Raw genomic sequence first — 57,310 nt, forward strand, 5'->3', positions numbered from 1 at the left:
AGCCATGGCCAGGCTGAAGGTGCGGTAACACGCACTGGAGGGCCGAACCCACGCCTGTTGAAAAAGTCGGGGATGAGCTGTGGCTAGGGGTGAAAGGCCAATCAAACTCGGAGATAGCTGGTTCTCCGCGAAATCTATTGAGGTAGATCGTCGGGTGTTTACCCTGGGGGGTAGAGCACTGGATGGGCTAGGGGGGCCCAAAGCCTTACCAAACCTAACCAAACTCCGAATACCCAGGAGTATAGCCCGGCAGACAGACAGTGGGTGCTAAGGTCCATTGTCGAGAGGGAAACAGCCCAGACCACCAGCTAAGGCCCCTAAATCGTGGCTAAGTGGGAAAGGATGTGGGGATTCCAAAACAACCAGGAGGTTGGCTTAGAAGCAGCCATCCTTTAAAGAAAGCGTAATAGCTCACTGGTCTATTAGAAACCCTGCGCCGAAAATGTAACGGGGCTCAAGCCACGTGCCGAAGCTGTGGGTGCATTCTTATGAATGCGCGGTAGCGGAGCGTTCCGTAAGTCTGCGAAGGAGGCGGGGTGACCCCCTCTGGAGATATCGGAAGTGCGAATGCTGACATGAGTAGCGACAAACAGTGCGAGAAACACTGTCGCCGAAAGTCCAAGGGTTCCTGCGCAAGGTTAATCCACGCAGGGTGAGCCGGCCCCTAAGGCGAGGGCGAGAGCCGTAGTCGATGGGAACTAGGTGAATATTCCTAGGCCTGCCAGAAGTGACGAATGAGAAATGTTGTCTGTCCTTATCGGATTGAACAGGCTTTTCGACCATTCCAGGAAATAGCTCTGGCGTATAGACCGTACCCGAAACCGACACAGGTGGACTGGTAGAGAATACCAAGGCGCTTGAGAGAACGATGCTGAAGGAACTAGGCAAATTGCTCGTGTAACTTCGGGATAAACGAGACCCAATCGTGGGCAACCATGGTTGGGTGGCACAGACCAGGGGGTAGCGACTGTTTAGTAAAAACACAGGGCTCTGCGAAATCGTGAGATGACGTATAGGGCCTGACGCCTGCCCGGTGCCGGAAGGTTAAGAGGAGATGTGCAAGCATTGAATTGAAGCCCCGGTAAACGGCGGCCGTAACTATAACGGTCCTAAGGTAGCGAAATTCCTTGTCGGGTAAGTTCCGACCTGCACGAATGGCGTAACGACTTCCCCACTGTCTCCAGCATCGACTCAGCGAAATTGAATTCCCCGTGAAGATGCGGGGTACCCGCGGTCAGACGGAAAGACCCTATGAACCTTTACTGCAGCTTTGCAGTGGCATCAGGAAAATCCTGTGTAGGATAGGTCGGAGGCTTTGAAGCCGGGGCGCCAGCACCGGTGGAGCCACCCTTGAAATACGACCCTGAATTTTTCTGATGTCTAACCGAGACCAGTAAGCCTGGTCCGGGACCCTGCATGGTGGGCAGTTTGACTGGGGCGGTCGCCTCCCAAAGTGTAACGGAGGCGCGCGATGGTGGGCTCAGGCCGGTCGGAAACCGGCTGTCGAGTGCAATGGCATAAGCCCGCCTGACTGCGAGAATGACAGTTCGAGCAGAGACGAAAGTCGGCCATAGTGATCCGGTGGTCCCACGTGGACGGGCCATCGCTCAACGGATAAAAGGTACTCTAGGGATAACAGGCTGATCTCCCCCAAGAGTCCACATCGACGGGGAGGTTTGGCACCTCGATGTCGGCTCATCACATCCTGGGGCTGGAGCAGGTCCCAAGGGTTCGGCTGTTCGCCGATTAAAGTGGTACGTGAGCTGGGTTTAGAACGTCGTGAGACAGTTCGGTCCCTATCTGCCGTGGGTGTAAGAGACTTGAGAGGATTTGTCCCTAGTACGAGAGGACCGGGATGAACATACCTCTGGTGCACCGGTTGTCACGCCAGTGGCACAGCCGGGTAGCTAAGTGTGGACGGGATAACCGCTGAAAGCATCTAAGCGGGAAACCCACCTCAAAACGAGGTCTCATAGAGCCGTGACAGACCATCACGTTGATAGGCCGGGTGTGAAAGTGCAGTAATGCATGCAGCTAACCGGTCCTAATCGCTCATACTTCTCACATCAAACACATGCACAGAAATCAGCCACACTCATAAAACACCAACCTCCACCCACTCTCAAAAAGACTGGGTGGGCTAGAAGACCTGGTGGCCATTGCGAGGGCCCTACACCCGATCCCTTCCCGAACTCGGCCGTGAAATCCCTCAGCGCCTATGATACTGCACCTCAAGGTGCGGAAAAGTCGGTCGCCGCCAGGTCCCCTAGCCCACTCATCACTCCCAAAACACCAACATCACCATTACCACCGCGGGGTGGAGCAGCCCGGTAGCTCGTCAGGCTCATAACCTGAAGGCCGTAGGTTCAAATCCTACCCCCGCAACCATATAATAAGTCCTGTCCAGGACCCACAAAAGCCACCCTCCAGGGTGGCCTTTTGCGTTCCAGACTACCCAATCACACCACACATCACTCGAAGACCAGAACCACCAATCGGTTGAGTCCGGTAGTCATCAGCAGAAGCATGAATGACAAGAGACGACCCGTCAGCATCCAACAGAGCCGGACGACCGTCTTTACCCTTCAAAGATACAAAAGTCGAATAAACTTCAGCTTTGGCCGTTCCGTCGCTGCCTGCAAAAATGTTGGGAAGGTCCCCAGAGTCATTTTCTCCGGCATTGAGCAGCCCGTGCGTGACTGGTTTTGTGGTGTGAACATGAGAGCCTGCGCTGGTAAACGCAGGTGCGCTGCAATTTCCTTTTTCATGAAAATGCATGCCATGCCAGCCAGGTGTCAGTCCACTGACTTCAATGTGGAGCACAACGCCCCTTGGAGCCTCAGTAATCTGTGCAGTGCCAACCGTTTTTCCGTCAGTTCCTGTGAGGGATGCGGTAGCTGTCTCTGCTGAGAATGCCAGGGAAGGCGTAAGAGCCATTGATCCCGCTACAAATGCGAGCCGCTTTAAGCGTGCGAAGGTCATTGAAGTCTTTCTCCGGTCTGTAGATCGTTAGAACCATCTTATGAAATGATTGGTTGGCAGTGGATTTTGTCGCAACTGCGACGCAATAGCAATAAGCGCATTTCATGCGCCCCGACATATCCGAGAGAACGCTAACCATTATCCCGCAATGCGACGTTCACATTGTCATGAGTTACAAAATTTCGGATGTGAGGCTGGTCGGCTACAGCCGATAAGTACTTTTGTTATGTAACATAATGTTGGTAACGAGAGAAAAAAGAACCTTAAGTGAACTTCATTTCTTTCGTTTTGTTTTGGAAGAAAGCATGGCAGAAGGCGCGCTTGCGCAACGCGATTAATGCTGCACTGTATTCAGGGAAATTATGCTTTTCAAAACTCTCCCCAAGCAGACCATTATTGGTTTGTGCGCACTATTCGCGTGCACGTTCACGGCACTGACAAGTGAAGTGGCACCTGTCGGTCTACTGATCGATATGGCGCAGGGTTTTAGCATTTCAGAAGGGCAGGCAGGACTGGCTGTAAGTGCTTTTGCTCTTATGGTTGCTTTGGGTGCATTGCCTCTGACCATCCTGACGGCAAAGGTTGACCGGAAGAAACTCATGCTCCTTTCATTGGGAGGATATGTTCTTTCCAATTTGATTGCAGCGGTTGCTCCGACATTCCTCGTTTTATGTGCTGGGCGCGCTATCGGTGGAATCGCGCACGCCCTGCTAATGTCAATTGTCTCTGCCTATGCTGCCCGGCTTGTCCCGCCCAAGATGACGGGAAGAGCTATTTCCTTTGTATACGGTGGGACGTCTCTCGGCTCCATTTTAGGTGTGCCTGGGGCAGCCGCCATTGGCCATTTTGCAAGCTGGCGTATTGCCATGCTTGTGATGACTGGTATTGCCGTCCTGCTGACGGTTTGCATTGCTGTTTTCCTGCCGCCAGTCGTAACGTCTGGAGATGCCAGCACGAACCTACCATCGGTGGGGTCACGCAAGGCTATGAAGATATTCCTCATAGTTGTGGCCATTGATGCGATCTTTTTCGTAGCTCACAACATGCTCTATACTTATGTTACGCCACTTCTTCTGGCGCATGGTCTTCCAAAAAGTGCTCTGAGTATTGCTCTTTTGTTGACAGGAGCCGTGAGTATTCTGGGGCTATGGGGCGCAGGTCAGATTGTTGATCGTTGGCCAGCTGCTGGCATGTTGGCAGGTGGAATGGCCATGCTTATCGGAATGGGCCTCATGTATGGTCACATTCTGTCTGGCTGGGGTTCTGTTGCATCTGTTGCGCTTTGGTGTACCGGCTATTCAGCGCTCATCCCATTTGTAATGTCTGGCGCAATTCGTGCGAGAGCGACACGCCCGGATGTGGCGGGAGCAGCGATCAACGGCGGGAGCAATCTCGGAATTTTGCTTGGATCGGCACTTGGTGGTCAGGTGCTAACCTGGACTGGGTTCGGCGTTCTAACGCCAATTGCCATTGCCATTACGCTAACCGCAATCCTTCTGGCGATTTTCAATCCAGAGGCGTTTCCAAGAATACTGAACTCTTCAGAAGAAGAAGCTGCTTCCTGACAATGAAAAAGGGCCCCCGGATAGACATCCGGGGGCCCTTTTTTTCCAGTCTCGGTAGTACTGAAGCTGATCAGAATGATGTGGACAGTGTGCCCATCATCGCGAATGGCGGCATGATGTAATAGGTGGGTGCCGTGTCCGCGCCGATCTTGTGGCCATAGACACCCGTTGTCGCCCGGGCATTATTCGAGAAGTAATAGACTCCGCCGAGTTTGTACTGGCTGGTCAGATTGGTGAAGTTCAGCTTGAAGGTTGGAGACTGTGCAATGAAGAATTTTGGCAGATGATAGCCAAGCGTCAGGGAGTCCGAGAAGTAGGACGGCATGTACTGATCGTTCATGAAGGACGATGCCTGCTTGGACGTGTAGTGCACGCTGGCATTCATGAAGAACGGGCCTTCATTATAAGTCAGGCCAACGCTGCCGGAAAACTTCGGAGACATGACGGCCGTCTTGCCCTTGGTCCGTAGATAGTCAACCGAGCCATCGTCTGCCGTGGTCTGCAGGTTGTTGTCCATCGTTGTGTGCAGGTATTCGAACGCGAAATACGGGCTGAAGCGATGGAACAGCGGGCGGGTGGACAGCATGACATCCACGCCGCGGATTGTTTCGCCACCTGCATTGATGGTCTGGCTGACCTGAACGTCATTGCTGAACATGTTAACGGACAGCAGACGGTTGGAGACGTTCATGTTGAAGAAGCTGATATCAGCCAGGAACAGATCGTCGCTGTAACGATAGCCGAGTTCTTCCTTGATCGAGTACTGCGGCTTTGCCCCTGCACCTGACGTTGTCATTTTGCCCGTACTGGTGCTGTAGCGCGAGATCATGTTGATCGGGGAGGGCGCACGGAAATCGCCTTCAGCATTGATGTAAAGCTGATGATGAGGGGCGAAATTGTACGACCAGGAAAAGCGCGGCGTCGGCGAGACATAGGTGTGATTGGTGTGGCTGGCCGTGCTGGGCAGGTAGTCCTGACCTTCAAGCGTCATGGACGTCACCTTGATGCCTGCTGTGATGTTCATCTTGCGGTTCAGCAGGTGGACCGTGTCTTCCAGGAAGCCCGAGTTCAGGCTGTAAGACCCTAGGTAGTCAACAGAATTGTAAATGCTGCCGCTGGTTGTGCGGTAGTAGGACGACTTGTCCGTGTCAGACGGCTGCGCACCTGTCGTCTGGTTCATCTTGGACATAGGCGTCTTCAGGGAATAACGATATTCCTCGTGCCAGTAGCCGATTTGACCGTCGTTATTCTCGGAGTGCCAACCCAGTGCAGCAACAACGCCGCCCTGCTGGGTCACGGACATGGAGTTTGTGGACACTGCGGCACGCGTCGCCGTGCTGATCTTGCCGTCGCCGTTCAGGTCAACCCGCTGAAGCGCTGATCCGGCATAAGTATAGCCTTCCTGCAAACGGGATGCGCTGTTTAACGTAATGTCGGAGCGCTCGTAGTAAGGCGAGATGTTCAGCGTGAAGGTGTTGTTCAGCGCGAACTTCATGGGCATGGAGATGTAGAACTGGTCCTTGTCCGTACCATGCACGCCATAATAGCTGCTCGGAGACGTGGCGCTGAACTGGGCATTGTAGCTCAGGGGCGTGGAGACCGGACGTCCATGCTTGTCGTTCTGGAAGTTGGCCAGCGTCGGATAGCGGTTCAGGTAGTAGTGTGAGTGGTTATATCCGGCGAACAGATCAATGGAGCTCCGGTTGCCAATCAGCTTCTGGGCGCGGAAATCCATATGCTTGCGATCGCTGTCGCCCGATCCGCGCCATGCATCGGAGTGGGTGTTGGAAAATGACGCATAGCTTGTGATTCCGGTATGCCCGATTTCACCGGAGTCCACACGGATGAAGCCTCGTGTGCGGTTAAAGGACCCGTAGCTGCCGGACACCAGGCCGCCAAATTTCTTGGAGGGTGCGCGCGTAGTGATGCTCAGGGCGCCTGCGCCCGCTGAAGTTACCGGATCTTCCACGGAGATGGAGCCTGGGCTCATGCTCTCGGCAGAGATGTTGTTGCTGTCGATGTAGTTCTGGACGAAGTTTGAGGCCGATGACGTGCCGCCGTTTGCAATCGGCATGCCATTCAGCATGATGCCGATATCGTTGTCATACAGGCCGCGGCTCTGCATGGAGCCGCCTTCATTGCCGCTCGGGTCCGGCGTCGTGATGTTCACGCTCGGCAGGTTGGCAATCAGGTCGAGCGGGCTGCTCGTCGGGCTCTGCATTTCGATATAGTTCTGCGTCACGGTCTGTACAGCGCGGGATGCTGTCTCGGCTCGCATCATGCCACCGCCAGGCTGATGATGTGTTCCTGTGACGCTGATGGACTCTTTGCCTGCTTCGACTTCTGTGCGTGCTGCGTGCGCACGGTGCTTCGTAGGCTCTGTTGTCGCAGATGTTGCGGCATAGGCCGTTGGAACAGTCACGGAAAGACCGCTCAGAAACGTAGCTGCCGCAAGAGCTTTCTTTCCCGGCCCGAAAAGAGCGTTAAGCGGAACAGACATTCCGGAACGGCTGGAGCGACTGGGAGAGAAAGTACAGGAAGACATTTCTGGAACTCATTCTGCAGGAGACTAACGCTTCGATAGCGTTATGAATTTGGTAAACGAAGATAAAGGAGAGAATTATAAGAACATTCCAAAGAAAAAATTGATAGTTTCAATTTTTGTCTGAAGGGATGCCTGTGTCAGGAGCGGCGTGTCAGCAAAGGCTTGGCCAAAAGCACGCTCATGAAAGAAATAATGGCCGTCAGGATCATATAAAGTGCCGGAGCATGGTTCATTCCGCTCCAGGCAATCAGCGCGGCGTTGGTCATGGGGGCAAGGCCTCCGAACAGCACCACGCCGAATGAATATCCCATCGTGAGGCCGCGTCCTCGCCGTTCGCTGGGGAAGATCTGTCCGATGAAGCCATCGAGGGCTGCAAAATAGAAAAGCCCGCTCAGATTGAAGATTAGTGGCATGAGCAGCACTGTAGCCGGAGCAATGCGGATCAACTGAAATGCAGGCAATGGCAGAAGGGTTAAAAAGGCACAGGACAGAAGCATGGGACGGATGCTGTGTGTTCTGTCAAAGCGGTCTGCCAGCTTCCAGCGCAGGGGTGTGAAAAGCAGTTGGCCGCCATAGGTCAGGAGTGGCGCAAGGGACGTGCTGATACTCGAGAGACTGTATTGGCTGCGCGCATAATGCGGCATGTAGAGTCCGAGATATGTGATACCGCTTCCAAGCGCGACAGACCCCATGATGAGGGCAGTCCGCAGGATCGTGTCAGACTGGAAAAAAGGTGCCACAACAGCAGGGGCGGGCTGACGTGTTGGCGGGTTCTGACGGTTCAGGATCAGGCGTAGAATCAACCCACCCGTGCCCACAGCCGCACCAAGTCCTGTGGCGATACGAAAGGCATAGTCGTTGAATGCTGCTGTCGGGAGGCACAGGTTCAGAGCAAGGACGACAGTGGCAGCGCAAAGAGAGGCCGTAATTTGCCCGATAGCCTGCCAGCTTGCAGCACGCGCTTCATGGTGGGGCGCATGCTCGATCAGAAAAGATGTTGCGCTGCCAAATTCGCCACCAAGCGAGAAGCCGTGAATAAGCCGAGCTACCACAATCAGCACAGGTGCCGCAATGCCGATACTGGCGTAAGATGGCGTTACGGTGAGGAGCAGACTGCCTGCCGCCATGAGAAGAATGCAGATCATCATGGTGGGGACGCGCCCCCGCCGATCTGCATAATTGCCCAGTACGATAGCTCCGAGCGGGCGGGCAAGAAGCGTCAGGCCGAACGTTGCAAGAGAAAGGCCGAGTTGCGACAGCGGAAGACCCGACGGAAAAAAGGTTCGGCCAATCGAGGCGGAAAAATACGCGTAAATGACGAAGTCGTAGTACTCGATGATATTGCCAATGATCGAAGCAATAACAGCCTGATCTGGTTTCTTTTGGAACAGGGTACCCGTCTTCGCCATCAACCCTGGATGCCCCCGAGTTTCTGAATCAGGAACTGAATGAACGAACGCAGTGTCGGCGCGGTGTAGCGCTCCTTGTGATACAGAAGATAAATAGGCCGAGACGGAAGCGTATAATCCGGAAGCAGGGCCTGGAGTTTTCCGTCCCGGATATCCTCGCGCACCAGATCTGAGGGCAGCATGGCAATTCCCATGCCCGATAGCGCGGCCCGGCGCATGGCCTGCGTGTTATTGAAAAGACCCTTGCGGTGCATTTCTACCGAGACATGACCTTGCGGCCCTTCAAAATGCCATTCCCGTCGAGCCCAGTGCCAAGGTGATGCGGGGGTATAGGAAAAGGCCAGAGCGTCATGTGTGGCCAGTTGCTGAGGCGTTAGAAGCTCTTCACGGCGCGAAAGATACGCTGGCGAGGCGCAAAGCGTCATGGTGTAGTTGGAGAGCCGACGACAGATCAGGGAGGAAGGCTCCGGCACGCCCAGTCTGATGGCGATATCGAACTTCTCATGCGTCAGATCAACGCTGCGTTCCGTCAGGACAAGGTCGATATCCACGGAGGGATGTTCGTTGAGGTAATCCGCAATGCAGGGCGTGATGCTTTGTGTGCCATACGTGACCGGAGCGGTAATCCTCAGGGTGCCAGACGGCAGACTCTGGGCGGCTTCCGCCATGCGCTCCGTTTCGTCCAGCATGCTGAGAATTTTCTGGCATTTGGCGAAATAGACGGCCCCAAACGCTGTCAGGCTCTGTCGACGCGTTGTACGTCTCAGCAGACTGGTGCCTAGTCGCTCCTCCAGCAGGCGCACGTAATTGCCCACCATTGTGGGTGAGATGCCGCATCGCTCTGCGGCAGACGTCATGCTTCCTGTTTCAACGACCGCGATAAAGGTCGTCATGGCCTGAAAAACGTTCATTGCAAACCGCAGATTAGTAATTATCGCACCATAACAGCATTTATCGAAGAGATCGAAGACCGTAACGGTTTGACGTAGATGCTCCCGATCAGGAACTGAAGGTTGATGTTTTCCATGCGTATCAGAAGTGCGGCTCTCTCCCAAAGAAAGCTTTCTGCCAGAACCCCGGTTCTTGTCGGCCTGCTTGGAGCAACGGCCCTCGGACTGAGCGCCTGTGCACAGCAGCTTCAACCTGCTCAGCCTGTCTCCCAGCCCACAGTGGCCCATGATTTTATGGCTGCCACAGCCAATCCCATGGCATCCCGTGCTGCTTCTGATGTTCTGCAGAAGGGTGGAAGTGCAGTCGATGCTGCCATTGCGGCTCAGATGGTTCTTGCCGTGGTAGAGCCCCAGGCTTCCGGTCTGGGTGGTGGTTCCACAATCTTGTACTGGGACAAGGCGGCTGATCATCTAAGCTTCTTTGACGGTCTGGCCAGTGCGCCAGCCGGGATGCATCGCGACTACATGCATGACCGCAATGGTGTTCGGATTCCGGAAGTAACATTGCAGCGGACGGGCCGTGTGGTTGGCGTTCCCGGAACCTTGCGAACGCTGGCACTTCTGCATGAGCGCTATGGCAAGCTGCCTTGGAGCGACCTTTTTCAGCCCGCAATTTCAGCTGCCAGAGACGGCTTTCCGCTTGCCGGATATCTGCATCTTGTCCTGACCGAACGTCCGGAGCTCGCGAAAGAACCGCAGTTTTCGGCATATTTTGATGCCAGTGGTCAGCCGCAGCCTAAAGGTACGATCCTGCACAATGTCGACCTGGCAGGCACGCTTGAACATGTAGCGCATGATGGAGCGGAGTATTTCTATACGGGCGCTTTTGCGAAAAAGCTGTCCGCTGCAGTTACGAGTGGCGCTTATCCGGGGGCGCTGTCTCCTGCGGATTTGAAGAACTACAAGGTGCGTGAGCGGGCCCCTCTGTGTGTTACGGCCTTTAACCGTCGCATTTGCTCCGCGGCTCCCCCGGTTGCGGGCGGACTGTCCGTTCTGCAACAGCTTGCCATTCTGGATCGTCTGAACATTGGTCAGTACAAGCCGGGCAGTGTGGAAGCTGCCCATCTGCTGCTTGAAGCCTCCCGTCTGGCCGAGGCCGATCGCCGGAAATATGCTGCGGATCCGGATTATACGCGTGTCGATGCGGCAGCCATGCTTGATCCAGCGTATCTCGATCGCCGGGCAAAGCTTGTGTCAACGGGTGAAGCGGCCAGCCGCGTGGTGGCAGGACAACTTGCCGGGAAGCTGGCGCTTTTGCCATCGTCCGACCCGATGACTGTGCCTGCAACAACGCATCTGTCCATCCGTGATGCATCTGGCAATGCACTGTCTTTCACAACCACGATCAATCTAAATTTCGGATCGGATATCATTGTGGATGGTGTCGTCCTGAATAATGCCATCACGAATTTTGCGTCGCATCCTTTCGTGAATGGCCAGCCTGCGGCCAATATTGCAGCACCGGGGAAGCGTCCTATCACCACCATGTCCCCAACCATCGTCTTTGGGCAGAACGGGCAGCCTGAAGTCATCGTTGGTGCGGGCGGTGGTGCCCGGATTATTGATTCCGTCGTGCAGACTCTGGTGGGCTATCTGGCGTGGGGACAAAATATCCGCACGGCTATTGAGCAGCCTCGGATTGGCGCCCAGAACCATGCCGAGGAACTGGAGCAGGGCACATCTGCCGCCGGGCTTGCGTCCGCTTTGAGTGCCATGGGGCATCACCCGAAAATTGACGTCATGAATGCCGCCGTGCAGGGCATCACCATTCATCCGGACGGCCTTACGGGCTGGGGTGACCCGCACCGTGACGGCGTGGCCGTTGGTCAGTAATATCTGCCTCGATCTGCTGGAGACCACAATGAAGCTTTCTTTCCGCGCTGCCCTCAGCGCTGCCACACTCCTGTCTCTCGCGGCCTGTGCCGAACCTGCCCAGACTGCAAAGCCTGCAGGTGTGGCAGAGGTGGATCGTGCTCTAGGTGACGGTGGGGTCAGCGATTTTTACACACCGCCCGCTCAGGTGCCGGCAACGGTGGGTCAGATGATCCGCACGCAGCCTATTACCGATCGTCCGCTGCCGGAGAATGCAGGCCAGGCCGTGCGGACGCTCTACACATCCATCAGTGGGGTGAATGCTCCTGATCCCGTCACGGTTTCCGGTCAGATCATCTTTCCCAAGGGCACGCCCCCTAAAGGTGGCTGGCCTGTTGTGGCATGGGAACACGGCACAACAGGGATTGCAGACATCTGCGCCCCATCCTGGCGGGGATATCTCTCCCGGGACCGTGCCTATCTGGATCATTGGCTGAAGGCGGGCTTTGCTGTTGTGGCCAGTGATTATCAAGGACTGGGAACACCGGGGCCGCATCCGTATCTGATGTACCGGCCGGAAGGTTACAGCGTTCTGAACGGGTTGCGCGCCGCTCTGGCTCAGTACAAGGGCACGCTTCAGAACCGTATCATTCTTGTTGGTCAGTCGCAGGGCGGTGGCGCTGCGTTGGGTACGGCTTGGCTTTCCTCCAAATATGCACCGGATCTGCATGTCCTTGGAACGGTTGCAACAGGCGTCGTAACGCAATTCAAGCTGCCGGATCATCCGAAGCATGAGCCGCTTCCACGGCTGAATGTCGAACCACCGCACATGGCTGCGGCTTTTGGTATCCTGACGATTGAGGGATCCCGGAAGAGCCTGCATCCTGAGGTGGATGTCCGTGCAAACATGACGGACAAGGGCAAGGACCTGTCTCATCAGGCTCGTCAGACCTGCCTTGGCGATCTGTTCCGATATACGGAGGCGCATGACATCACCGAAGACAATGCGTACGCAGGTGATACATCCAGGCTTGAAGCTGACTTTCAGGACGCATTCACCATCCCGGATGCGCACATGACGATGCCGGTTTTCGTGGGTACGGGTCTCGCTGATAATGAAGCGGGTGTGGCCCAGCAGTATAACGCTGTGGCGGCCATGTGTGACGCAGGTACGAACGTAACGTGGAAGACCTATTCCGGTCTGACTCACAACGGGGCAGTGAACGGCTCTGCGGCTGATTCTGTTCCGTTTGCGCTGGCGCTGCTGAAAGGCCATCATCCGAAAGGAAACTGTGCAACGATCAAGCCCGTTTCCGAAGTGGAGAAGGCATTGCCGGGAATTCGCTGGAACAACTGAGTTCTGTCGGCCTGTGCGTTCTCCCGTCTGGGAAAGGAACGTTTATGCCGACACTTGAAATCTGTGTTGAAGATGCCGTTGGGTTGCAAACAGCCCAGCGGCCTGGCGTCTCGCGGATTGAACTGTGTTCCGCTCTGGCGCTAGGGGGCCTTACCCCTTCGGCAGGGCTGATGCACCTTGCTGCAAAATCGACGGTCCCAGTTTACGCCATGATCCGCCCCCGAGAGGGCGGCTTTGTGTTTGCCGAAGCGGAAATTGATCAGATGCTGGCGGACATTGATGCCGCCCGTGCAGCAGGGCTGGCTGGTGTGGTTCTCGGCGCGTCTTTGGACGATCACACACTCGATATCGCGACCCTGAAGCGTCTGTCTGAGGCCGCCGGTTCAATGGGGCGCACGCTTCATCGCGTCTTTGACCTTACGCCTAACCCGCTCATGGCCGTGGATCAGGCGGTTGAGTTGGGTTTCGAGAGAATACTGACGTCCGGGCAGGCAATTAGTGCCCCCAAGGGACATTCTGTTCTGAAGAATATTGTGCATCATGCCGCCGGGCGTATCGAAATTATGGCGGGAAGTGGTGTGCGTGTCGGAAATGCGCGTGATCTTCTGCGCGACACGGGTGTCACCAGTCTTCATGCCTCATGCCGGGGGCCATCTGTCGGGCAGGCCTGTCGCGTCTGGGACCTGGGATTTGGGCGACTGGCATCTCGAACCAGTGGTCGGATTATCGACCAGATGCTGGCTATTTTGGCTGAAGAAACAGCATCGGCAGATGCTTGAAGAAGAGTGATCCTAGACGTCACTCAGCGGTTCTCATGAAAACCGCAATGACGCTAATGGATTATAGTAATCCGTTAGCGTCGAAGAAAACCGAAAGCCAAATTAGCTTCAGGCTCTCTTGGCGGCCTCACGTGCGGCAAGCTTTTCTTCTTCAGTCCAGACTTTTCGCTCTCGCTTGACTTGTGGTTTGACCTGCTTGACCGGGCCACCCCCTAAGACGGGAGCGCGCATGGTGGAGTGCCGTGCGGTTTCTGAGTGCCATGGATGGTCGGTGTGAACCGTCAATGTACGACCGATTTCTCGTTCCACATCGTGCAGCCACGCACGTTGTTCGGCATCGCACAAAGTGATGGCGAAACCACTGCGCCCGGCACGTCCGGTGCGGCCGATGCGATGGACATAGCTTTCAGGCAGGCTTGGAAGATCGTGGTTGAAAACATGTGTGACGGTGTCAACGTCGATGCCACGGGCGGCGATATCCGTGGCAACGAGGACTTGTACGGTTCCGTCACGGAATGCGCTGAGTGCGCGTTCCCGCTGGCCCTGGGACCTGTTGCCGTGCAAGGCTTCTGCGGTGATCCCGGCCTCGGTCAGGAAAGCACAGACCTCATTGGCAATATTCTTTTGAAGTGTGAAAACGACGGCCTGACCGACATCCTGTGTTTCAAGCTGGGCTAGGAGAGCCGTTTTTTTGTGAGCTGCATCCATAAACATCACGGATTGCTCAATGCGGTCCACGGTGGTTGATGGAGGAGCAATTTCGACTTTTACCGGATCATTGAGAAGGCTCTCAACCAATGCCGCGATAGATTTCGGCATCGTGGCCGAAAACAGAACGGTATGCCGATCTTTCGGTAGTGTTGCGACGATACGCTCAATCGGTTTTGCGAAGCCCATATCCAGCATCTGGTCGGCCTCATCAAGTACAAGCGCTTCAAGCTGCGATAGATCGCATAAGCCTTGCTCGATAAGATCCAGAAGCCGCCCTGGGGCGGCGACAATAATGTCCACGCCATTCTCAAGTGCATTCACCTGATGAAACTGGCTGACACCGCCGAAAATCGTCGTCACGCGAAGATTCAGATGACGACCAAAGCTCTCAAAGCCATCCGCAATCTGGGAGACAAGCTCGCGTGTCGGTGCGAGCACGAGGACGCGTGCGCCACTCTTTGGGGCTGTGCGAGGATTAGCCGCGAGGCGGTGCAACAGTGGAAGAGCGAAAGATGCCGTCTTTCCTGTACCTGTCTGGGCCATGCCCAATAGGTCACGGCCTTCCAGCAGCATGGGAATTGACTGTGCCTGGATAGGGGTAGGTGTGACATATCCTTCTTCATCCAGAGCGCTCAGAAGAGTGGGCGCCAAGCAAAGATCGGCGAAAGTCATGGACATGGACACGCGGCGCCTCCGGCGCTCAATAATGCTGCGCCTGGTTGGGCTTCGCTGTTTCAGAACGCGGAGTTCTACGGGTGATGCCGGCCTGGGTCAACGCGCTACAGCGGCTCTTTTATCTCCGTGGAAGCATCGAATTTCCAGTCATCCTCACGACTGCATTCATCCATCATCATAATTTATGATTTGGCGACATCACGCATCGCAACCACCAGATTCATATGAGAGGCCAGAAGTCGCTGGGGAAGCGTGGGGAGATAAATGCGGATGGCTTCCAGTCTTTTGGATTCTGGCAGAGTGGCAAAAGGCGGACGCGAGCCTTCGCCATCGCTGCCCGCATTGTAGCTCTTAGCGATTGCATTAATGAGAGAGGCAGGCACGGACGCCAATAGTGTCCTTTGGGTAGGACTTAAAACTTTGTCCCGAAGAGGGCCAGATAAGGTTCGAATTTCAGCAACTTTTGGAGGTTCGTAATGCTTCAGTTGAGACAGGGGGAATTCAACTTCCACACCATTGCTTTGCATCACGTAACCAGTGGAACCTTCAATATCCACAAGCTTGCCATCATGGGCGCCTTTGAGGTCTGAAACATGATCGCCGATTGATAACTGTGCCATGGCTAATTTCCCAGTAAGATGCGTCATAGGGGGCCATGAAGTGCCTGACCGTCAAGCAGGCAACGCCATCTGAGGCGCGTTTCTTCCTCTCGCATCGGGATCGTTTGTGGTTGCGTCCCTTCGGTGGATATTTCTGGCAGTCAGCAATGCCGGTATGACACGCTCATTTCCCAGGGGCCATGCACCAGTCATTTGGGCTCGCGTACTTGATATGTTTGTGATTCGTAATTTATAAAAATAATAATCGTTTGTTCTTTAGTAATCAAAAAATGAGATTTTAAACAAATCAATTACAAGCCGAACTGCTGGAAGATTTTATGGCGATAGAGAGCTTGTTTTTCAAGCCGCTCTTGCGAAAAAGGTAATCGCTTTGCAAAAAGCTCATGCATAAAATTTATTTCTTCGAGATGAGTAGCCTGATTTAATGTATGCGTCGAAGATGATTGATGTCGCCTATGGATGTTCATGGCATCGCTGACATAGACAACGCCAACGTCGGGACTATCGAGCAACTCAAGATAGACTCTCCAGTCACCAGCCACTTTCAAGGTTTTCAAATCTTTTTTGCACGTTCTGAGAGCCGCTTGCATGGCAGTTCGTTGGAAAATTGCACCACTGACATTGAGAACCAGATTACGCTCAGACAGGCATGTTTGAAGAAAATCCCGCCCGCTGAATTGGCCATCATGCTCAAGAAGATTTCCAGCCGCCTCTACACAGTATGGCTGATAGGAGGCGGAGAGAGGCGCGCCGCTCTCATCTATTGAGCGGCTATCGCAGAACGCCATAACCGCATTCGGACACTGGTGCACAGCGTGAACAAGCTTTTCCAGAAAATGAGGATCGCAAAGGTCATCTGCTTCCGCGATCCAGACCCATTCGCCCTGTGCCTGCTTGAGTGCTTTCTGCCACTGAGCAAAGACGGACCCGGAGGACAGTCTTCCTTTAATAATACGAACGTCACGCCCCCATTCAGCGGCAGCGCTCATGGCGACTTCGATACTGTTATCCTTGGATGCATCATCAAGGACGATAATTTCCAGGACTGGGAATGTCTGCGTGAAAATAGAGACGAGCCGGGCTTCTAAATAACGCGCATAATTGTACGACGGTACCACGACGGAAATTGACGGAATTTTTGGTGCGGCCAAGCGCAGGAGTTGCTGGGCATAGGGGCGGAAAAGAAACGATTTTCCAAGTTTGCGTGCGGCAGCCTGTCGGGTGTTTTGACCGCGAGCTTTTGACCACTCGGCAAGCTCCAGAGCCGCCAAACTCATCGCTCTCACATCTGCGAACGGAACGACCATATTGTAAGTCGTCGGATCGTTTTGAAGGCTTTTAAGTAACTCTGGAATGCCGCCATTATCGGCAAAAGATGTGCATGGCAGGCCTGATGCCAGAGCCTCAAGGACGACGGAAGGATAGGGGTCTTCGCGGGACGTCAAAGTAAAGACGTCCGATGCAGACAGCCAGTCCGCAACATTATGAATGCGACCCGGCATATGGAAGGTGCCGCTTGCCCGGGCATGATCGATTTCGGTTCTCAAACCATCCTGAAGAACCGGATCAATCGCCCCAACCCATACACAGTGTGCTTGCCCGGCGAGTTTCCGCCAGAGCTGGAGAAACAGGTCAAAGCCTTTCCGCATATCCGCGTAGCCAACGCCAATGACCAGCAGATTCTGAGCGTTAAGGCCCAACTGCGATCTGAGCGCTTGCCGGGAAGGCCCGTTGAAGGTTGTCTGATCATACAGACCCTGCGGCAGGATCGTTATGTGAGGGTGTTTCTCCAATCCCAGGCGCGCTGCACAGGAGTGTGCGGGGACGACAATTGATTGTGCCGTCTCGCATGCGTCTCGCATGGCTTTCCGTAGATCTCGGCTTTGCAGGAGATGGGGGAGCTCATGAATGAGGAATGTGTAGGTGATTGCATTGTTATGCAGTGCAGGAGCAATGGCTGATGATGCCGCGCTGTTCAATATCGCACATTCAAAACCTTCTGCCCGCAACGTATTGAGGCGCGCCATCACGTCACTGGAGGTGGGAGACAGGATTTCAACAGGAGCAACAGCCCTGTAGTCTTCCATCATTGCGCCGCCTTCGAGAAGCACGAAGCGGATATCAACACCGAAAGATCGCCGGAATGTACGGCCTGTCTCCAGAAGGAGTTTTTGGGCTCCAGCCGGGAAGGCATCGTGGCCAATCAACAGCAGGCGCACCTTATTTGAGGAGCTGTTAAAGCCGGTGCAGGCTCTGGCTGTTGCATTCAGATAGGCGCTGCCGAAGTGAACGTCAGGCTCCAGATAGGCACCTTCTGCCCATTCGTTCCATGCGTTAACGCAGACAATAGATTCCCCGAAAAAACGGTTTTTCTGCGCTGAATTGACGAGGCTATTGAGCCATTTCTCATAAAGCTCAGGAGTTGAGCCGTGCATGACGAGACCGTTGCCCTGACGTCGTGCGTCATTATCCCATGAAGGTGCCGCTGTGCGGATAAGGGGAAAAGACGGACTTGGCTGTCGGAGCGCATTTTCTACAATATCGGCGTAATCGTAGATCTGCCCTCTGAAGTCTTCGTCAAGAATTTGAACGTTTTCATTGATGAGGCGGCAGTCGGAAACAACTTTGTGGGGAGGAAATTCGATAGCTCCTTCAACACCAAAGGAATGAGGGTCTTCATCTCCAAAGGCCTGCCCCATAATAAAGATAGGGTTAATGCCGTGCCTCTCCCGAAAGAGTTCACGCCAGCGCGCAAAGGCTTGGCGTGCATTAGGAATGGTTCCAGGGCGATACACCATGAGGAGAGGGCGATCCCCAATCCTGATATATCGGGGATCGTGCATATGTCTGGAGAAGCAGTCTACGAGAGCGATGTTATCCGCATCTCTGTAATGCTGGGCAATCAGAATATCATCTTCTGACCCGTCCCAGCGGCGGCTCCAGTTCTCGTTGGCCCACATCAGGCAGAATGGAAGGTCAATCTGAGGGTTGGCCAGAAGCATTTCCAGCGGCCCATCAAGCAGACGCTTTTGATTGAACCAGTAAAAATAGAAGACAAAACCTTCAATTCCGGCGGCCTTGGCCATTCTGGCCTGACGGTCGAGAAGGTCTGGAGAATTCAGAGTGTAATGACCCAGGTCACGTGGAATGCGGGGTTGATAATGGTCTGCGAAGCGAGGGAGCGCGCGCGATGTGTTGGTCCACTCTGTAAAACCCTTTCCCCACCATTCATCGTTTTCTGCTGTGGCATGATATTGGGGCAAGTAATACGCAAGGACACGGGCGCGTCTGATTGCGCTCTGGGGAAGTGGGTTGAAATCCTCAAATGAAGGGCCTGGCGCGCTACGCCGCCGAACTTCCCGAAAGACGGTGACTTCATTCGCCGGGCATGAGGAATGAATTCCCGAACGGTTCTTGTTCTCAAGGTAGTGAAGAAGCGGATTACTTTCTGGGGCATGCCGTAGATAATTCTTCCGGTAGTAAACCGGATCAAAGCCTTCGAACGGCTGCCTGGCCTCACGAAAGCCCTGGATCATGTAATGTTCCAGCGGGTCGAGACCGGCGGCGGCTACATCGGGGTAGGTTTTCAAATAGAAGGCTGGATCAAACTCAGCAATAGGTTTCAGTTTCTGTGTATGGCGGTTGAGCAGATAATGAGCGAGCGCCAGCATCCCTTGCGGAATGGCGTAAGTCTGAGTGTACCAGCCAGGATCAAACCAACCGATTGGTCGGCGGCCTTCTTTCTCGCCTTTTGTGACGTAATGTAAAAGTGGGTCTCCCAGAACATCCCGATTTTGGGCGACATACCAGTGAGGATCAAAAAACGGATTGGGTTTACGACCCTCTCTCCAGCCATGCTGGTGATAATGCCGAAGGGCTGCTGTTCCGAGGTTGTGGAGGTCCGGATTGCTCTTCAGATAATATGTTGCGTCAAATACTCCCGAATACCCAAGAATTTGGAGCGCACTTGGTGCGAAGGCATCCGAGGCTGCAGAAACGGCTGGGCTGGATGAATCCGGGAGGGCGTGAAGCATGAAACGGTTTTTTACTGTTTCTTAATGAATTTCAAGTGCGTTAATTTATCGTCAATAAGAAGGGTGATTTGCCGTGGGGTGCGGAGAATGTCATACCGTCGGCCCCGAAGGGCATCGACGCCCTCCCGTCGGCATCGGAGGTGGAAGACTGATGGACCGCAGTGTGTCTTCCTTTGAGGAAGATAGTCCCGTTTACACGCATCAGACCATGTACCTGGAAGAGGGGATGGATCTGGAATGTGGCGTTCATCTTGCGCCGCTCGAAGTTGCTTACTGCACCTATGGCACCCTCGCGCCTGATCGCGGTAACGCCATACTGGTCTGTCACGCTCTGACCGGAGACCAGTATTTAGCCGAGCCTAATCCATTGACTGGCAAGCCAGGCTGGTGGAACCGCATGGTTGGGCCTGGCCTTCCAATCGATACGGACAGATTTTTTGTTATCTGCCCCAATGTATTGGGCGGGTGCATGGGGTCTACCGGTCCGAAGTCCATTCGGGCAGAGACCGGGCGGCCTTGGGATAGTGAATTTCCTCCCATCACCATGCACGACATCGTCGCCTCTCAGGCATGTCTGTTGGACCATCTGGGCATCCAGCGTCTTTTCGCTGTCGTGGGCGGCTCCATGGGAGGCATGCAGGCACTGACGTGGATTGCCGATTATCCCGAGCGCGTTTTTGCGGCTTTGCCGATTGCAACGTCGCCGTTCCACTCAGCCCAGAATATTGCATTCAACGAAGTCAGCCGTCAGGCGATCTTTGCGGATCCTGACTGGCATGATGGCCATTACAGAGACTTCGGCGCCATTCCGGCTCGTGGCCTGGGGGTTGCCCGGATGATGGCCCACATAACTTATCTGTCCGAAGAGGCTCTGAGCCGGAAGTTTGGACGTAAAGTTCGAAGTGAAGCTCCAACGGCTGTGCCAGCTGCCAGCAGTCCTTCTCTGTTTGGTGAGATGTTCGAAGTTGAGAGTTATCTGCGGCATCAGGGCTCAACATTTGTGCGCCGGTTTGATGCAAATTCGTATCTGACGGTAACGCGGGCGATGGATTATTTTGATCTGGCCGCCGAGCATGATGGAGATCTTTCGGCACCGTTTCGAAAGTGCGAGACGCGTTTCTGCGTCGTGTCCTTTAGTTCGGACTGGCTTTTCCCCACGTCTCAGTCCCGTCTTCTGGTGCGGGCTTTGAACAAAGCCGGCGCAAACGTCTCCTTTGTGGAAATCGAGAGCGATCGTGGGCATGACGCGTTCCTGCTGGACGAGCCTGATCTGGATCGAACGGTTCGGGGTTTCCTGAATGGTGCAGCTGAGCACGCAGGTCTGACGAAAGTGGAGGGGGTCTGATGCGGCTGGATCAGCGTCTTATTGCGGAGATGATTCCAACCCAGGCCCGCGTTCTGGATGTCGGTAGTGGTGACGGTACGCTCATCGATTATCTGTATCGGACGCGAAACTGCGACGCCCGTGGCATTGAAATCGACATGCAGAGCGTGACGCAATCCGTTGCCCATGGTCTGCCGGTTATGCACGGAGATGCAGATCACGATCTGTCCTATTATCCCGATGATTCGTTTGACTATGTTGTTCTGCAAAGAACACTGCAGGCGGTTGAGCGTCCCCGGGAAGTGTTACGGCAAATGTTGCGGATAGGGCGTCATGCGATCATCTCCTTCCCGAATTTTGGTCATTGGAGACTGCGTTTACAGCTCCTGACCACCGGCCGCATGCCGATGACTTCGGTATGGAGTACGCCTTGGTATTCCACGCCCAATATCCATCCATGCACCATTCGGGATTTTCTCGCGTTATGTGAGGAGGAGGGTTACATTGTGCAGCAATGGCTTGCCATCGACGAGGATGGATTGAAGGCTCCGTGGCGCCGCTCAATCCGCTTCGCAAACCTTTTCGGTGAACAGGCGCTTTTTCTGCTGCGACGCGGGTAGAGGGTCAGTTCTTTTCTCTCTGTGCATCATTGATGCGCAGGAAGTTCGCGATTTTGCAAAACGCGTTAAATAATAATGATTTTTTAGAAATCGGACCTCTCAACTCCCTTGCAGGGCAAGGGAAGCTGCCTTACATCCGTTTGCAGATATCCTTGTGTGAAAGCAGGGAGATGCTGACGGTCTCTTCGTCATGCTGGTCGATTGAGCACACGGTGCTTTGCTTCTCTGACTTTGGTGGGAAAAGTGAAGTGGGCAATGTGCAGGGCTTTTTTGGCTCTTGCACATGTCCATCTGTGTGTCTGCGTCTCAGTTTGAAGGTTCGTCTTTCATCAACTTTCTAGGCTCAAAGCAGGCATTTTATTCGTGCATTCAAAAGTGCGAACTAGCTGTGCGAGCCAGGCCTTGTTATCCCTCAGGAGGGGTCCATGACCAGTTTCGCAGAGCTCAAACTTGCCGAGCCACTTCAGAAAGCACTTGCTGAAGAAGGTTACACTACGCCAACGCCGATTCAGGCTGGCTCTATTCCTTACCTTCTGGAAGGCCGTGACCTTCTTGGTCTGGCTCAGACCGGCACAGGTAAGACAGCTGCCTTCGCGCTGCCAATTCTGGACTACCTGCTGCGGCATCGCCGCCCGGCAGCTCCCAAGAGTGTCCGGGTGCTGGTTCTGGCGCCGACGCGTGAGCTGGCTTCCCAGATCGACGAGAGCTTTGCTGCATACGCACGCCACATGAAGCTGACGCATGCAGTTGTGTTCGGTGGGGTCGGGCAAGGACGCCAGGTCGAGGCAACGCGCCGTGGCGTGGATGTTCTCGTGGCTGCGCCGGGCCGTTTGCTGGATCTGGTGGGGCAGGGTCACATCGACCTTTCTGCCCTGGAGGTTCTGGTGCTGGACGAAGCCGATCGTATGCTCGACATGGGCTTCGTTCGTGATATCCGCCGCATCATGGCTCTCTTGCCTGCGCGTCGTCAGACGGTTCTGTTCTCGGCAACGATGCCGCAGTCCATCAGCGATCTTGCGCATTCCCTGCTGAAGGACCCTGCTACTGTTCAGGTAACGCCTGAATCCAGCACGGTTGATCGCATCCGTCAGGCTGTGATGTTCGTGGAGACGGACAAGAAAAAGGATGCGACACTGATGCTCGTTGAGAGCTCAAATGTCGTACGTGCAGTCGTGTTCACGCTGATGAAGCATGAAGCGAACAAGGTTGCGGAATTCCTGAACAAGAACGGCATTACGTCTGAAGCACTGCACGGGAACAAGTCCCAGGGCGCGCGTGAACGCGCCATGGCTGGCTTCCGCAACGGGACGATCAAGGTTCTGGTCGCAACGGATATTGCCGCACGTGGCATCGACGTTGATGATGTTTCTCACGTCTTCAATTACGATCTGCCAAATGTCCCTGAATCTTATGTTCATCGTATCGGTCGTACCGCGCGTGCAGGCCGTGATGGCTGGGCAGTATCACTCTGTGATGCAGAACAGCGCGCATGGCTTCGGGATATTGAGAAAAAGATCGACAAGGCTATTCCTGTCGTAACTGATCATCCGTACCACTCTGATGCTGCACAGAATTCCACAATGCGTCCGCCAGTGCTTGGTGGTGGTCGTGGTGGTGGCGGTCAGCGAGGCGGTGGTGGAAATGGTGGTGGCCGCCGTCGTTCCGGCCCTCCTGCTGGTGGACGTAGTGGCGACGCCGCTCGCCGTAGCGGCGGTGGTGGCCGTCCGACGGGGCGTCGTTGATCTGTTAAATATGAAGTGATTGCGCGCAATCCTCAGAAAATTTTCTACGTCTCCGCCCGGTTGTTCGGGCGGAGATTTTTTATATATGGCGCATGAAATTCATGATTAATTTGAAATTAAGTAGTAATTTTATTTTCTAAGCTAGGTAATATTTCTTATTTTTAAATATCTCATCCCTTAACTTGGTTGCTTCATCAGCTCTCGTGCGTGATTAGCCAATGTATGCAGGCTACTCATGGAAGTGTCTGCCACCATACTAATTCCCAAGCCGTTTTGCGCCCAAAGATAGCCTGGCAGATGACGCATCGGACGCATCGGCGCTGTGACGTCCACGCCGTACATCGGCCTCACGAAGAGAGAAATTCTGGCGCCGCTGTCATCCTTGTAGAAAAAAACGCAAGCTGGCCCATGATCCGTTGTGACCAGTTGTCCTCCCGTCAGGCGATAACCCGCTGCAGACAGGTCCGGTGGTCGTACAGGACGACCTAGTGTTCTTCCTCCCCATGCTGCCAGTTGTGCAACATTACCTTCCGTAATTGTGCTCCCTTGGCTGGCCTTTCGCACGATCGCCGCTTCCTGTTCAACGGCTGCCAGCCCCACTGGTACGCGTTGATCCCGGAGAAACCACCCGCTGCCAAAACCTATGGATAAGGCAAGGACAATCGAAGCTGCCATGCGAGGCATGTTTGAGCGGGTGCTCTGTCGTTGCTGCAACTGTGGAACGTTGAAGCGCACTGGGAGGGGTTGTTCAAGCTCCGGATCAAGTCCTGCGCGGAGGGCATCTCGCTCGCGCTTCCATGCTGAAACACGGCGCAATGTATCGGGATGACTTTCAAGCCATGCCTCGACTGCCTGTAGTCGTTCAGGTGACAGAAACCCATCAACCCAACCCTGCAGATCATCTTCGGTCACGGGGCGATCAGGTTGTGTCATTTGACTCTCCGAAGAGTGGGGCGTTCCTCGTGTTCGACAAGATTATGCAGAGCGGTGCGTGCCCGGGAAAGGCGCGACATGACAGTCCCCAGAGGTAGGTCCAGAATTTCTGCAACCACGCCATATTGGAGCCCCTCAACGCCAACTAGCAGCATGATCTGGCGGTGATCATCGGATAAACGTTCAAACGCGTGCACCACATCCTGCCATTCGAGATGTGAGATCTGCGCTTCTTTTTGTGGTGTGTCAGGGACAGATGTGTCTGTCAGGGACACGAAGCGACGTAACCGTCGCCAATGATTTACGTTCAGACGATGTGCGATCGTGAACAGCCACGGGCGAAGATCAGGCAAATCACGGACCTGATGTAGTCGCGTGAGGGCACGTTCCAGACAGTCTTGGACAAGGTCATCTGCCTGAGATGGATCGCGGGTCAGGACGCGCGCGTATCGTCTCAATGCCGGGATAGCGGTTTGTAGCCTGATGTCCGCATCATCACTCAAGTCCGTCTTTGCCTTTCACACGATCATCTTTCACAGACAAAGACGTTCTGTGGGCCAGTTTATTCCCTCTAAAAAACAGAGATACTGAAATACTCTTTGGTAGCGTGTTTTCTGCGGAATAAATCCAGTGTGGCTGACGTCTTCATGGAAGATAGCTGCATTGGATAGAAACCCATGGATCAAAAATACGCAGGTTCCTTAACCACCGCTGCCCGCTGGTTCGGTGTTATTGCTGCGCCCGCGGCGCTTGCGTTGGCTTTTCTTTGGGCGGGAGGCTGTTTTTCTCCTGACCGTGTTACGCAGAACCGTTTGATGGGAGAATTGCATAACGCCGGGAGCTATGGACATGGCTTTCGAAGGGCCCACGCCAAAGGCGTCTGCGTCAGCGGATGGTTTGATGCGAGTGGTGACGCCGCAAATTTGTCACGAGCTGCGGTCTTTCGTGAACAGCATGTACCGGTCATTGGACGGTTCGCTCTCGGTGTCGGGCAGCCTTATGCTCAAGATAATGCCGCCACTGTGCGAAGCATGGCGTTGCGGTTTATGCCGCACGACGCTCCTGAATGGCGGACTGGCATGAACGATCCGCCAGTTCTTCCGCTGCGCGATGCGCACGACGTCGCAGATTTTTTTGCATCTCAACAAATCGATCCTGCAACTGGAAAGCCTAACCCTTCGCGCACGAATACGTTCGGTGCGACGCATCCCTGGCTCAAGTCTGCGGCTGAGGAAAATGCTCATCGCGTTATTTCATCAGGCTTCGCAGACGATACGTTTCACAGTCTTGATAGCTTTATACTGGTCGCTGCGGACGGTTCGAAAACGGCCGTGCGGTGGGCCATGGTGCCGATTCAACCCGCCGAGCCGGCCAACGGAGAGGCGAGGGACCATGACTATCTATTTCGTAAACTGATCGGTGATATTCACGAGCATCCTCTGCAATGGCGTCTGATGGTGACTGTAGCAGGAGCGCATGATGTCATTGACGATCCCAGTCAGATCTGGGCCCGCGACGACCGGATAGTCGATGCTGGAACTCTGACTCTGGCGTCCATTGAAAGCGAAGATGGCGCCCCTTGTACGGGTATTACCTTTGATCCTCTCATTTTGCCGCCGGGCATTGAGCCGTCGGGTGATCCGATCCTTCAGGTTCGGTCCGCCGCCTATATGAAGTCATTTTTACTGCGTTCTGGCGAAAGGCGTGGCCCGAGCGCGGTTACGCCCAGTCTGATACAGCCTTCCGAAGGCAAAAAATCATGAACCAAGAGGCATCATTTTCGCTTTTATCGCGTGCGCTGCATTGGCTTATGGCTGTAATGATTATGTGCATGCTGTTCAGCGGTCTGTTCATGGCGTCTTCAGTAGGGCCCAGTTATCATCGGCTAGTGACGTTGCATCGCCCTCTGGGGATTGCGATTCTCGTGCTGGCTATCCTGCGTTTGAGAAATCGTCTCGGATCATCCGCTCCAACGCTACCAAATGATCTACCCCGTTTTTTAAAGTATGCGGCTAAAGCCTCGCATGTTCTGCTTTACGGGTTGATGATTGCGCTGCCTCTTGTGGGCTGGGGAATGCTCTCCGCCGGTGGCTTTCCCATCCCTTTGTGGGGACAGTCAGTTATTCTCCCACCAATTTTGCCTCATGATCCTGCTCTTTGGGCGTGGCTCCATTTTATTCACTCGATCCTGGCTTTTGCACTTTTCGGGCTTGTTTTGGTCCATATCGGGGTCGCTCTGTTTCATGGCCTGATCCGCCGTGACGGAGTGTTTGGAAGTATGGCCTGGGCAAAACGCGCAAAGTAGACTGTGTTCAGTGAAGGTGAGGTTGTAGGGCTTAATGCCCTACAACCGTGTAATTTTCTCTGAGAATAATATGAGAAAAAATCTATTATTTCAAAATCGTAGTGTAGTTGATTAACCGGAAATCTATGGTCGATTGTGCCAGATTTTATTATCGGAAAGGCCCATGTTTTATTATAAGGAGAATGGGAATAGTTGAGGAAAACGTTTTTCTTAGTGAGCCCGTTTCATTCCATCGGCTCGAGCATCGCGGTGTCAGGCAAATTACTCTGACCTGTTGTGTAAGCCTCATGCCGTTGTGGGCACTGCACATCACAAGTGGCAGCAGTAACTGTAAAAACATGATTTGATAGAGAATTTTTGATTTATCTGGCGGAGAGGGTGGGATTCGAACCCACGGTACGCTTCCACGCACGGCGGTTTTCAAGACCGCTGCCTTAAACCACTCGGCCACCTCTCCAGACCCCAACCGTAAAATCGGGAGTCGTGTCCTGCGTGCAGGACGTGGGCGGCTACATGCGATGAGATGGCGCTCACGTCAAGCCTCCTTCTTTGTTACATACCTTGGAGGGGTTTACTCTTCGAAACAGGACATGGGGCGTTTTGTAACGAAAAAACTGCCATCTTGAAGGGAATGGGGCGGGAACGCTTTTTCGCCTCTCATCACCATCAAGGATATAGCATCCATGACGGCATTTCGTCTTTCTGTTCTCCTTCCGGCTCTAGCTTCCGTTGGGCTGTTGGCTGGTTCCGCTCTGGCACACGCCCATCCGGGTGCGCCTGGACCGCAGCCTGATGGCATGCATGGCAGGCCGGGCCCCGGGGGCATGCTTCCGCCGTTCCCGCCGGGAATAACTCTGACTGAGGCCCAGAAGGCTCAGGTCCATAAGATTTTCAGCCAAGGCCATGAGGAGATGAAGGCTCGGCATGAAAAGCTGAAGGCTCTTCGGGACAAGATCCGCACGGCTCTTTCTGTGGAGGGCGATCTGGATCGCACGCTCCTCGCTGATCTGACCAAGCAGGAATCCGACCTGCATGTGCAGGAAGCGCAGGCTCGACTGGAGACGCAGGAGAAGCTTCATGATATCCTGACTCCTGAGCAGCGCCGCCAAGCGAACGCGACCATGGAGAAAATTCGTTCGCTCCATGATCAGTTGGACGCCATTATGGGCCATCCGCCCGAAGACGGGCCGCCGCCTGCACCCTGATTTCTAAGGTTGAGGCGCTCTATTGCTTGACGTCCGCGTCGCGAAGCGATAGAGCGAACTTGTTTCCGGACACGCCACATCGCGAAGGCTCGCGCAGTGGCGTGTTTCTGCTTGCTATAAGGTGGCCCGTTGTTCGATCAACTCTCAGGTAAGATGTCCGGTGTCCTCGAAGGGCTTTCCAAAAATGGAAAGCTCTCGGAGGCTGATGTCACCGAGGCCATGCGTGAAGTTCGTCTCGCGATGCTGGAGGCGGACGTCGCGCTGCCTGTCGTGCGGGACTTCGTCAATAAGGTGCGTGAGCGTGCAGTTGGTCATGAAGTGCTGGAAAGCGTTTCTCCTGGCCAGGCTGTCGCCAAAATCGTTAACGATGCCCTGATTGACGCGCTCGGCGGCGCCGGTGTTGCTCCTCTGAATCTCTCAGCCGTGCCGCCAGTTCCATTACTGATGGTTGGTCTGCAGGGTTCGGGAAAGACCACGACGTCGGGTAAGATCGCCCTGCGTCTCTCTTCCCGTGAGCGCAAGAAGATTCTTCTGGCGAGCTTGGACGTGCAGCGTCCAGCAGCGCAGCTCCAGCTTCAGCAGCTTGCTGAGCGCGTCAACGCGATTACAGGGCTGGTAAAGTCTCTGCCAATCGTAGCGGGGCAGTCGCCGGTAGATATCGCGAAGCGTGCGCTGGAAACAGCCCGTCGCGAAGGCTACGATATCGTCATCCTCGATACCGCTGGCCGGCTGTCTATCGACGAAGCTCTGATGGGCGAGGTTCGCGAGATCCGTTCTGTCACGAACCCGGTAGAAACGCTGTTGGTCGTGGACGCGATGACGGGGCAGGACGCTGTCAATACAGCCAAGTCCTTTAATGAAGCCGTCGGTATTACCGGCGTTGTCATGAGCCGTATGGATGGTGACGCCCGTGGCGGTGCTGCACTGTCCATGAAGGCCATTACGGGCGCACCGATCAAGCTGACGGGTTCTGGCGAAAAGCTGGAAGCGCTCGAAGAATTCCATCCGGAACGTGTGGCTGGCCGTATTCTGGGGCTGGGTGACGTTGCTGGCCTTGTGGAACGCGCAGCGGAAACGCTCGACCACGAAGAAGGCGAGCGCGTAGCCAAAAAGATGCTCGCCGGTAAGTTTGATCTGGATGACTACGTGTCCCAGATCAACCAGATCAACCGTATGGGGTCGATCTCGGGCATTCTCGGCATGCTTCCTGGTATGGGTAAGATCAAGGATATGCTGGGTGACAAGGAGATCGACACGTCGATTTTCAAACGTCACAAGGCCATCATTTCTTCGATGACCAAGCAGGAGCGCAAAACGCCGGGAATCATCAAGGCATCCCGTAAAAAACGGATCGCCTCAGGTTCTGGAACGACGGTTCAGGAAGTGAACCGTCTGCTCAAGCAGTTTGACGACATGTCCACAATGATGAAGCGCATCAGCAAAATGGGCCTTGGTGGCCTGATGCGCGGAATGGGTGGGGCAGGTGGTCTGGCCGACATGATGAAGGGGATGGGCAAGCCCGGTGGGCGCCCGCCTTTCGTCTGATCAGCATCAAGTTTTCAAGTTTGTCTTTCAGGAGTTTTTCATGAGCCTCAAGATTCGTCTTTCACGCGCTGGTGCCAAGAAGCGTCCGTACTACCACATCGTCGTTGCAGACAGCCGCAGCCCGCGCGATGGCCGTTTCATCGAAAAGGTTGGCGCATACAACCCAATGCTGCCGTCCGACCATGCTGATCGTATCCGCCTTGATGGCGAGCGCATCCAGCATTGGCTGTCCAACGGTGCGCAGGCAACCGACCGTGTTGCACGTTTCCTTGGTAACGCTGGTCTGGCTCCGAAGCCTGCTTACAGCGAGCAGCCGAAGAAGTCCGCTCCGAAGGCCAAGGCTCAGGCTCGCGCTGCAGAAGCAGCCGCTGCTGCAGCTGCCGCAGCCTGATCTACTGCTGACGTTTCAGGACGCTTGATCCGTGCCACCCTTTAAACCTGACAGTGATGTCCTGATCGCGACCATCGGTCGTCCGCATGGCGTACGCGGTCTGGTTCATCTTCATGCAGCTACTGATGATCCGGCTTCTGTCGAGATGTTCGGTGCGCTGCATGATGAGCGTGGGGTTGTATGGACAGCAAGCTGGGTTTCTCCGGGAGTGGCTGCTCTGACAGACGCTCAGGGGAACACTCTGCCAGACCGCACAGCTGCCGAACGACTGGTTAACCGTCGTTTGTATGTTGCGCGTGAGCTTCTGCCGGCCGTCGAGGAAGACGAGTTCTATCATGCCGACCTGATCGGCATGACTGCAGTTTCCGAAGATGGCGAAGTGCTTGGAACCGTCTCCATAGTTCATGACTATGGTGCGGGTGTCAGCATCGAGATTGATCGAGGTCTGATCGTTCCATTCACGCTGGCCTGTGTGCCGCATGTCGATCTCGCGCACCGTCGCGTGACCGTCGTGCCGCCAGTTGAAGTCGAGGTCGCAGGTGATCTCGATGGAGAGGTACAGGTTCGGGTATGAGTTGGCGCGCTGACATCCTGACCCTGTTTCCGGACATGTTTCCGGGGCCGCTTGGATTTTCCCTAGCGGGCAGGGCGCTCGAACGTGGCATCTGGTCCTGTGAAGCGCATGACCTGCGTGCTCACGGACAGGGCCGCCATCGTGCGGTGGATGATACGCCATTTGGTGGTGGAGCTGGCATGGTGATGCGGGCGGATGTCTTGGATACGGCTCTCTCGGCGCTTCCCGCGCTGGATGGTCGACCCGTCATCTACCCAACACCCCGCGGACGTCGTCTCTCGCATGAAGATGCGGAGCGGTTTGTGGCTGGGCCCGGTGTTGTCGTCCTCTGCGGGCGTTTTGAAGGGGTAGACGAGCGCGTACTGGAAAAGCACGACATCGAACAGTTCAGTATGGGCGATGTCGTACTGTCAGGCGGAGAAATTCCTGCTCTGACTCTTCTGGATGCGTGTGTACGGCTGCTTCCCGGAGTTATGGGATCTGAGATCAGCGGACAGGACGAGAGTTTTGCCGAAGGTCTGCTAGAATACCCGCAATATACCAAGCCGGCAGTCTGGGATGGGCGCGAAGTGCCTGAAATCCTTCTGTCCGGTCATCACGGCGCCATTGCCCGCTGGCGTCATGAACAGTCAATCGCAGTCACGAAGGCGCGTCGCCCCGATCTCTGGGATGCGTACCTGGCGCGACAGCAGGTTCATTGAATTTTTGTTTCCAGGAGTTTGGTCATGAACATTATCCAGCAGTACGAGGCGCGCGAAATCGAACGTCTTTCCGCGGCTCGCGCCGTTCCGGAATTCATCGCAGGTGACACGGTTCGCGTTGGCGTCCGCGTTGTTGAAGGTACGCGTGAGCGCGTGCAGAACTTCGAAGGCGTTGTCATTGCCCGTTCCAACAAGGGCCTGAACAGCAACTTCACGGTTCGCAAGATTTCCAACGGTGAAGGCGTGGAGCGTGTATTCCCGCTGTACGCTCCGTCCCTCGCCAGCATCGAAGTGGTGCGTCGTGGTAAGGTGCGTCGCGCAAAGCTGTACTACCTGCGTGGCCGTTCGGGTAAGTCTGCACGTATTGCAGAGCGCCCGCGCGATCTGCCGAAGGCTGGCGAAAAAGCCGCTTCCTAAGTCAAGGTTGGAGTATAAGGATGCCCGTTTCTTCTTCGCCCAGAACACTGTTTGACAAGATCTGGGCCGATCACGTTGTTGACCGCCTTGAAGACGGGACGTGCATCCTATACATCGACCGTCACCTCGTTCACGAGGTGACAAGCCCGCAGGCTTTTGAAGGTCTGCGGATGGCCGGACGGCGATTGCGCCGTCCGGACGCAACAGTCGCCGTGGTGGACCACAACGTCCCCACGTCCGACCGTTCCCAGCCGATTGAAGAGCCGGAAAGCCGTCTCCAGATCGAAACGCTGGAGAAGAATGTCGCTGAGTTCGGCGTTCCCTATTTCCCGCTCCGTTCCGCGTCTCAGGGCATCGTTCACGTTGTCGGGCCAGAGCAGGGCATTTCCCTGCCAGGCATGACGATCGTTTGCGGTGACAGTCATACCTCGACGCACGGCGCACTCGGCGCCCTTGCATTTGGTATTGGCACCTCCGAAGTCGAACACGTCATGGCGACCCAGACGCTTCTCCAGAAACCCGCAAAGAACATGCGTGTTTCTGTCGAGGGCAAAGTGGGTCCGGGCGTGACAGCCAAGGACATCATGCTGGCCATTATCGGCAAGATCGGTACGGCAGGCGGCACCGGGCATGTGATTGAATTTGCCGGCTCTGCAATCCGCGATCTGGACATGGCAGGGCGCATGACACTCTGCAACATGTCCATTGAGGGCGGTGCAAAGGCTGGTCTGGTCGCACCCGACGAAACGACTTTTGCATATGTGAATGGCCGTCCGTTTGCGCCGAAGGGTGAAGCGTTTGAACAGGCCTGTGCTTACTGGCGCACGCTGGCATCGGATGAAGGCGCTCATTTTGATACGGAAGTGACGTTGAAGGCCGAAGACATTGTGCCTTCCGTCACATGGGGTAACAGCCCGCAGGACGTTCTGCCGATTGATGGCATCGTGCCGTCCCCGTCTGATTTCAAGGATCCGGCTCAGGCTGCGCAGGTTCAGCGCGCTCTGGATTACATGGGTTTGACGGCTGGCCAGAAGATTGCCGGAACGCCCGTCGATGTGGTCTTCATCGGCTCCTGCACCAACAGCCGTCTGGAAGATCTGCGCGCTGCTGCTGAAGTTGTGCGCGGTCGTCATGTTGCGAAGAACGTTCGCGCGATGATCGTGCCGGGATCGGGCCTCGTGAAGGAAGCCGCCGAAGCCGAAGGGCTGGACAAGATTTTCCTTGATGCCGGTTTTGAATGGCGCGAGGCAGGCTGCTCGATGTGTCTGGGGATGAACCCGGATCGTCTAACGCCGGGACAGCGTTGCGCTTCTACGTCCAATCGTAACTTTGAGGGTCGTCAGGGGCCGGGCGGCAGAACGCATCTGTGTTCCCCATCCATGGCTGCCGCGGCGGCTGTCACGGGCACGCTATGTGATGTGCGTGAGCTGATGAAGGAAACCGTCTGATGGACAAGTTCACGGAACTGACCGCCATTGCGGCTCCGATGCCAAATGAGAACATTGATACCGATCAGATCATTCCGGCGCGCTTCCTGAAGACCATCCAGCGCACGGGTCTTGGCAAGAACGCCTTTGCCGCGCAGCGCTACGACGAGAATGGTAACGAGAACCCGGACTTTGTTCTGAACAAAGAGCCGTATCGTCAGGCTGAAATCCTCATCACTTATGACAATCTCGGTTGTGGCTCCTCCCGTGAGCATGCTCCGTGGGCTCTTCTGGATTTCGGTATCCGCTGCGTCATCGCACCGAGCTTTGCCGACATTTTTTTCAATAACTGTTTCAAGAACGGTATCCTGCCGATCCGTTTGCCACGGGAAATCTGTGACGAACTGATGGGTGATGCACGCCAAGGTTCGAATTCCCGTCTGACGGTCGATCTGGAAAAGCAGATCATCATTCGCCCGGACGGGAATGTTGTGCCGTTTGAAGTTGACCCCTTCCGCCGTCACATGCTGCTCGAAGGTCTGGACGATATTGGCCAGACGCTGGCGCATGATGCGGAAATCAGTAGCTTTGAACATCAGGCCAGCCGTGCATGGGTGCCGTCAATCAGCATGGGAACTGCAAAATGAGTGAAGCCCACAAGCTTCTTGTTCTTGCCGGTGATGGTATCGGCCCGGAAGTCATGCGTGAAGTTGCACGGATCGTGCACTGGCTGGACGCGAACCGTGGCCTGAAGCTGGACATTACGGAAGAACTCGTTGGCGCGGCTTCTCTTGCTGTCCATGGTGTTCCTATCCGTGATGAAGTTATCGACCTTGCCCGGAAGTCCGATGCGGTTCTGTTTGGCTCGGTCGGTGATCCGGCCTGGGGCCATGTTGGGTTCGACAAACGCCCTGAAGTAGCCATTCTGAAGCTGCGCAAAGAGCTTGAGCTTTTCGCAAATCTTCGTCCGGCCCAGCTTTTTGATGCGCTTATTGATGCGTCTGCTTTGAAGCCGGAAGTGGTGCGCGGGCTGGATATAATGATCGTCCGTGAGACGGTCGGTGGTATCTATTTCGGTGAGCCGCGTGGTATCGAGACCCTTCCGGATGGTTCCCGCCGTGGGATCAACACGGAAGTTTACACGACGTCCGAAATCGAGCGTGTTGCCCGCGTTGCTTTCGAGATGGCCCGTCAGCGTGGCAATCGCGTCTGTTCCGTAGAGAAGTGCAATGTGATGGAAAGCGGCCTCCTGTGGAAGGAAGTCGTCACTGATCTGCACAAGCGCGAATATCAGGATGTGGAATTGTCCCACATGCTGGCCGATAACTGCGCCATGCAGCTCGTTCGTAACCCGAACCAGTTTGATGTGATCGTTACGGGCAACCTGTTCGGCGATATTCTGTCCGATCTGGCATCCATGCTGACGGGTTCTCTGGGTATGCTTCCGTCTGCAACGCTCGGTATCGTGCGTGAAGATGGCAAGCGCAATGCGCTGTATGAGCCGATCCATGGCAGCGCGCCGGATATCGCTGGCAAGGGCATTGCAAACCCGCTGGCGCAGATCCTCTCCTTTGCGATGCTGCTGCGTTACTCGCTCAACCGGGCTGAAGATGCGGAACTGATTGAAAAGGCAGTGTCCAACGTGCTGGCAAGCGGCCTGCGCACCGCTGACATCATGTCTCCAGGCATGGCTCGTGTTGGTACGGATATGATGGGACAGGCTGTTCTGCGTGAAATGGAAAAGCTGGCCTGATTTTATCTTAAATTGTCTCTACTTAAGGGCTGGGTAGTTCCATAAAGGAGCCGCCCGGCTTTTTTTGTGCACAAAAAACGTGTCAGTCATGTGCCGATGGGCTGTGGTCAAATGAGGGCGGACGGCGCTAGGGTCTCTGCGCGATAAAGCCACCGGGAACCCATCATGTCTCTCATTGCCGACCGTCTGAACCGTATCCTTCCGAGCCAGACGATTGCGATTACCCAGAAAGCCCGTGCCCTGAAGGCAGAGGGCCGCGATATTATCAGTCTTTCAGCTGGTGAGCCGGATTTTGATACGCCGGATTTCGTCAAGCAGGCCGCCATTCGGGCCATTCAGAATGGCGAGACGAAATATACGGATGTCGCGGGTACGATGCCGCTGCGTGAAGCAGTTGCGGCCCGACTGAACGCTGATTTCGATCTGAATTACCGCGCCGAGGAAATTTGCGTTTCGACGGGTGGCAAGCAGGTCATTTATAATGTGATGGTGGCCACTCTGAATGCGGGCGATGAAGTCATCATTCCGGCTCCGGCTTGGGTGTCTTACCCCGATATCGTCTCGCTGGCAGACGGAACACCTGTCGTAATCCAGACAACGGCTGAGAATGGTTTCCGCCTGACGGCGGACCAGCTTCGCGCTGCGATTACGCCCAAGACGAAATGGCTGATGCTGAATTCGCCCTGCAATCCTACAGGTGCCGCATACGACGAACATCATCTCAAGGCGCTGACTGAGGTTCTCTTAGAGCATCCGCATGTGTGGATCCTGACAGACGATATGTACGCCAAGCTGATGTATGAAGGCGCCGTCGCCAAGACGTTTGTGCAGGTCGAACCGCGTCTGCGGGACCGAACGGTGACGATGAATGGCGTGTCTAAGGCCTACGCCATGACGGGCTGGCGGATTGGTTTTTCTGCCGCGCCTGTGGAACTGACGCGCCAGCTGATCAAGCTGCAAGGACAGAGCACGAGCAATCCGTGCTCCATTGCTCAGGCTGCGGCCAAGGAGGCCGTTTCAGGCCCGCAGGATTTCATTGGGGAAATGGTGAGTGTTTATGAGCAGCGCCGCAATCTTGTGGTGTCCATGCTCAATGACGCACCTGGCTTGAGTTGTGCAAAGCCGGAAGGCGCGTTTTACGTGTTCCCATCTATCGCGGGAACGCTTGGAAAAACGAGTAAGGGTGGTCATCTGATCGACAGTGACGAAGCCTTTGTCACGGCTCTTCTGGATGAGACGGGCGTTGCCGCAGTTCATGGAAGTGCTTTCCTGACGCCCGGATATTTCCGGATTTCCTATGCCACCAGCACCGAGCTTCTGAAGGAAGCCTGCACCCGCATTCAGCAGTTCTGTCAGGGCCTGTCATGACGTTTCGCATCGCATCCCGTCTGGCAACACTCCCCAAGCCAGCCACTATCGCTATGGCAGCGCGGGCCCGCGAATTACGGGCGGAGGGTGAAGACGTCATCTCACTTGCCCTTGGACAGCCGGATTTTCCATCACCGCCAGAAGCCATTGAAGCGGCTTATGCGGCGGGGTTGGCTGGCGATACGGGTTATCCTCCCATTCCGGGCCAGAAGGCGCTGATTGACGCCATTATTTATAAGTTCAAGCGGGATAATGATCTGACGCTCACGCCTGACCGCATTATGGTGGCCAATGGTGGCAAGCAAGTCATCTATAATGCTTTTGCGGCAACGCTGGATGATGGGGACGAAGTTATCGTTCCTGCGCCTTACTGGGTCAGCTATCCACTGATTGCCCGGATGCTGGGTGGGACGGCCGTTGAAATTCCCTGCCCGGAAGAGAATGGTTTCCGGCCTGACGCAGCGACAATCAAGGCTGCGATTACGCCTAAAACCCGTTGGCTGGTTCTCAATTTTCCGAACAATCCCACCGGTGCCATCCTTGAACGTCATGACCTTGAAGCCATTGCCGATGTCTTGCGCGAGGCGCCGCATGTTCTTGTCATGTCTGATGAAATTTACGAGCACCTGACGTTCGATGGTCGCAGGCATCTGTCCATCTTGCAGGTAGCGCCTGATCTGGCAGACCGCATTCTGGTCATTAACGGTATGGCCAAGGCTTATGCCATGACGGGCTGGCGCGTCGGTTTTACATGTGGTCCGACGCCGCTCATCAAGGCGATGATTGCAGTTCAGGGGAACACAACGTCCGGTGTTTGCACACTTGCTCAGGCAGGCTCTGCTGCTGCGTTGAAAGGTGGGCTGGATCGTATTGAGCAGATGCGCGAAACCTACCAGCGTCGTCGGGATAAGATGGTTGAAGCGCTTCAGGCTATTCCAGGACTGACATGTGCCGTTCCGGAAGGCGCTTTCTATGTTTATCCGGGTGTTGGCGAACTGATTGGCGGCACTTCTGCCAGTGGGCGATTGCTTGATACGGATGTGGCATTTGCAGAGGCCTTGCTTGAAGAGGCTCATGTTGCGACCGTTCCGGGAACTGCGTTTGGCTTTAGCCCTTATCTGCGCCTCTCATGTGCAGCGTCCGATGACCAGCTTGCGGAGGCATGCCGCCGCATTGATGGGTTTGTAAAAGGTATCCGCAAAACCTGAGAAGCATGGACGGAAACGGAGCGGAGTGTCAGAATTGGATCATGACACAGACAATCCCTCCGTTCTCTGACCTGTCTTTCCCCCGTCCAGACGAAGCGTCTCTTAAGGCGCGCTACGCGGACATTTCGTCGCTGCTTGATCGCGGGCAGCGCGAAGAGGCTCTCAAGGCCTTTGACGCCGCTCGGCGAGAGTATGAATCCTGGGCCTCCCACGTTCATCTTCAGTTTTCCCGCAATACACAAGACGAGACGGCGAAGGCGGACCGTGACTATGCGGATCGCCTGTCGCCTGTTGCGACGGACCATGAAGTCATCATCAAGAAGCGTCTGCTGGCAGACCCTGATCGTGCCGGTCTGGAAGCACTCCTGACGCCACATGTGGTTCATTTGTGGGAAGCAGACACCACGACGTTTGATCCTCGGATCAGCACGGATCTGGAAGAAGAAGCGCGCCTTACGGGTGAATACACGGCGCTCCTGGCCTCGGCGAAAATTGCCTTTGATGGCAAGGTTCTGAACCTGTCAGGGCTTGTGCCATATTTGCAGGGTTCAGATCGGGACGTGCGCCATGCTGCCGAGCAGGCACGCTGGGCCTTTTTCGAAGAACATGGCGAAGAACTGGATACGCTTTACGGGCGTCTGGTTGAGCTGCGTGATCGGATGGCGAAAACGCTGGGGTTCGAGAACTATATCGGGCTGGGTTACCGCCGGATGCGCCGGACAGATTACGGCCCGGAGCAGGTGGCATCCTTCCGGGAAAAGGTTCTCAGTTCTGTTACCCCATTGGTTCAGTCACTGCTGGAACGCCGTCGCCTTAAAATGGGATGGGACAAGGTCTGGGCCTGGGACGAAGCACTGATCGATTTGCAGGGGAATCCGGAGCCAGCAGGAGATCATGATCTGCTTGTGGCTCGGGCAGAGGGCATGTTCCGTGCGCTCGACCCCAAAGGCGAAATGGGTGATTTCTACGTTCAGATGCGGGATCTCGGATATCTTGATCTGAAAAACCGGGACAACAAGGCAGGCGGTGGCTTCTGCACCTCATTCCCGACCATTGGTAGCCCTTACATCTTTGCCAATTTCAATGGTACTCATAACGATATCGGCGTGTTTACCCACGAGATGGGTCATGCTTTCCAGAACTGGAAAAGCCGCGATCAGGACTGGGTCGATCAGCTCTGGCCGACCATGGAAGCCGCCGAGATTCATTCCATGGGCTTGGAATTTCTGACCTGGCCGCAAATTGATACGCTGGTCGAAGACGGGGCCGGGGACCGGTATCGCCGGATGCATCTCATCGATGCGCTCTCATTTTTCCCATATGGTGTTTGTGTCGATCACTTCCAGCATGAAGTGTATGCCAATCCGCAAATGACAGCGGCAGAACGGCACGAGACCTGGGCACGCCTGGAGAAAATGTACATGCCCTGGCGGGACTGGGGCGATCTGGCTTATCCGGCAAAAGGTGGCCGCTGGCAGGCCCAGCTCCATATCTATCGTCTGCCATTTTATTACATTGATTATGCTCTGGCTCAGTGCTGTGCACTGCAACTCTGGCTTCGTTCCCGTATGAATCGGGAAGCCACGTTCGAGACATATCGCAAGCTGTGCTCGGAAGGCGGCTCCAAGCCGTTCTCACAGCTTGTGGCTGATGCCGGTCTGGTATCCCCGTTTGAGGAGGATGCTTTGGCGGAAGTCGTTCATGAAGCCGAGCAGGAACTCGGAATCTGAGGCAACGGTTCTGGCTCTGAAGGGTAACTTCAGAGCCAGAATGAACGGTTTATCCGCGACTGTTCCACTCGGAGATCAGGTCAAGAACGGCCTGTGGGGACATGCTGCGAGCATTCCCGAGAGCTTTGGAGCCGTCGCCGTTCAGGGCCTTTCCATCTGGCGTCACAATAATGACGGTCGGAACAGCCTTGATCGTCACATCGTATTTCTGAGCCAGATCGAGATTGGTGTTAATGCGCCCAACATTCACCGGGACGATCACAAACTGGCTGTCCAGCCATGCCTTGGCGTCGGGCAGGGCAAAAATGCCGGAGAGCATTTTGCAGTCCGGGCACCAGTTGCCGCCGAAATCGAGAAGCACCTTACGGCCCGTTTTGGCAGCGAGCGCAAAGGCATCGCGCACCTGCTTCTGGGCGACGGACGTGTCTGGATAGGGTGTTGCGACCGGCGGGGCTGATGTTTCCGTCAGTTTGGGCGCAGGCGTACTTGCAGCCTGTGCTGAAAAAGGTGCGGAAAGCGCCAGACCCAGTCCGGCGGCGGCAAGAAGGGAAACGCGCATAAAAAAGGCTTTCATTGATCGAGTGGTCTGCATCACATAACGCAGTGTCACAGCAAAACGATTAAAGCCTACTTCATTCGGAAGGTCATGCTTTTGATAACGCAACACGGTTCACCTTCATCGCCCTCCGCTCAGCAGGGTGCAGAAGTCAGTATTCTGGAGACGCTCCTGAGGACGGTTGTCCTCGTTGGGCTTACCCTGGCGCTTGCCGCCATTTTTCGTTTCTGGGAACCTGCCGTAAAGCTTTCTCAGAAGACTGCGGCGACGCATGCCTGGCAGTCGCTTTACAGCGTGTTTCATATTGAAACGGCGCTCGGGCGGGAACAGCTCATTCTTGTAGGTATTATTCTGTTCTGTTTTGCCGTGGCGCTGGTCGTTCAGGTGGCTGGGCTTTTTGCTCTTAAGATGATCAGAAACAGATCCTGAAGTCTCAGGCTGAGCGCCGTCTTAGTCCGGACACTGCTGCAAGAAGCCATGCTAAAATCAGCAAGGTACCGCCATAAGGGGCTATGCGGGCTACTGAAAGTGTCCCGATTTTCAGATCAAAAAGCGCGAAAAGCGTGACGGAGACACAAAAGAGCAGGGTGCCTGCCAGCATCGTCAGACATGCAAGACGTGCCAGGCGTAGCGTCAGAAAGCGCGCTCCTAGTGAAAGCGCACAGAGTGCGATGGCGTGCCACATGAGGATGTCCACCCCGGAGTGCAGAACAGCACGGCCATTGGGGATGGCAAACATATGGTCGGGGAGGTGAGAGGCAAGCGCCCCAAGAACCACTCCGGATGCGCCTTCGACAGCTCCTGCAATGAAACAGAAGCGGAAGGCACCGGAAAAATCATGCGTGCTAGAATTTGCGGACATGGCCTGAATGTATCATGAGTGGTGCCGAACATGAATGGACCGCTTGAAGCCGGGACCATTCAGCCAGAGTGGCTGGGACATTGTCCTGGTCTCGCAGATGGAAGGAATGTCTCTTCATGACAGTTACTGCACGCTTCGCAGCTCTTGCCTCGATTGCCATGCTGGCAGGCCTGAGCGCCTGTAATGCCCCGGATGCACCGCCAGCACCAGCGCTGCCGTCTGCTGCATCAACCTATACGCTTTCGACTGCGGATGCCGCATTTCTTCAGCAGATCGATGCCATGGATCTGACGCAGGTGAGCATTGCGACCCTGGCTGCGACGCATAGCAACACCGATGTTGTGAAGGCTTTCGCTGCAACAGTGGTCAGTGATCACACGACTAACCGCAAGGCTGTTGCCAAGGTGGCGAGCGACGCCAACCTGACCGTCACTGACAAGCTGAATGCTGGCGATGAGGCGCATGTTGCATCTTTCGGTCATCTGTATGGCGCTGCTTTTGATCGTGTTTTCCTGCGTGAAATCGTGAGCGTTCAAACGCCTGCTCTCAGCAGTGCTCTGGCAACGGCATCGCAGTCTGGCGGAACGGCCGATATCAAGACGCTGGCATCAGACACCACGAAGATGCTCAAGGACCATACGACTCGTGCGCAGGACCTGAGCGGCGCGAAGACTGTCAAAGGTCATCATCATCACTTCGGTCGTCACTGAGCGTTAGAGGGCAATTATGACGGGTGTTCGGCTTGATCGTATTGTAACGCGTGGCGGCGATTCAGGGCAGACTTCACTGGGAGACGGAACGCGTGTCTCAAAAGCCTGTCCGAGAATTGAGGCCATGGGGACGGTCGATGAGCTGAACGCTCTACTTGGTTTGCTCGATTGCTCTCTGAGATCAGAGGAAAGTATACGAGATCTTTCCTCTGATATTCGGAAGATACAGTCCTGTCTTTTTGATTTAGGGGCAGATTTATGTATTCCGGATAAAGAACGTCCGCAGAGTCTTACAGTAAAAGCTATTATTTGGCTGGAAGAACGCATCGAAGACATGCGTCTTCAGCAGCCGGCGCTCAAAAGCTTTATTCTGCCTGGCGGTTCTCTTGTTTCTGCACATGCCCACATGGCCCGGACTGTTGCGCGGCGCGCGGAGCGGCGGATTGTGATTTTGGAGCATGGTCCTCAGGAAGGGCTCAGGTTTCTAAACCGCCTTTCTGATTATTTCTTCGTTCTTGCACGTCATGCCAATGCTCACGGAGCAGATGACATTCTCTGGCAACCGGGTCAGTGGCAGTAAAAGAAAGATGAATACAGTCTTATTGTGTTGATGACAGGACATATAAGATCTGATAAAAGAATTCAGTCTGATACACCGGAATGAGTTAGAAACCCGGCAGTGTCGACTTTCATTTCCTTGTCAGGACATGCTTTTTTCTGATCGGCTTTACGCCTTTCAGAGCCTCCGTCATTTCAGGTGGGCATTCTGATCAGGTGACATAGAACAAATTTTATAATTGGTTGAAAAAACGAAGAATGCAGGACGATCAGCAGGTTAGTGAAGACAAACTGCGAGAGGCGCTTGCTCGTCTGGGATCAGGATCTTCCCGTCCCCAGAAGGCGCGTCCCATCACGCCAACAACAGAACGTCGCCGTCGCTTTGTGCGAGATGGTCAGGTTGTTGTTGAGCATCAGGCAAGCCGTGGATTTGCACAGCGCAGCAACGCTCCGAGCCAGGACGACCAGGACGAAATTGAACGTCTTCGCCAGTCTGTAAAGCGTGAGCAGCGTCGCTGGGAAGAAGCAGAGCGTTATCTGGCTGAAGCCCGCACGCAACTCAAAACATATGAAACGCGCGAGGCTCACGCCAAAATCCAGATTACGGAACTCAATCGTCATCTGCGTGAGCATCAGGACCAAATTCAGTCTCTGAAAGCACAGCTTCACCAGTCCCGTGAGCAGGCTGCTGAAGCTGCCCGCCGTTCGCCGCGTCCTGTTGGACGTCCGCGTAAGGAAGTGCAGGACGAAGCTGTAGTGAAAAAAGTCGAGAAGGCCGCTGTTGAGGCCCCGGCTGTTCTTCTCGATGAGCCGGAACCTGTTCAGTGGTGGGTAAAGGCCTGAAGTTCAGGCTCTCGGGCGTCTTACAGAACGCCCGAACCATATCATGATGCCTAAAAACACAGCCCAGCCTAATCCTGACCGAACCATGTCAGGAATGGGAAGGGCCAGTGTTTCCGTGCTGCCTGTGGCACCCACAAGGGCTGCCACGGCCACACCAACCAGACTTTCTCCGACAATAAAGCCCGATGCGATCATTGTACCCTGTTCTTTAGGGGACTTGCGCAGCAGCCAGCCAAGGCCTGCTCCGATCGCGATCGTCACGGACACGTTGGCGGGCAGGTAAATTCCCATACCAACGGCTAGAGGCGGCAGAGCGAGATTACGTCGCTTCAGAAGAATATCCGCAATAACCAGTACAATCCCGATCACCGCCCCGATTTCCAGCATCAGCCAGTCGAGGTTGTGTGAGAGAATACCTGTCGCGATGGCAGCCATGAGCGCGGGTTGTGGCGCTGGGAGAGCTCGGGTCGGATCCATATCCGCGCGGGGCATCGCTCCAACAAATCCGTAGGCCTGATAAAGTGTCTGCAAGACCCATGGAATAACCACGGCACCAACAGCGCACCCTATGAGGAGGGCAACTTCCTGCTTCCAGGGAGACGCTCCAACTAACTGTCCGGTCTTGAGGTCCTGCAGGTTATCATTTGATACAGCAGCAGACGCCGTGATGGCAGACAGTACGAATAATCCGAATGCAATAACCGTTGGGCGTTGGTCGGGCGAAAGAACGCCGCCACTTTCCAGTCCCCAGAGTGTGACGGAAATGGCAATGATCGCGATAATTCCGACGCCCGAAATCGGGGAAGACGATGATCCGATAATGCCCGCCATATAACCGCAGGCACTCGCGACCAGAAAGCCGAGACCGAAACAGGCGCCCAACCCCAGAACAACGAGCGTCACAAGGGATGCGCCGTGTGGCATTGCAGGCCACAGGAACTGGGTAAACAGTCCAGAAAGAACGAGAGCCAGCCCGATGCTCAGGCCGATCAACGTGCGCGGCGCGAGATCCAGGTCGCTCTCATCCTGTGACGCGCGATGCTTAACGGACAGAGATTCTTTCAGTCCGATCGCAACAGGTTTGGCCAGTGCGAGCAGCGTCCAGATTGCGGCAACGGCAATTGTTCCGGCGCCGATGAAGCGCACTTTATGAAGCCACAAACCTGTCGCCGCGGCCATAGGGTCAGCGGCCGGGTTCAGATGTCCCAGGATGGGAACCATAACGCCCCAGCCCATCAGAACACCCAGCAGCATGGCAATGCCACCGCCGATGCCGACAAGATAACCCGTTCCCAGAAGTGCGAGGGAGAAGCTGATATCCAGACGAAACACGGACGCGCCGAAGCTGGTAGCGGCCGAAACGCCGTCGGACAGTAGTCTGAGCCCTGATGTCGCCAAAGCAACGGCAGCAGAGACAAGGCTTCCTTTTGTCAGGGAACGCAGGCTCTCGGCATCGCCTTCAGGAGAAGAGGCTCTCAGGATTTCAGCGCAGGCGGTACCTTCCGGATACGGGAGATCAGAATTCTTCACCAATGCTCGACGCAGCGGGATCGTGAAGATGACGCCGGTCATGCCTCCTGCAAGTGTCAGCAGGAGTGAGACAAAATATGGAAATTCGTGCCAATACCCGACCATGATGAGGCCAGGCAGTGCTGCGAAGACGCAGGAGAGTGTTCCTGCCGCAGAAGCCTGCGTCTGCACCATATTGTTTTCGAGCATCGTCCCGCCGCCCATCAGACGGAGTACGGCCATTGAAATGATGGTCGCAGGAATGGAGGAGCCGAAGGTCAGGCCGATCTTCAATCCCAGATAGACATTTGCTGCCGTGAAGACGACGGTAATCAGGGCACCCAGAATGATGCCCCGCAAGGTCAGTTCGCGGCTGTCCATAAGTTTCATGGTGGGGCGATCCTGTGATGTCGCGTTGTTTTTTCGGGCATTACGCTGCGGAGGCCCGCACCGCAACCATTCATCAAAAAGCAAATGACAGGCTGGACTGATAATAGAGCCCGCTTTTTGCCCCGGCATTTTTCAGATCATGCGATGCCGCAAACCACGCGACGACATGTGTCCAGTTCCAGTGTCGAGATACGGCCCATGTCAGCAGACCATTAGGGGCTACGCCTATGAAGTGGCTGCGAAACCTGGGGAAATTATAAGCCGAACTGATTGAATAGACGGAAGACGCTGTGGTCTCCCTCCATAGAATCGGGACTTTGATCCGCAAAGACACCTTACCGTAGGACCCTACGACGATGGGGGACAGATTGATCAGGTTCGCTGCGCCAATGTAGCCCGTGTAGTCCAGATACGGATTCTGCGGGGCAAAAGGCGCACTGTAAGTCCCGACTGTTCCGGTACGTCGGTTTTCATTGCCGCCGGAATAGACGTCCGTCTGAATTCCGAAGAAGGGTTTGAGAGGCAGATTGGAACGTCTGTATCCCAATGTCGTATTTACGGAATAAGCAGAGACCTGGCGCCGGGCAGTGGTTCCGTATTGTGTGAAATTGCCTTGCTGCCACAAGACGCCAATGGCGTATTCCAGTTGCTGGGCTGTGGCGTACCACCGAAAACCGAAATTGTTACGATTTGTCGCGCCCGTTACGGAGCTGATTTTGCTCGCACTGACCAGCGGGACAGAGCCTGTTTTTCCACCAAGATGAAAGCCAATCCAGAATAGATCGAGATAGGACTGAACACGCTGTTGGCCCAGATGGAACGCGGGGACGTCAAAGGTTGTGTTGAAGCCATAGAGGCGCGTGTTCCAATCCTGCGTGTCGTGGAACATGGCCGTTGGGGTGATGTCTGTCGCAACGAAGTCATAGAGATCGAACCGGACATGTGGAAAAATTGCGTAAGCGCGCGGTCCGTTCCAGGTAATCTGGATATTCGGGGGTTCCCGGTCATACAGGACATAGGATGGCGCATCGAGAAACTGCTGCCTTCCAAACATCAGGCCCGTCTTTGCCGTGCCAATCGTGCGTTTGTATTCGATAAAGGCCTGATGCAGGTCCAGACGCTTACGGTAAGTGCCACCATAGCCATATCCGTTCCAGCCTGCGGCCGTACCGTTTACGAGCTGCGCGAAGATACGCCAGTGTTCTCCGATATGAAGGTCGGCTCCCAGCATGTTACGCGTGACAAAGCGGCCTGAACCGGAGTGGGTATTCGTCCCCAGCATCGGATAGTCATTGTACCAGTTGCGGAGGCGGGTGCGTTCGGAGAGGGACAGCCAGATTGTGCGTTCACTGTTCAGAGCAATAAACTTCAAGGGATCGAAAATGTCGCTCTGATGGTGCTTGTCACGCAGATATGACCAGTCTTCGGCCCATGGCGCGACACCATAGCGTCCGACAGGCCCAAAGCCCGCACCTTCGCCGTTGCCGCGATTGAATCCACCCCATCGGGGCTGGCGTCCGATCGGCGCCACATTCTGGCTCGGCGTCAGGCGGCGTGGTTGTTCCAGGAACCCTGCATGGGGAAAGTTCTGGATTTCCGGACGTTCTGCGTGATGGACCTTGATCCTTTCTTCTTTCGATGCCGAAACGTCAGGAGTCGCAGAAAAGGCTGAAGACCCAAAGCCTGCCAGGCAAGCCAGGGTCGTTTTCAGCGTAATCCGGATTTTGACGTCAGGTGAAAGAGAAGGAAAAAGGCCTTTACTGCGTCCGGCCACGGAACTTTACGACGGGGAGGTGCTGCTGATTGTAAGTCAGCTCATCCTTGGTCAGCTGATAGCCGATTTCGAGCGTGTAAGGATTTTCCTGGATATTTTTGGATGCAGGAAGATCAACAAGGCGCAGATCCGTACGAACAGACTGGTTGCTGACATTCGGTTCCAGCCTGAATGTGTCCGTGAAGACTTTCTTATCCACGATTTTTCCGTCACGCATGATGACGATAAAATAGGGGACGTCGATGGTGCCGGTCTTGGAGGCAGGTCCTCGCGTCAGGTTCATTGCCAGACTGACGCGGGTACGAATCATCTGCTGGTCTTTGGGGCCTTTGGGGCCACGTTCGCAGTCCCCTGAAATGGCGGTGAGCTGTGCGTGGCTGACCAGATTCCCGATGTCCGGATCTTTTCCGTCATAGACAAACCGGTCTGCTGCGGCGCTGGGAATATCCGTGACCGGGCATGTGGGGGCAAAGAAGCCCGGATTGGATTCGTCACATCCCGCGAGTGTTGAAATCGCGACGACGGCAAAAGCCGGGACAAACAGGGACGTGGCAAGGCGCCGAAAGGCTGGCATCTGCTGTAGAAACTCCCACAAAGCGGCCCGGACGTTGCGACATGCGTCAATCCGGTCGATACTGGTCCTACATATCGAACTCCGCCCGCTTGGGGAACACCATGTCAGATCAGACAACTCTTGCACCTGAAGGTGCTGCACACCAGAAGACGCTCCGCGTCCTGCTGGCCGGGCCTCGCGGCTTCTGCGCCGGTGTGGATCGTGCCATCCGTGTCGTTGAAGAAGCGCTGCGTCGTTATGGCGCGCCCGTCTATGTGCGTCACGAAATCGTCCATAACCGTACTGTGGTTGAAGGACTGGAGGCCAAGGGCGCCATTTTCGTTGAGGAACTCGACGAAGTGCCGCCCGACGGGCATGTCGTTTTCTCAGCGCATGGCGTGCCGAAGTCAGTTCCAGCCGAAGCGCAGCGCCGCAATCTGCTTTACCTAGATGCAACGTGCCCGCTGGTTTCCAAGGTGCACCGCGAAGCAGAACGTCACTTTGCAGGCGGCGGTCCAGAGCAGCTCCATATTCTGATGATCGGTCATGCCGGCCATCCGGAAGTAGTGGGCACAATGGGCCAGCTTCCGCCGGGCGCTGTCACGCTCATCAACGATGCTGAAGAAGCCCGTACGATCCAGCCAAAGGATCCGGCGAAGCTGGCCTTCATCACGCAGACGACGCTGTCCGTGGATGATACGGCTGAGATCGTTGATATTCTGCGGACTCGCTTCCCGCTTATTGAAGGCCCGAAGCGCGAAGACATCTGCTACGCGACGACCAATCGTCAGGAAGCTGTGAAGGCCATTGCGCCGGAAAGTGATCTGGTGATCGTGATCGGTTCGCCAAACTCTTCCAACTCGCAGCGCCTGCGGGAAGTGGCAGAGCGTTCTGGTGCCCGCCGCGCACTTCTGGTGCCGAAGCTGGAAAATCTGGACTGGTCTGTGCTGGAAGGCGTTGAAACGCTTGGCATCAGTGCAGGTGCGTCCGCTCCGGAAAGCCTCGTGCAGGAAATGGTGACGGCGCTTGCTGCGAAGTACACGCTGAAGATCGAAGAGCGCATCATGAAGGAGGAAAACATCAATTTCCGTCTTCCAGGTCCGCTTGCTGGTGAGGACAACTGAGTCTTCATGGCCGTCTATACTGAACTGGCGGCCGAGGCGCTTGAAGCGTTTCTTGGCACATATGACATCGGTGCCCTGGTTTCTTTCCAGGGCATTGCCGAAGGCGTCGAAAACAGCAACTTCCTCCTCCAGACCACAGAAGGGAAGTTCATCCTCACGCTCTTTGAGCGGCGGGTCAAAGCGTCTGACCTTCCATGGTTTCTGGGGCTGATGCAGCATCTGTCAGGGAAGGGCATGAACTGCCCGCAGCCCGTACAGGCAAAAGACGGGATCGCTCTCAGGGTATTGGCAGATCGGCCTGCGGCGATCACCACGTTCCTTCCGGGGCAAGCTGTCCCTCAGATTACGGCATCTGCCTGTCATGCACTGGGACAGGTTCTTGCGACATTCCATAAGCTGGGGCAGGACTATACAGCGGAACGCCCTAATGGGCTGTCTGTGGAAGCCTGGCGCCCACTCCTTGAGAGCTGTCAGGGCAGTGGGGATGACCTGCTGCCGGGCCTCACGCAGGAACTGTCCGATGCACTGTCACGGATTGAAAAGTCTTGGCCTGCTGCGGGCAGTTTGCCTCGTGGGCAGATCCATGCAGACCTCTTTCCCGATAATGTCTTCTTTCAGGGCGACCAGGTCTCTGGGCTGATCGATTTCTATTTCGCTTGCACGGACCTGTTTGCTTACGATCTGGCGATCTGTCTGAACGCCTGGTGTTTTCGCGATGAGAAGGTTTTCGAACCTGCTTTCGCTAACGCCATGATCGAAGGTTACGAAAACGTCCGCAATTTAGAGGTGGCTGAAAAGGAAGCTTTGCCAGTTCTGTGTCAGGGGGCTTCAATCCGGTTTCTGCTGACGCGCCTCTACGACTGGATCAATACCCCGTCTGACGCACTGGTGACCCGCAAGGATCCACTGGCCTATCTGGGTCGTCTCCGACTTTTTTCGGGTGTCGCGCATGTCTGATGCGAGCGCGGATCAGCTGCCGGTGGAGATCTGGACGGATGGTGGATGCAAACCCAATCCCGGCCCAGGGGGTTGGGGAGCACTGCTTTGCTTTAAGGGCAAGGAGAAGGAGCTATGGGGCGGCCATCCGGAGACGACCAATAACCGCATGGAACTGACGGCTGCGGCTGAGGCTCTGGAAGCTCTGAAGCGGCCGTGTCGGGTCACGTTGCATACAGACAGTGAATACCTTCGGAACGGTATCACGCGGTGGCACAGTGGCTGGGTACGGCGGAACTGGCGTAATTCAGCTGGTGATCCCGTTGCCAACATGGATCTGTGGCAGCGCATTCTCGATGCGGCCAAACCTCATGAAATCGAATGGCTCTGGGTGAGGGGACATTCTGGTGATGTGAACAATGAACGTGTGGATGTATTGGCAACCCGGGGACGGGAAGAGCTCTGGAAAAGTCATGTTTTCTGCGGGTTACTGAAGAAAGTTCAGAAAAATGCAGAAATATGAAAAAAGGGGCTTTACCGACCCCGGCGGTTGGACTAAATACCTCCTCACCGGTCCCGAATAGCTCAGTTGGTAGAGCAAGCGACTGTTAATCGCTGGGTCGTAGGTTCGAGTCCTACTTCGGGAGCCACTCTTTCTTTTTGAAAGAATTGGTTCGGTACAGTGAAAAGCCCCTTACGGGGCTTTTTTCATATCTACTGTACTGATTGACCATCACCGGACGCTTGATACCGTTCCGGTGATGAGTTCTTGGGATTTGCTCAGAGTTCTTCTGGCCTGACGTCTTCCAGGCGATCCAGCGCCCACAGGCTGGGAAAGAGACGAATCCAGGTTGCCGCGACAAGAATTGTTCCTACACCGCCTGCGATAACAGCTGCTTCTGGCCCGATGGCTGTTCCCAGCATTCCGCTCTCAAATTCGCCCAGCTGGTTGCTGGAGCCGATGAATAGCGAATTTACAGCAGAGACCCTTCCGCGCATGGCGTCTGGTGTAGCCAGCTGAATGAGTGACGACCGGACGACAACACTGATGACGTCTGCTGCTCCTAGAACCATCAGGGCGACGACTGAAATCCATGTGATGTGCGAAGCGCCGAATACGATGGTCGCGATTCCAAAAACAATCACGGAAACAAACATCGTAATTCCAGCGCGGCCCCCAAGTGGATGGCGAGACAGCCAGGCTGATGTAAAGAGCGCTCCGAGGGCGGGGGCTGCGCGCAGAAAGCCTAGCCCTATTGGTCCCACATGGAGAACGCTATCCGCATAGACGGGGAGCATGGCAGTGGCGCCGCCCAGAAGAACCGCAAACAGATCCAGTGAAATCGCACCAAGAAGGTCGCGACGTCTGTTCAGAAAACCAAGACCCGCAAATACAGAGGCGAACGTCACAGGGTCTTTTGATGCGACCTTATGGCGCAATTTCAGAGCCAGCGTTCCTAGAAACGCCAATGCGAATCCAAGCGTTGCAAGGCTGTAGCAGATGACTGATCCGAGCCCGTAGAGAAGGCCGCCCAGGCTGGGTCCCACAATGGATGCCGTCATGAACAGCGAAGACATCAGGGCCTGCGCTCTGGGCAGAAGCTGAGGGGGGACAATCGCTGGAAGAAACGCCTGCTGGCACGGCATCTCGAAGCTGCGCAGCGTGCCGTAGAACGCTGCAAAAGCGTACACATAGGCCGGGGTCAGGCAATGCATGGCCGCTATGGCTGCAAGGGCGCCCGTGCTGAGCACCTCCAGAATCTGGCAGATCAGCACCACGCTGCGACGATTAAAACGGTCCGCGACGTGTCCGGAGATGAATGTCAGAGGAACCATCGGTAGAAACTGTGCAAGGCCCAGATAGCCCAGCGACGAAACGCTATGGGTCAGGGCGTACATCTGCCAGCCGATGGCAATTGTCAGCGTCGTCGCAGAAAGCTGGGAACAGATTCGGCTGATAATCAGTGGGCCGAGGCCGGGCAGGGCCCGTAATGCTGGTTCAATCATTCAGGCACATTAGTCACTTCCGGCGTGCAAGTTTATTGCAAAATTCCGAGCCGGAAGGCAGATGAGAGACATGAATGCTACATCCACACCCAAACCCGTAACGTACGCAACCGTCACCTGGGACCAACTCCATCGTGACGCCCGTACTCTTGCTGCGACGCTCATGGAAAAGCACGGTCCGTTCCGCGGTATCGTGGCGATTACGCGTGGTGGCCTGATCCCCGCAGCTATTCTCGGTCGTGAAATGGGCTGCCGCCTGATCGAAAGCGTTTCTGTCATCAGCTACGCTGGTGAAGAAGGCACGCAGCACCAGCCGAAGGTTGTGAAAGCACCAACCGCCGCAGGTGACGGTGAAGGCTTCCTGATCGTCGATGATCTGGTTGATTCCGGCATTACGGCTCAGTTCGTGCGTGAAATGCTGCCCAAGGCTGTTTTTGCCTGCCTATATGCCAAACCGGACGGAAAACCGCTGACCGATCACTATGTCACGGAAGTCGCTCAGGACACTTGGGTGCTGTTTCCGTGGGATACGGCACCACTTTTTGTGCCTCCGCTCGTAAGAAATGAAAAAGATTGAAAAAACCCTATTGCGTCCGGAACTTATACCACCTAAGTTCCGCCTCGGTTCGGGGCGTGGCGCAGCCTGGTAGCGCGCCTGTTTTGGGTACAGGAGGCCCCCGGTTCGAGTCCGGGCGCCCCGACCAGTCTTTGAGGTTTCTTTACTGCGCCCTTAGCTCAGTTGGATAGAGCAACAGCCTTCTAAGCTGTGGGTCGCTGGTTCGAATCCAGCAGGGCGCGCCAGCCTGCTTAACAGCAGCGCCGCGCGCCTAGCAATTTTCAAAAAATTAGTTGGCAGGATTATTTTTGCTATAGGCATCTCGAAGAACCTTTTCCATTGCTGGTTCTGGTGATCCGAGAAGTGTCTGCTTCAAGGCGCTGTTAGCCTTGATCGACAAAAGCCCCCATGCACCTGAATGGTCGTTTGCCATGACGATTTCGAGCTGCTGCGCCGCACAGTCGTGGGGTTTGCACATGTGACCCAGTGCATAGCGTTTTCCATCTTGGGAAAAATATTCCACAGGCGTTGATGTGCCCTGTCCTGATACGACCCAAGCCGGCAATGTAATCATGCTTTTATAGGCCTCCTTGAAGCCCGAACGGCTCAGGAGCTCCTGTGTCGTTGGAACTTCTGCAGACGCAAGTGAGGTGGAGAGTGCGATAAGGGGTAACATCGCAGCGAATAATTTCAGTTTCATATGTAGTGTCCTCTCCAGCCGAGCTCGTTCAGTCAGACAAAGTGATTCCGTTGCTCCTCAGTGTCTGGAGGAGGGCGCTTTGGTCCGCGTTGATGCCACGGCAGGCCTCAAGCGCGATGTCTGTCCTGAAGCCACAGCGCATGGCGTCCTCAGCAGTTGCCGCGACACAGAAATCAAGCGCCAGACCACAGATCACAACATGGTTGATGGAAAGGCCGCTGAGGAGCTTATTCAGGCCGGTAGAGGTGACATGGTCATTGTCGAAGAACGCTGAGTAGCTATCCCGATTCTGGGCCATTCCTTTGTGAATGATATGGCTGATCGGGCTAAGGTCGAGAGATTTTGGAAAATCAGCACCTGACGACGCTGCAACACAATGTGCGGGCCAAGGTCCGCCTTGTTGCGTGAAAGAGCAGTGATCTGCGGGATGCCAGTCCTGAGTGGCAATCACCGCCCCAAAGCCGAGATGGGATCGGGTATTAACCTGAGCAATGATTTCATCGCCTTTAGGAACAGCCAAGGCTCCATGAGGCAAAAAATCATTCTGGACGTCGACGATAATCAGAGCTGAGTGCTGAAAATCAGGCAAAGGAGCAATCTTCCAAGGCTGAGGCAGGAACCATGTCCTGCAGAACGCATTGTGCGATCTTAATCAGCCTCCATGCCTGGAAGAAAGGTTTCCCGTTAGAGGCGTGTCACCAGAAGCTGGTTAATCCGGAAGCCCTCAACATCCACAACTTCGAATCGGAAGCCTGAAGATTCGACGCTATCGGCCTTTCGGGCCATGCGACGCAGCCGATTCATGACGAAGCCACCAACGGTATCGAAATTCTGGGCATCGTCGAAAATCGGAATATCCAGTTCGCGAATAACGTCACCGATTGGTGCTGCCCCATCGATGAGCCAGGAGTTGGCATCGCGGCGGACAATGGCCTGCTCCTCAAATGGGCTGACGAGACCATCCATCAGAGCGCCCATGATGTCCTTGTAGGTGATAAGGCCCACGACTAGGCCATATTCATTCACGATCAGTGCAAAGCCTGCGGAATGAGCATCAAACTGCGCGAGAGTTTCCCACAGGTTCAGCGTGTCGGGCAGGGACAAGACATCACGGCGCATCTTGAAGATCTGGCTGGCGACGGGCGTCAGGCTCTCCTTGGATTGCGGCTCATCCACAACCGCAACCAGAACATCTTCTGCGCGAATAGACCCGATCACGCGATCCAGACCGCCATCGCAAAGGGGATAGCGGGAGTAGGGACGCACGCGAACCTTATCCCGCTGGCTCTCCGGTGTCTCTTGAACGTCCAGAAAGACGATCTCATCACGCGGGGTCATGGCGGACGTTACGGAGCGATCCTGAAGGCCCAGAACATTCTGAATCATCTGATGCTCCTGCTCCAGCAGGATACCAGAGGCTGTGCCTGCGGCGAGAATAGCGCGTAGGTCTTCAGGCGTTACAGGCTCAACAGTGGCCGCAGCTGGGATTTTCATCACGCGCAGAAGCACATCCGATACGCGCGAAAAGACCCACACCGCAGGATACAGAACCTTCAGGGCCAAGGCAGGGAACCACCCAACCTTAAGAGCGATCCGATCCGGTGCATTCATTGCAATCCGCTTGGGAAGCAGATCCGCGAACAGGACGAAAAGTCCCGTAATAAGAATGAAGGAGCAAGCCGAGCCGCCCTTTGCCGAAAGAGACGGCGAAAAGCCCATGAGCTGAAAGCCGTCTGCGATAGGCTCGCTCAACATCGATTCGCTGATGATACCGCCAAGAACGCCAACGGCATTCAGGCAGATCTGCAGGACAGTAATGACCTGCCCGCTGTTGCGACGGAGCTTCAGAAAGGCAACGGCTCGTGGATCGCCGGCTTCTGCTTTCGAGCGAAGCCGGACGTCACGAGCTGCGGCGAAGGAAATCTCTGAAAGAGAGATCAGGATAGAGACCGCGATCAGGACGACGGTCGCGAGAAGGCCCAGCAGGAGAAGAACAATCATGTGCTGGGTGTAAGAAGAAACTTGCATGCAGGCGGCATCATACTCCGAAGATACCAGAACACGCCAATTATCTTCGGGTGGCAGCCATGCAGGTCCTCAATGTCTTAAAACTGTCAAATCCCTGTCAATGTTCTCCAACCGGCTTCATCAACAGTTTCAAGTCCCAGATCAGCAGCCTTCTTTGCTTTTGATCCGGCTTTTTCTCCCAGCACAACCAGAGACGTCTTTTTGGAAACACTATCGGTTACCTGTGCCCCAAGACGCTCCGCGATCGCTTTTGCTTCAGGGCGGGTCATTGTGGTCAGGGTGCCAGTGAAGACGATGGTTTTGCCCGAGAGGTGGCCTTCGGACGGTGCTTCTTCTGCTTCAATTGTGTGAAGTTGCTGCCGAAGATCATCAAGAGTTTCGACGTTGTGGGCTTCTGAAAAGAATGCGACCAGTTCGTCTGCAATCGCACCACCGACGCCCATGATGGAATCTAACGCTTCCCGCTCTTCACTGCCCGCGTTCGCGGCTACCATTGCGTCGCGCCAGGCTTCGAAGGTGCCGTAATGCCGCGCAAGAAGCTGGGCGTTACGCTCCCCGATCCGGCGAATTCCAAGACCGAAAATGAGCCTGGCCAGAGATATGGTCCGTCGCTCATCAATCGCCTGGAGAAGATTCCTGACCGAGAGCTCTCCCCAGCCGTCCCGTTTCTGAAGTTCATCCTTATGTGCGCCCAGGCGAAAAATATCTCCTGGGCGCAGGACGTAGCCGGCAGCATGAAATTCTCGGATGCTGCGGTCTCCGAGGCCATCAATGTCGAACGCGCCCCGTGACACCATGTGAATGAGGCGTTCCACGACCTGTGCCTCACAGGTCAGTCCGCCGGTACAGCGGCGCACCGCTTCTCCATGAACGCGCTCAGCCAGTGATCCGCAGACCGGGCAGTGATCAGGGAAGACATATCGCGGGCTGCGTGGCTCATCGCTTTCCACAACGCCCAAAATTTGTGGAATAACGTCTCCGGCACGTTGAAGGCGAATCAGATCGCCATCACGAACGTCCTTACGGGCGATTTCGTCTTCGTTGTGCAGGGTTGCGCGCGCAACAATCACGCCACCAACATTGACGGGCTCCAGATGAGCGACAGGGGTCAAGGCGCCAGTTCGTCCGACCTGAATTTCAATCCGCAGCAGCCGGGTGATGGCCTGTTCAGCCGGGAACTTCCAGGCGATGGCCCAGCGCGGCGCGCGGCCCGCAAACCCCAGTCGGTTCTGGAGGGCTATATCGTTCAGTTTGAAAACAATGCCATCGATATCATAATCGAGGCCGGAGCGATCACGAGCGAGCCTGTCCACATACGCGGGGATATCCCGGGCATGTTCGATTAGTTCGGACAGGGGATTAACCGTGAAGCCCCAGCGTGTCAGAGCTTCAAGATATCCTGAATGTGTTTCGCTTATAGAGGACGATGCGTAACCCTGAGCGTAGGCGAACAGGGACAAGGGTCGGCTGCGTGTGATTTCCGGGTCTAACTGCCGAAGAGATCCTGCTGCGGCATTTCGCGGATTGGCGAACGGTTTGATCCCGCGCTCTGCCTGTTGCTCATTCAGGGTCAGGAAGTTCTTCTTTGAAAGGAAAACTTCACCACGGATTTCTATGACATCTGGTGCATCATCAGGGAGAGTGTGCGGAATATCTTTGAGCGTCAGCAGATTGGCCGTGACGTCTTCACCCTCAATACCGTTTCCGCGCGTGACGCCCCGGACGAATTTTCGATTTTCATACGTCAGGTTGATAGAGAGGCCGTCAATTTTGGGCTCGGCGACAAATTGAAGCGCTTGAATTCCGTCGTCATCCAGTCCCAGAAAGCGACCGGCTCGGGAAACAAATCCTTCAAATCCGTCCGACCCAAAAACGTTATCCAGAGACAGCATCGGAACAAGATGACGGTGCTTTCCAAAAGCCGAATCGGGTAGAGCGCCTACGCGATCGCTCGCTCCTCCCTCACGGCGAAGCTCAGGGTTGGCGTCTTCCAGTTCCAGAAGCTCACGCCGGGCAGCGTCATATTCTGCGTCAGAAACCTCCGGGTCGTCCTTGCCGTGATAGGCCTCGTCCCATCGGGCGAGCAGGGTCTCAAGTTCGGCGTGACGATCGGCAGAATTCATGCGGTCTGTTCCAGAAGGCTATCTGCGGCGCCGCGTGCCGCATCAGTAATGACGTCACCCGCAAGCATCCGGGCAATTTCTTCGCGGCGGGCTTCACGGGAAAGAGGCTCTGCAAGTGTTTCAGTGCGCTCGTTGCGGATGCGCTTGGCAATGCGCAGGTGATGGTCACCTCGGGCGGCAACCTGCGGGCTGTGCGTTACGACGAGGACCTGCACGTCCTGTGCGACCTTGTGAAGCCGGTCGCCGATTGACGACGCTGTTGCGCCGCCAACGCCAGAATCCACCTCGTCAAAAACCAGTGTTCCAACATCAGAGCGCTGGGCCAGCACAACCTTCAGCGCCAGCATCAGACGCGATAGCTCACCGCCAGAGGCCACTTTGGCCAAAGGACCGGGCGCCTGACCGGGGTTTGCCGCGATAAGAAAAGAGGATTGCTCCATGCCGCGGCTGCTCCATTGTTCGGGTGCGAGCGGGAGCAGCGAGACAATGAAACGGGCACGTTCAAGTTTGACCGGCTTCAACTCACGGCTGACGGCCTGCTCAAGTTTCTGAGCAGAGTGTTCGCGCGCCTTGGACAGAGCTTTCGCGGCTTCTTCATAGGCCAGCCGCGCTTCTGTCAGAGCGATTTCAAGCCGTGACAGTTCGGCGTTACCCGAATCGAGCGCAGCCAGACGGCTTTTCAGGGACGCGAGAAAGGACGGAAGTTCGGCGACCGAGACGTTATGTTTTCTGGCTTCGGCCCGCAGGGAGAAAAGACGCTCTTCTGTCTCTTCCAGCAGCCGTGGATCACTCTCTGTATCGGCAGCAAGACGCGTTAGCAGCATTTCTGCTTCTGCTAACGCTTCCTCAGCTTTTTCCAGCGCATCCAAAGCTTCCTGAGCCTGTGCCTGATGAGTGGAGGTGCTGCCTTCAGTTTCTGCAGAAGACGGCAGTAGCCGGACCAATGCCCTGCTGGCAGACCGTAAAGCTGCGGAAGGGTTTGATGAGCGTCGGTCACGCGGCGTCAGTTCAGAAAGGGCTGCGGCAACAGCCTCTCCGCGACGTTCATCTTGCTGAAGACTGACACGGAGCGCGGCAAGCGACTCTTCTTCGCCTTCCTGAGGAGCCAAAGTCGAGAGGTCATCAACAGTTGCACGCAGCCACTCTTCCTCGCGCGCAGCAGCATCCATTTCGGAACGTGCTTTTGCGAGGGCTGTACGAGCATTGGCCCATTGATGAAATGTTGCGGCAGTTCGCGCCAGAAGGTTCCGTTTGACGCCGAATGCATCCAGCAAATTCAGGTGAGTGCTCTGATCGGCGAGGCCCATCTGCTCGTGCTGGCCCTGGATTTCCACGAGTTGAGACGCGATACGCCGCAGCAGGCTAATTCCGACAGGCTGATCCGAGACATAAGCGCGCG

The 57,310-nt window shown here is 55.3% G+C and carries 49 protein-coding genes, 5 tRNA genes and 2 rRNA genes (2 of these 56 cut by a window edge); 35 read left to right on the forward strand and 21 right to left on the reverse strand.

The window, feature by feature from the left end:
• The 3 genes from ABDK75_RS04935 to ABDK75_RS04945 all read left to right on the forward strand — a co-directional run.
• Positions 1–2,068: ribosomal RNA gene (locus ABDK75_RS04935) — 23S ribosomal RNA — on the forward strand (it extends 669 nt beyond the left edge of the window).
• An 80-nt stretch (positions 2,069–2,148) separates the two neighbouring features.
• Positions 2,149–2,263 (forward strand): 5S ribosomal RNA (gene rrf / locus ABDK75_RS04940).
• A 48-nt stretch (positions 2,264–2,311) separates the two neighbouring features.
• A tRNA-Met gene (locus ABDK75_RS04945) sits at positions 2,312–2,388 on the forward strand.
• A gap of 63 nt (positions 2,389–2,451) precedes the next feature.
• On the opposite strand, the gene sodC is transcribed toward ABDK75_RS04945, so the two are convergent.
• Positions 2,452–2,982, reverse strand: coding sequence for a superoxide dismutase[Cu-Zn] (gene sodC / locus ABDK75_RS04950; RefSeq protein WP_339407345.1), 531 nt, complete (start codon positions 2,980–2,982; stop codon positions 2,452–2,454).
• 362 nt (positions 2,983–3,344) lie between these two features.
• Between sodC and ABDK75_RS04955 the strand changes: the two genes are divergently transcribed.
• On the forward strand, positions 3,345–4,547 hold the full coding sequence (locus ABDK75_RS04955; RefSeq protein WP_346005121.1) for an MFS transporter: 1,203 nt from the start codon (positions 3,345–3,347) through the stop codon (positions 4,545–4,547).
• A gap of 70 nt (positions 4,548–4,617) precedes the next feature.
• Here ABDK75_RS04955 and ABDK75_RS04960 read toward each other — a convergent pair whose 3' ends face one another.
• The 3 genes from ABDK75_RS04960 to ABDK75_RS04970 all read right to left on the reverse strand — a co-directional run bounded on the left by ABDK75_RS04960 (position 4,618) and on the right by ABDK75_RS04970 (position 9,394).
• Entirely contained in the window at positions 4,618–7,092 is a 2,475-nt protein-coding gene (locus tag ABDK75_RS04960) for a TonB-dependent receptor (RefSeq protein ID WP_086634254.1), read from the reverse strand.
• A 137-nt stretch (positions 7,093–7,229) separates the two neighbouring features.
• Entirely contained in the window at positions 7,230–8,501 is a 1,272-nt protein-coding gene (locus ABDK75_RS04965) for an MFS transporter (RefSeq protein ID WP_346005122.1), read from the reverse strand.
• Entirely contained in the window at positions 8,501–9,394 is an 894-nt protein-coding gene (locus ABDK75_RS04970) for a LysR family transcriptional regulator (RefSeq protein WP_244591126.1), read from the reverse strand. The genes ABDK75_RS04965 and ABDK75_RS04970 overlap by 1 nt, the downstream gene beginning before the upstream one ends.
• Before the next feature lie 123 nt (positions 9,395–9,517).
• Between ABDK75_RS04970 and ggt the strand changes: the two genes are divergently transcribed.
• From ggt to ABDK75_RS04985, 3 genes are read left to right on the forward strand one after another with little or no spacing between them, the layout of a single operon-like run.
• Positions 9,518–11,284: a gamma-glutamyltransferase gene (gene ggt, locus ABDK75_RS04975; protein ID WP_346005123.1), complete on the forward strand. Its 1,767-nt coding sequence runs from the start codon at positions 9,518–9,520 to the stop codon at positions 11,282–11,284.
• A 28-nt stretch (positions 11,285–11,312) separates the two neighbouring features.
• Entirely contained in the window at positions 11,313–12,620 is a 1,308-nt protein-coding gene (locus ABDK75_RS04980) for a lipase family protein (RefSeq protein ID WP_346005124.1), read from the forward strand.
• Between the two features lie 44 nt (positions 12,621–12,664).
• Entirely contained in the window at positions 12,665–13,399 is a 735-nt protein-coding gene (locus ABDK75_RS04985) for a copper homeostasis protein CutC (protein WP_099212044.1), read from the forward strand.
• Between the two features lie 108 nt (positions 13,400–13,507).
• Here the strand turns inward: ABDK75_RS04985 and ABDK75_RS04990 are convergent, their stop codons facing one another.
• The 3 genes from ABDK75_RS04990 to ABDK75_RS05000 form a co-directional block, all read right to left on the reverse strand.
• Positions 13,508–14,788: a DEAD/DEAH box helicase gene (locus ABDK75_RS04990; protein WP_346005125.1), complete on the reverse strand. Its 1,281-nt coding sequence runs from the start codon at positions 14,786–14,788 to the stop codon at positions 13,508–13,510.
• A gap of 179 nt (positions 14,789–14,967) precedes the next feature.
• A complete protein-coding gene (locus ABDK75_RS04995) occupies positions 14,968–15,405 on the reverse strand; it encodes a hypothetical protein (RefSeq protein ID WP_346005126.1) in 438 nt (145 codons plus the stop codon).
• A gap of 290 nt (positions 15,406–15,695) precedes the next feature.
• Positions 15,696–19,439: a glycoside hydrolase family 99-like domain-containing protein gene (locus tag ABDK75_RS05000; protein WP_346005127.1), complete on the reverse strand. Its 3,744-nt coding sequence runs from the start codon at positions 19,437–19,439 to the stop codon at positions 15,696–15,698.
• Between the two features lie 151 nt (positions 19,440–19,590).
• Here ABDK75_RS05000 and ABDK75_RS05005 point away from each other — a divergent pair, with 151 nt between their 5' ends.
• From ABDK75_RS05005 to ABDK75_RS05015, 3 genes are all read left to right on the forward strand, one after another.
• A complete protein-coding gene (locus ABDK75_RS05005; protein ID WP_099212053.1) occupies positions 19,591–20,784 on the forward strand; it encodes a homoserine O-acetyltransferase in 1,194 nt (397 codons plus the stop codon).
• Positions 20,784–21,383 carry a methionine biosynthesis protein MetW gene (gene metW, locus ABDK75_RS05010; RefSeq protein ID WP_346005128.1) on the forward strand — a complete coding sequence of 200 codons (600 nt, stop codon included), beginning with the start codon at positions 20,784–20,786 and terminating at the stop codon, positions 21,381–21,383. Before ABDK75_RS05005 ends, metW begins: the two co-directional genes overlap by 1 nt.
• A 425-nt stretch (positions 21,384–21,808) precedes the next feature.
• Positions 21,809–23,125, forward strand: coding sequence for a DEAD/DEAH box helicase (locus tag ABDK75_RS05015; RefSeq protein WP_215766831.1), 1,317 nt, complete (start codon positions 21,809–21,811; stop codon positions 23,123–23,125).
• Positions 23,126–23,302: 177 nt separating this feature from the next.
• Here the strand turns inward: ABDK75_RS05015 and ABDK75_RS05020 are convergent, their stop codons facing one another.
• Both ABDK75_RS05020 and ABDK75_RS05025 read right to left on the reverse strand, forming a co-directional pair.
• Positions 23,303–24,058 carry an anti-sigma factor gene (locus ABDK75_RS05020; RefSeq protein ID WP_346005129.1) on the reverse strand — a complete coding sequence of 252 codons (756 nt, stop codon included), beginning with the start codon at positions 24,056–24,058 and terminating at the stop codon, positions 23,303–23,305.
• A complete protein-coding gene (locus tag ABDK75_RS05025; protein ID WP_346005130.1) occupies positions 24,055–24,561 on the reverse strand; it encodes a sigma-70 family RNA polymerase sigma factor in 507 nt (168 codons plus the stop codon). The genes ABDK75_RS05020 and ABDK75_RS05025 overlap by 4 nt, the downstream gene beginning before the upstream one ends.
• A gap of 174 nt (positions 24,562–24,735) precedes the next feature.
• On the opposite strand from ABDK75_RS05025, the gene ABDK75_RS05030 reads away from it, so the two are divergent.
• On the forward strand, positions 24,736–25,821 hold the full coding sequence (locus ABDK75_RS05030; protein ID WP_346005131.1) for a catalase family peroxidase: 1,086 nt from the start codon (positions 24,736–24,738) through the stop codon (positions 25,819–25,821).
• Positions 25,818–26,363, forward strand: a complete 546-nt coding sequence (locus ABDK75_RS05035) for a cytochrome b (RefSeq protein ID WP_346005132.1) — start codon at positions 25,818–25,820, stop codon at positions 26,361–26,363. The genes ABDK75_RS05030 and ABDK75_RS05035 overlap by 4 nt, the downstream gene beginning before the upstream one ends.
• Before the next feature lie 367 nt (positions 26,364–26,730).
• Here ABDK75_RS05035 and ABDK75_RS05040 read toward each other — a convergent pair.
• Positions 26,731–26,820: transfer RNA gene (locus ABDK75_RS05040), tRNA-Ser, on the reverse strand.
• 226 nt (positions 26,821–27,046) lie between these two features.
• Here ABDK75_RS05040 and ABDK75_RS05045 point away from each other — a divergent pair.
• From ABDK75_RS05045 to ABDK75_RS05100, 12 genes are all read left to right on the forward strand, one after another.
• Positions 27,047–27,568, forward strand: coding sequence for a Spy/CpxP family protein refolding chaperone (locus tag ABDK75_RS05045; protein WP_211500616.1), 522 nt, complete (start codon positions 27,047–27,049; stop codon positions 27,566–27,568).
• Between the two features lie 129 nt (positions 27,569–27,697).
• The gene (ffh, locus tag ABDK75_RS05050; protein ID WP_346005133.1) at positions 27,698–29,113 is read left to right on the forward strand and encodes a signal recognition particle protein; all 1,416 of its coding nucleotides are present in this window, start codon (positions 27,698–27,700) and stop codon (positions 29,111–29,113) included.
• Positions 29,114–29,153: 40 nt separating this feature from the next.
• Positions 29,154–29,504 (forward strand): 30S ribosomal protein S16, encoded by a 351-nt coding sequence (gene rpsP / locus ABDK75_RS05055; RefSeq protein WP_099212690.1) that lies wholly within the window; start codon positions 29,154–29,156, stop codon positions 29,502–29,504.
• 31 nt (positions 29,505–29,535) lie between these two features.
• Positions 29,536–30,078: a ribosome maturation factor RimM gene (gene rimM, locus ABDK75_RS05060; protein ID WP_099212093.1), complete on the forward strand. Its 543-nt coding sequence runs from the start codon at positions 29,536–29,538 to the stop codon at positions 30,076–30,078.
• Positions 30,075–30,779, forward strand: coding sequence for a tRNA (guanosine(37)-N1)-methyltransferase TrmD (gene trmD / locus ABDK75_RS05065; RefSeq protein WP_046901338.1), 705 nt, complete (start codon positions 30,075–30,077; stop codon positions 30,777–30,779). Before rimM ends, trmD begins: the two co-directional genes overlap by 4 nt.
• Before the next feature lie 24 nt (positions 30,780–30,803).
• Entirely contained in the window at positions 30,804–31,196 is a 393-nt protein-coding gene (gene rplS, locus ABDK75_RS05070) for a 50S ribosomal protein L19 (RefSeq protein WP_010504000.1), read from the forward strand.
• 20 nt (positions 31,197–31,216) lie between these two features.
• Positions 31,217–32,644 carry a 3-isopropylmalate dehydratase large subunit gene (gene leuC, locus ABDK75_RS05075; RefSeq protein ID WP_211508337.1) on the forward strand — a complete coding sequence of 476 codons (1,428 nt, stop codon included), beginning with the start codon at positions 31,217–31,219 and terminating at the stop codon, positions 32,642–32,644.
• Positions 32,644–33,270 carry a 3-isopropylmalate dehydratase small subunit gene (leuD, locus tag ABDK75_RS05080; protein ID WP_064273079.1) on the forward strand — a complete coding sequence of 209 codons (627 nt, stop codon included), beginning with the start codon at positions 32,644–32,646 and terminating at the stop codon, positions 33,268–33,270. The genes leuC and leuD overlap by 1 nt, the downstream gene beginning before the upstream one ends.
• Positions 33,267–34,376 (forward strand): 3-isopropylmalate dehydrogenase, encoded by a 1,110-nt coding sequence (gene leuB / locus ABDK75_RS05085; RefSeq protein WP_086633647.1) that lies wholly within the window; start codon positions 33,267–33,269, stop codon positions 34,374–34,376. Before leuD ends, leuB begins: the two co-directional genes overlap by 4 nt.
• A gap of 165 nt (positions 34,377–34,541) precedes the next feature.
• Positions 34,542–35,744, forward strand: a complete 1,203-nt coding sequence (locus tag ABDK75_RS05090; protein WP_346005134.1) for a pyridoxal phosphate-dependent aminotransferase — start codon at positions 34,542–34,544, stop codon at positions 35,742–35,744.
• Positions 35,741–36,952: a pyridoxal phosphate-dependent aminotransferase gene (locus tag ABDK75_RS05095; RefSeq protein ID WP_346005135.1), complete on the forward strand. Its 1,212-nt coding sequence runs from the start codon at positions 35,741–35,743 to the stop codon at positions 36,950–36,952. Before ABDK75_RS05090 ends, ABDK75_RS05095 begins: the two co-directional genes overlap by 4 nt.
• Positions 36,953–36,993: 41 nt before the next feature.
• Positions 36,994–38,682, forward strand: a complete 1,689-nt coding sequence (locus ABDK75_RS05100; RefSeq protein ID WP_346005136.1) for a M3 family oligoendopeptidase — start codon at positions 36,994–36,996, stop codon at positions 38,680–38,682.
• A 49-nt stretch (positions 38,683–38,731) separates the two neighbouring features.
• Here ABDK75_RS05100 and ABDK75_RS05105 read toward each other — a convergent pair whose 3' ends face one another.
• Complete coding sequence (locus ABDK75_RS05105; protein ID WP_408874316.1) at positions 38,732–39,256, reverse strand: thioredoxin family protein; 525 nt, start codon at positions 39,254–39,256, stop codon at positions 38,732–38,734.
• A gap of 72 nt (positions 39,257–39,328) precedes the next feature.
• Here ABDK75_RS05105 and ABDK75_RS05110 point away from each other — a divergent pair, with 72 nt between their 5' ends.
• The gene (locus ABDK75_RS05110; RefSeq protein ID WP_052750061.1) at positions 39,329–39,667 is read left to right on the forward strand and encodes a hypothetical protein; all 339 of its coding nucleotides are present in this window, start codon (positions 39,329–39,331) and stop codon (positions 39,665–39,667) included.
• A 4-nt stretch (positions 39,668–39,671) separates the two neighbouring features.
• Here the strand turns inward: ABDK75_RS05110 and ABDK75_RS05115 are convergent, their stop codons facing one another.
• Positions 39,672–40,100 carry a DUF423 domain-containing protein gene (locus ABDK75_RS05115; RefSeq protein ID WP_046901347.1) on the reverse strand — a complete coding sequence of 143 codons (429 nt, stop codon included), beginning with the start codon at positions 40,098–40,100 and terminating at the stop codon, positions 39,672–39,674.
• A 116-nt stretch (positions 40,101–40,216) separates the two neighbouring features.
• Between ABDK75_RS05115 and ABDK75_RS05120 the strand changes: the two genes are divergently transcribed.
• From ABDK75_RS05120 to ABDK75_RS05130, 3 genes are all read left to right on the forward strand, one after another.
• On the forward strand, positions 40,217–40,810 hold the full coding sequence (locus tag ABDK75_RS05120) for a DUF4142 domain-containing protein (RefSeq protein ID WP_346005137.1): 594 nt from the start codon (positions 40,217–40,219) through the stop codon (positions 40,808–40,810).
• A 16-nt stretch (positions 40,811–40,826) separates the two neighbouring features.
• Complete coding sequence (locus tag ABDK75_RS05125) at positions 40,827–41,390, forward strand: cob(I)yrinic acid a,c-diamide adenosyltransferase (protein ID WP_211508345.1); 564 nt, start codon at positions 40,827–40,829, stop codon at positions 41,388–41,390.
• A gap of 236 nt (positions 41,391–41,626) precedes the next feature.
• Complete coding sequence (locus ABDK75_RS05130; RefSeq protein ID WP_203547551.1) at positions 41,627–42,211, forward strand: hypothetical protein; 585 nt, start codon at positions 41,627–41,629, stop codon at positions 42,209–42,211.
• Positions 42,212–42,214: 3 nt separating this feature from the next.
• Here ABDK75_RS05130 and ABDK75_RS05135 read toward each other — a convergent pair whose 3' ends face one another.
• The 3 genes from ABDK75_RS05135 to ABDK75_RS05145 form a co-directional block, all read right to left on the reverse strand.
• Positions 42,215–44,110, reverse strand: coding sequence for an OPT family oligopeptide transporter (locus ABDK75_RS05135; RefSeq protein ID WP_346005138.1), 1,896 nt, complete (start codon positions 44,108–44,110; stop codon positions 42,215–42,217).
• A gap of 73 nt (positions 44,111–44,183) precedes the next feature.
• Entirely contained in the window at positions 44,184–45,884 is a 1,701-nt protein-coding gene (locus tag ABDK75_RS05140) for an alginate export family protein (protein ID WP_346005139.1), read from the reverse strand.
• The gene (locus ABDK75_RS05145) at positions 45,868–46,458 is read right to left on the reverse strand and encodes a hypothetical protein (protein ID WP_211500626.1); all 591 of its coding nucleotides are present in this window, start codon (positions 46,456–46,458) and stop codon (positions 45,868–45,870) included. The genes ABDK75_RS05140 and ABDK75_RS05145 overlap by 17 nt, the downstream gene beginning before the upstream one ends.
• A 101-nt stretch (positions 46,459–46,559) precedes the next feature.
• Between ABDK75_RS05145 and ispH the strand changes: the two genes are divergently transcribed.
• From ispH to ABDK75_RS05165, 4 genes are all read left to right on the forward strand, one after another.
• Positions 46,560–47,561 (forward strand): 4-hydroxy-3-methylbut-2-enyl diphosphate reductase, encoded by a 1,002-nt coding sequence (gene ispH, locus ABDK75_RS05150; protein ID WP_046901354.1) that lies wholly within the window; start codon positions 46,560–46,562, stop codon positions 47,559–47,561.
• Positions 47,562–47,567: 6 nt separating this feature from the next.
• The gene (locus ABDK75_RS05155) at positions 47,568–48,518 is read left to right on the forward strand and encodes a homoserine kinase (RefSeq protein ID WP_346005140.1); all 951 of its coding nucleotides are present in this window, start codon (positions 47,568–47,570) and stop codon (positions 48,516–48,518) included.
• Positions 48,511–49,020 carry a ribonuclease HI gene (gene rnhA / locus ABDK75_RS05160; protein ID WP_346005141.1) on the forward strand — a complete coding sequence of 170 codons (510 nt, stop codon included), beginning with the start codon at positions 48,511–48,513 and terminating at the stop codon, positions 49,018–49,020. Before ABDK75_RS05155 ends, rnhA begins: the two co-directional genes overlap by 8 nt.
• A gap of 51 nt (positions 49,021–49,071) precedes the next feature.
• Positions 49,072–49,147, forward strand: a tRNA-Asn gene (locus tag ABDK75_RS05165).
• A 130-nt stretch (positions 49,148–49,277) separates the two neighbouring features.
• Here the strand turns inward: ABDK75_RS05165 and ABDK75_RS05170 are convergent.
• Positions 49,278–50,504, reverse strand: coding sequence for an MFS transporter (locus ABDK75_RS05170; protein WP_346005142.1), 1,227 nt, complete (start codon positions 50,502–50,504; stop codon positions 49,278–49,280).
• A 61-nt stretch (positions 50,505–50,565) separates the two neighbouring features.
• Here ABDK75_RS05170 and gpt point away from each other — a divergent pair, with 61 nt between their 5' ends.
• From gpt to ABDK75_RS05185, 3 genes are all read left to right on the forward strand, one after another.
• Positions 50,566–51,081 (forward strand): xanthine phosphoribosyltransferase, encoded by a 516-nt coding sequence (gpt, locus tag ABDK75_RS05175; protein ID WP_086633629.1) that lies wholly within the window; start codon positions 50,566–50,568, stop codon positions 51,079–51,081.
• 50 nt (positions 51,082–51,131) lie between these two features.
• A tRNA-Pro gene (locus ABDK75_RS05180) sits at positions 51,132–51,208 on the forward strand.
• 20 nt (positions 51,209–51,228) lie between these two features.
• Positions 51,229–51,305 (forward strand) — tRNA-Arg (locus ABDK75_RS05185).
• Between the two features lie 44 nt (positions 51,306–51,349).
• Here ABDK75_RS05185 and ABDK75_RS05190 read toward each other — a convergent pair.
• The 5 genes from ABDK75_RS05190 to recN all read right to left on the reverse strand — a co-directional run.
• A complete protein-coding gene (locus tag ABDK75_RS05190) occupies positions 51,350–51,760 on the reverse strand; it encodes an Ivy family c-type lysozyme inhibitor (RefSeq protein ID WP_202207291.1) in 411 nt (136 codons plus the stop codon).
• 28 nt (positions 51,761–51,788) lie between these two features.
• Complete coding sequence (locus ABDK75_RS05195; RefSeq protein ID WP_346005143.1) at positions 51,789–52,349, reverse strand: isochorismatase family protein; 561 nt, start codon at positions 52,347–52,349, stop codon at positions 51,789–51,791.
• A 95-nt stretch (positions 52,350–52,444) separates the two neighbouring features.
• Positions 52,445–53,788 carry a hemolysin family protein gene (locus tag ABDK75_RS05200; RefSeq protein WP_046902044.1) on the reverse strand — a complete coding sequence of 448 codons (1,344 nt, stop codon included), beginning with the start codon at positions 53,786–53,788 and terminating at the stop codon, positions 52,445–52,447.
• An 86-nt stretch (positions 53,789–53,874) separates the two neighbouring features.
• Positions 53,875–55,911, reverse strand: a complete 2,037-nt coding sequence (gene ligA, locus ABDK75_RS05205) for an NAD-dependent DNA ligase LigA (protein WP_099212123.1) — start codon at positions 55,909–55,911, stop codon at positions 53,875–53,877.
• Positions 55,908–57,310, reverse strand: partial view of a DNA repair protein RecN gene (gene recN, locus ABDK75_RS05210; RefSeq protein ID WP_346005144.1) — the 3' portion only. It continues 316 nt past the right edge of the window; only the last 1,403 of its 1,719 coding nucleotides appear in the window; the start codon falls outside the window, past its right edge; the stop codon is at positions 55,908–55,910. The genes ligA and recN overlap by 4 nt, the downstream gene beginning before the upstream one ends.

It is taken from the genome of Gluconobacter sp. OJA (assembly GCF_039638325.1).
In the GTDB taxonomy this organism is placed as follows: Bacteria; Pseudomonadota; Alphaproteobacteria; order Acetobacterales; family Acetobacteraceae; genus Gluconobacter; species Gluconobacter cerinus.

Bases quoted from the DNA above. Each gene is read 5' to 3' on its own strand.
- sodC (WP_339407345.1), bottom strand. From the start codon at position 2,982: ATGACCTTCGCACGCTTAAAGCGGCTCGCATTTGTAGCGGGATCAATG.
- ABDK75_RS04955 (WP_346005121.1), top strand. From the start codon at position 3,345: ATGCTTTTCAAAACTCTCCCCAAGCAGACCATTATTGGTTTGTGCGCA.
- ABDK75_RS04960 (WP_086634254.1), bottom strand. From the start codon at position 7,092: ATGTCTTCCTGTACTTTCTCTCCCAGTCGCTCCAGCCGTTCCGGAATG.
- ABDK75_RS04965 (WP_346005122.1), bottom strand. From the start codon at position 8,501: ATGGCGAAGACGGGTACCCTGTTCCAAAAGAAACCAGATCAGGCTGTT.
- ABDK75_RS04970 (WP_244591126.1), bottom strand. From the start codon at position 9,394: ATGACGACCTTTATCGCGGTCGTTGAAACAGGAAGCATGACGTCTGCC.
- ggt (WP_346005123.1), top strand. From the start codon at position 9,518: ATGTTTTCCATGCGTATCAGAAGTGCGGCTCTCTCCCAAAGAAAGCTT.
- ABDK75_RS04980 (WP_346005124.1), top strand. From the start codon at position 11,313: ATGAAGCTTTCTTTCCGCGCTGCCCTCAGCGCTGCCACACTCCTGTCT.
- ABDK75_RS04985 (WP_099212044.1), top strand. From the start codon at position 12,665: ATGCCGACACTTGAAATCTGTGTTGAAGATGCCGTTGGGTTGCAAACA.
- ABDK75_RS04990 (WP_346005125.1), bottom strand. From the start codon at position 14,788: ATGTCCATGACTTTCGCCGATCTTTGCTTGGCGCCCACTCTTCTGAGC.
- ABDK75_RS04995 (WP_346005126.1), bottom strand. From the start codon at position 15,405: ATGGCACAGTTATCAATCGGCGATCATGTTTCAGACCTCAAAGGCGCC.
- ABDK75_RS05000 (WP_346005127.1), bottom strand. From the start codon at position 19,439: ATGCTTCACGCCCTCCCGGATTCATCCAGCCCAGCCGTTTCTGCAGCC.
- ABDK75_RS05005 (WP_099212053.1), top strand. From the start codon at position 19,591: ATGGACCGCAGTGTGTCTTCCTTTGAGGAAGATAGTCCCGTTTACACG.
- metW (WP_346005128.1), top strand. From the start codon at position 20,784: ATGCGGCTGGATCAGCGTCTTATTGCGGAGATGATTCCAACCCAGGCC.
- ABDK75_RS05015 (WP_215766831.1), top strand. From the start codon at position 21,809: ATGACCAGTTTCGCAGAGCTCAAACTTGCCGAGCCACTTCAGAAAGCA.
- ABDK75_RS05020 (WP_346005129.1), bottom strand. From the start codon at position 24,058: ATGACACAACCTGATCGCCCCGTGACCGAAGATGATCTGCAGGGTTGG.
- ABDK75_RS05030 (WP_346005131.1), top strand. From the start codon at position 24,736: ATGGATCAAAAATACGCAGGTTCCTTAACCACCGCTGCCCGCTGGTTC.
- ABDK75_RS05035 (WP_346005132.1), top strand. From the start codon at position 25,818: ATGAACCAAGAGGCATCATTTTCGCTTTTATCGCGTGCGCTGCATTGG.
- ABDK75_RS05045 (WP_211500616.1), top strand. From the start codon at position 27,047: ATGACGGCATTTCGTCTTTCTGTTCTCCTTCCGGCTCTAGCTTCCGTT.
- rpsP (WP_099212690.1), top strand. From the start codon at position 29,154: ATGAGCCTCAAGATTCGTCTTTCACGCGCTGGTGCCAAGAAGCGTCCG.
- trmD (WP_046901338.1), top strand. From the start codon at position 30,075: ATGAGTTGGCGCGCTGACATCCTGACCCTGTTTCCGGACATGTTTCCG.
- rplS (WP_010504000.1), top strand. From the start codon at position 30,804: ATGAACATTATCCAGCAGTACGAGGCGCGCGAAATCGAACGTCTTTCC.
- leuC (WP_211508337.1), top strand. From the start codon at position 31,217: ATGCCCGTTTCTTCTTCGCCCAGAACACTGTTTGACAAGATCTGGGCC.
- leuD (WP_064273079.1), top strand. From the start codon at position 32,644: ATGGACAAGTTCACGGAACTGACCGCCATTGCGGCTCCGATGCCAAAT.
- leuB (WP_086633647.1), top strand. From the start codon at position 33,267: ATGAGTGAAGCCCACAAGCTTCTTGTTCTTGCCGGTGATGGTATCGGC.
- ABDK75_RS05090 (WP_346005134.1), top strand. From the start codon at position 34,542: ATGTCTCTCATTGCCGACCGTCTGAACCGTATCCTTCCGAGCCAGACG.
- ABDK75_RS05095 (WP_346005135.1), top strand. From the start codon at position 35,741: ATGACGTTTCGCATCGCATCCCGTCTGGCAACACTCCCCAAGCCAGCC.
- ABDK75_RS05100 (WP_346005136.1), top strand. From the start codon at position 36,994: ATGACACAGACAATCCCTCCGTTCTCTGACCTGTCTTTCCCCCGTCCA.
- ABDK75_RS05105 (WP_408874316.1), bottom strand. From the start codon at position 39,256: ATGAAAGCCTTTTTTATGCGCGTTTCCCTTCTTGCCGCCGCCGGACTG.
- ABDK75_RS05110 (WP_052750061.1), top strand. From the start codon at position 39,329: ATGCTTTTGATAACGCAACACGGTTCACCTTCATCGCCCTCCGCTCAG.
- ABDK75_RS05115 (WP_046901347.1), bottom strand. From the start codon at position 40,100: ATGTCCGCAAATTCTAGCACGCATGATTTTTCCGGTGCCTTCCGCTTC.
- ABDK75_RS05120 (WP_346005137.1), top strand. From the start codon at position 40,217: ATGACAGTTACTGCACGCTTCGCAGCTCTTGCCTCGATTGCCATGCTG.
- ABDK75_RS05125 (WP_211508345.1), top strand. From the start codon at position 40,827: ATGACGGGTGTTCGGCTTGATCGTATTGTAACGCGTGGCGGCGATTCA.
- ABDK75_RS05130 (WP_203547551.1), top strand. From the start codon at position 41,627: ATGCAGGACGATCAGCAGGTTAGTGAAGACAAACTGCGAGAGGCGCTT.
- ABDK75_RS05135 (WP_346005138.1), bottom strand. From the start codon at position 44,110: ATGAAACTTATGGACAGCCGCGAACTGACCTTGCGGGGCATCATTCTG.
- ABDK75_RS05145 (WP_211500626.1), bottom strand. From the start codon at position 46,458: ATGCCAGCCTTTCGGCGCCTTGCCACGTCCCTGTTTGTCCCGGCTTTT.
- ispH (WP_046901354.1), top strand. From the start codon at position 46,560: ATGTCAGATCAGACAACTCTTGCACCTGAAGGTGCTGCACACCAGAAG.
- ABDK75_RS05155 (WP_346005140.1), top strand. From the start codon at position 47,568: ATGGCCGTCTATACTGAACTGGCGGCCGAGGCGCTTGAAGCGTTTCTT.
- rnhA (WP_346005141.1), top strand. From the start codon at position 48,511: ATGTCTGATGCGAGCGCGGATCAGCTGCCGGTGGAGATCTGGACGGAT.
- ABDK75_RS05170 (WP_346005142.1), bottom strand. From the start codon at position 50,504: ATGATTGAACCAGCATTACGGGCCCTGCCCGGCCTCGGCCCACTGATT.
- gpt (WP_086633629.1), top strand. From the start codon at position 50,566: ATGAGAGACATGAATGCTACATCCACACCCAAACCCGTAACGTACGCA.
- ABDK75_RS05190 (WP_202207291.1), bottom strand. From the start codon at position 51,760: ATGAAACTGAAATTATTCGCTGCGATGTTACCCCTTATCGCACTCTCC.
- ABDK75_RS05200 (WP_046902044.1), bottom strand. From the start codon at position 53,788: ATGCAAGTTTCTTCTTACACCCAGCACATGATTGTTCTTCTCCTGCTG.
- ligA (WP_099212123.1), bottom strand. From the start codon at position 55,911: ATGAATTCTGCCGATCGTCACGCCGAACTTGAGACCCTGCTCGCCCGA.